Source organism: Phaeobacter sp. JH20_29 (assembly GCF_048056175.1).
Lineage (GTDB): Bacteria > Pseudomonadota > Alphaproteobacteria > Rhodobacterales > Rhodobacteraceae > Phaeobacter > Phaeobacter bryozoorum.
Map to the genome: position 1 here is coordinate 171206 of NZ_JAYMWO010000018.1, position 54159 is coordinate 225364.

The following is a 54159-nucleotide window of genomic DNA, read 5'->3' on the forward strand; positions in this document are numbered from 1 at the left end:
TGCGCTGTCCCGTCGCTGGACGTTTGGAGGGATTTCCACTAGGAGGTGCGATCGCGTGACGTTGGGATGGCCGTGCGCGATCTGTCTAGTGGGGATGCCCTTATGAAGATTCTGACTGTAGCTGCCGTGTTTGCTGCCGCCTTGGCAGCGGCCAAAGATGTATATGCGGATTCCGGTTTGGACGCGCTGTTCGAACGTGAGCAATCCACCCTGAACGCCGTGCCGACCGGGCGTTTGAACAATTTCTTCAACTTCAACCGCTCGGCCAAGAAGGCCAAGGCGACCGAAGTGAAATTCACCAAGGCATGGCTGGACACCATTCCGGCCGCCAAGGGGGGCGAGAATTTTGCCTGCCTGGCCGAAGCGCTGTACTTCGAGGCGCGCGGTGAAACCGTGAAGGGCCAGTTCGCCGTCGCCGAGGTGATTATGAACCGCGTGAAATCCTCGCAGTTCCCTGACAGCCTGTGCGGCGTGATCAACCAGGGGACCGGGCGCAAGTATCAGTGCCAGTTCACCTACACCTGCGACGGCCACAAGGAAGTGATCCGCGAGAAAACCGCATTTGAGCGGGTCTCCAAAGTGGCCCGTCTGGTGATGGATGGGGCGATCACCGGGATCACCGATGGCGCGACCTATTACCATACCACAGCGGTGCGTCCGCGCTGGAGCAAGAGCTTCACCAAGACCGCGCGGATCGGCGTCCATCTCTTTTACCGCGATGATCGTTTTCGGACTGCGCTCAACAACTAAGGCGTGTCAGGGGGCGGGTGCTTGCCGTGGTTGAAACCCTGGCAGCGCCGTTTTCGGCCACTGGTATGGCGCATGAAGGCCTGTTATGCGGGCGCGGCATGTTTATGCTGGAACCTCACCGCCAGATAGCCAGTTCAGGGGCTCGACCGTCATGTCTTCAGAAATTCGTCTCGCATTTGCGCATCCTTCCGAACGGTCGGAGGCCACTGCAGCGCGCGGACCGCTGGATCGGATTTCGCTCAGGGATCACATCGTCGAGGTGGAAATCGGCGCCTTTCAGGCAGAACGCGGAACCACCCAGCGCATCTGCTTCAATGTGGTTGTCGAAGTTGCGCCGCTGCCTGCGGATCTGGATGATGATGTCGACCGCATCCTGTCGTATGACCGGGTGACAGAGGCGATTGCGCGTGAGCTGTCCGAAGAACGTCTGAACCTGCTGGAAACCCTGGCGGAGCGCGTGGCCGAGCGGATCCTGCTGGAACCGCAGGCCGTGCGGGCCTTTGTGCGGATTGAGAAACTGGATCGCGGGCCGGGGGCGCTGGGTGTGGAAATCGTGCGCGCCCGCAATCAGGTCGCGACCGGTGTCGACAGTGAAGAGCGCCCGCATCCGCGGCTGATGTATTTGTCCAACCGCGCCATCGACAGTGACCACCTGACCGGCTGGATCGACCAGATGCAGTGTCGCAAGCGTCCGTTGATCCTCTGTGTTGGGGCGCATGAGCTGGCCACGCCGCAGACCGGTCACAAATGGACCCAGCGCCGGATTGATCTGCTGGCAATTGAACAGAACGCCTGGCGGCTCGCGGCAAAGGATGATCGCTGTGTCGTCGTTTCGACGCGAACGGAGCTGGACTGGGCCATGAAAAACGGGCAGATTTGCGTCTGGGCTCCGTCAAAAATCGTTTTGGATGCGGTAGATGGCCCTTCGGCGGCGCCCTCTGACGCGGTGGCGCTGGCTGCCTGGTTCGCCGCCACATTCGAGGCCGGCGAGATGATCGTGATTGGCGCCGCACTGCCTGGCAATCCGGGGGTGCCGCTGCGCGCCGTGGATGTGGAGCAGACCCAACTGTGAGTTATTACCGACCGCTGGTACAACACGGGGACAATCGCCCCGAGGGGGCGTTGTCGCTGATCAGTGGCGGGCTCTGGTTTACCCAGGTGGAAGTGCTGGAGCGCGGCGCGCCACCGCGGCTGATGCCTGCCGGTCTGTTGCCCGAGGATGTGCGCCACCGGCTGACGGCGCGGCGGGCAACGATTGCCGGGCTGGATATGACGCAGCCGCAGATCATGGGCATCCTGAATGTGACCCCTGACAGTTTCTCGGATGGCGGGCAGCATGATGAGGTCAGCGCCGCCTGCGCGGCGGCTTTGCAGATGGTTGCCGATGGGGCAAGCATCATCGACGTTGGCGGAGAATCCACCCGCCCCGGTGCCGCGCTGGTCCCCGAAGATGAGGAGATCCGCCGCACCGCTCCGGTGATTGAAGCGATCCGCGCCCGTTCGCAGGTGCCGATCTCCATTGATACGCGCAAGGCGGTCGTTCTGGCCGAGGCGCTGGATGCCGGAGCGAGCCTGACCAACGACGTGTCGGGATTTACCTTTGATCCGGCTCTGGCACCCTTGACTGCGCAGGCCGGGGTTCCTGCTTGTATCATGCACGCCCAGGGCGACCCGGCGACGATGCAGGAAGATCCGACCTATGAGAACGTCCTGCTGGATGTCTATGATTTCCTGAAGGGGCAGATCGACCGGCTGGAAGATATCGGGGTGGTGCGCGAGCAGATCGTGGTTGATCCGGGCATCGGGTTTGGCAAGACGCTGGACCACAATCTGACCCTGTTGCGCAATCTCAGCCTGTTCCATGGGTTGGGGTGTCCAATCCTGCTGGGGGTGTCGCGCAAGGGCTTTATCGGCAAGCTGGGCCATGAGCCGGATGCTGCCGCCCGCGCGCCGGGCTCTATCGCGGTAGGGCTTGCAGCCCTGGCCCAAGGCGTGCAATTCCTGCGGGTGCATGATGTTGCCGAGACGGCGCAGGCGGTTCGCCTGTGGCAGGCCGTCCGATAAGACCCGACCGAAAGGGCTGATATGCGCAAGTTTTTTGGCACGGATGGCGTGCGTGGCACGGCCAATATCCATCCTATGACAGCGGACATGGCGCTGCGCATTGGCGCGGCTGTCGGCCGGTATTTCCGCCGCGACGCCTCCGGGGTGCACCGTGTGGTGATTGGCAAGGACACCCGCCTGTCGGGCTACATGTTCGAAAGCGCGCTGACCGCGGGGCTGACGTCGACCGGTATGAATGTGCTGCTGCTTGGCCCGGTGCCGACACCGGCAGTGGGGCTGATGACGCGCTCGATGCGCGCCGATCTTGGCGTGATGATCTCGGCCAGCCACAATCCGGCGGCGGATAATGGGATCAAGTTCTTTGGACCGGATGGTTTCAAACTGTCCGATACCGTCGAAATGGAACTGGAAGCTCTGATCGAGGCCGGTGTCGAACCCGCGCAGGCGCAGAATATCGGGCGTGCGAAACGGATTGATGACGCACGGTTCCGCTACGGTGAGCGGGTCAAAAGCTCGCTGCCCCGCGATATCCGGCTGGACGGGCTGAAGGTGGTGATTGATTGCGCCAATGGGGCTGCCCACCGGGCTGCGCCGGAAATCCTGTGGGAGCTGGGCGCCGATGTGATACCGGTGGGTGTTTCACCCGATGGCACCAATATCAACCGCGATTGTGGCTCTACTCATCCGGGGACCGCGGCGGAGACCGTTGTGGCCCATGGCGCCCATGTGGGGATCTGTCTTGACGGGGATGCCGACCGGGTGATCCTGATCGACGAGACCGGAAAAGTGGCGGATGGCGATCAGCTGATGGCGCTGCTGGCGACCCGCTGGGCCGAGGATGACCTTCTGTCCGGCAAGGCTCTGGTGGCGACGGTGATGTCCAATCTGGGGCTTGAGCGGCACCTCGACGCGCGCGGGATCGGGCTTGAGCGGACGGCAGTTGGTGATCGCTATGTCGTGGAACGGATGCGCGAAGGCGGCTTCAACCTCGGCGGCGAGCAGTCCGGCCATATTGTCATGTCGGATTACGCGACCACCGGGGACGGGCTGATGGCAGGGCTGCATTTTCTTGCGGAGATGATCCGCTCCGACAGCCCGGCATCGCAGCTGGCGCAGCAGTTCACCCCGGTGCCGCAGCTGCTGAAGAATGTCCGATTTGCCGCCGGGCAGACACCGCTGGAAACAGATCAGGTGCAGAGCGCGATCCAGAGCGCCGAAGCCTCTCTTGCGGGGCAGGGACGTCTGCTGATCCGCAAGTCAGGCACCGAACCGCTGGTTAGGGTCATGGCCGAATGCGAAGATGCTGCCGTGCTGAGAGAGGCGGTGAATAGCGTGGTTGCTGCGGTTGAGGCGGCTGTGGCTGAATAGTCCGGTCGTCGGACATGCCCTGTGACAGGGCTTGTGACATTACAGGGCTTGTGACAGGCCGATGGACAGCTGAGATGGACCCGCTACCCGCTACCCGTGACGGGTTTTGCCTTGTCTCAGGGCCGCAGCTTGCGCGGGGAGCCAAACAATCGCCGCAACGCACCGAACTGGCTGATGCCCAGACCGCCGAGGATCAGGGCCATCGCCAGCAGCATGGAGGGCGGAAGTTCCTCGCCCAGAAATATGGCCCCCAGAACCACCGCCCAGACCGGAACCTGATAGTTGGTCAGTGTCATGAAGGTGGGGCCTGCTTCACGAACGACAATGACCCGCAGCAGATTGGCAGCGGCGGTGGGGATCAGGCCCAGAACCGCTGCAATGCCCAGGGTTTGCATGTCCGGGATCACCGGTGGTCCCTCCAGCAGCCAGGCCGCAGGCAGGGTCACGGCAGAACCGATGATGAGCAGGATGGCGGCCAGCCCCAGCGGATCCACTGGCGGCAGGCGCCGGGTCAGGATGGAGCTGACCGAATAGCAGGCGGCGGCGGACAGGCAGGCGGCCCGGCCATAGCCCTCCAATGCGGCGCCGGTGCTCTGAAACGCCTTGCTGCCGATTAGGACCGCGACCCCGACAAAGCCGATGGAAAACCCGATCAGGCGGCGCAGGGTCATCTGCTCTCCCGGCACAAAGACATGCGCCAAGGGCAGCACCATCAGCGGAATCGCCGCCATGCTGACGCCGGTAAATCCAGAGGAGACATGCTGCTGGCCCCATGAAATCAGCATGAAGGGCAGCGCGGTGCTGAGGGCGCCGATGATCACCAGCGATGGCCAGTTGGTCTCATCCTTGAACAGCCTGAACCCGCGCAGACCCCAGATCGCGGTCAGCAGCAAAGCTGCAAACCCGATGCGGCTGGCCGCGAGCCAGAACGGCGTCGTGCCCGTCAGGGCCAGCTTGATCAGCAGGAATGTCCCACCCCAGACAAAGCCCAGGGTGGCGATCATCAGCCAGTAGCGCGGAGCGATATCGGGCATCGCGATCTCCCTTTGTGGTGTCGCGCGACAAGACCCCGACGGAGTGGCCGGGTCAATCGCAATTGCTTTGCCCGCTATCGAACGATTTGCGGTTCAGGCCATGCGCGGGCGGCGGCTGCGGCTGAGGAGGAGGCCGCCGAGGATCAGCGCCAGCGCGGCAAACAGCTGCGGTGGCAGGGTTTCCCCCAGCAGCGCCGCACCAAAGATCACCGACCAGACCGGCACCTGATAGTTCACGGTGGACAGGAATGCCGGGCCTGCGCTGCGGGCGACCTGCACCAGCAGCACTTGGGCGAGCGCGGTGGGCAAGAGGCCGAGGTAGATCACGGCGCCCAGTGGCAGGGGGGCGGGCAGCTCTGGCAGCCCTTCGACCCAAAGCGCGGCCGGCACCATCATTGTGGCTCCGCACAGGAGGGTTGCTGCCGAGAGCGAGAGCATATTCACCTGTGGGCAGAGCCGGGTGATGATCGCACCGATGGCATAACAGAGCGAGGCCCCAAGGCAGGCGAGGCGGGCCAGCGATTCAAAATCCGTTCCGGCAGAGCGGAGGGCGTCGAGCCCGATCAGCAGCACCACGCCGGCAAAGCCGATCAGGAAGCTGATGCTGCGGCGCAGGGTCATATGCTCGCCCGGCACCAGAAAATGCGCCAGCGGCAGCACAAACAGCGGTACCACCGCCATGCAGACCCCGGCAAAGCCGCTGGCCACAAAAGTCTGCCCCCAGCTAAGCAGGGTGAAGGGCAGCGCATTGGTAAAGAGCCCCATGCCAGCCGCGCAGGTCCAGATGATGCGGCCGTCGCGGTTGCGCAGGGTGGGCAGGCCGATTCCCATGGCGTAGACAGCCGCCAGCAGACAGGCGGCACCGATGGAGATCCTGAGCGCGGCAATGGTCAGCGGCGCAAAGCCCCTGAGCGCCAGTGACACCGCCATGAAGGAGGCGCCCCAGATCACACCTAGGAACAACAGCTTGGCCCAATTGGCGGCACCGGGGGAGTCTGGCATCGGATCACCTCAGTGAAATAAATGAAAAAGGGCGCCCCAAACAGGAGCGCCCCGGAGAGCTAGGGTGTGCGAGCAGTCTCGCGGGCGCCTTAGTTCTTCTCTTTGTCGACCATCTTGCCTGCGGAAATCCAAGGCATCATGTCGCGCAGCTTGCCGCCGACCACTTCGATCTGGTGCTCGTCGTTGGCACGACGCGACGCTTTGATGGTGGGCTGGCCCACAGCGTTTTCCAGCATGAAGTCGCGCACGAATTTGCCCTGCTGGATGTCTGTCAGCACGTCCTTCATGGCTTTTTTGGTCTGCTCGTAGGGCAGGATGCGCGGGCCGGTGACATACTGGCCGTATTCCGCGGTGTTGGAGATCGAGTAATCCATGTTGGCAATGCCGCCTTCATAGATCAGGTCAACGATCAGCTTGGTTTCGTGCAGGCACTCGAAATAGGCCATCTCAGGTGCGTAACCGGCTTCGACCAGAGTTTCGAACCCGCAACGGATCAGCTCGACGATGCCGCCGCAGAGAACCGCCTGCTCGCCGAACAGGTCGGTTTCGCATTCTTCGCGGAAGTTGGTCTCGATGATGCCGGAGCGGCCGCCACCAATGGCGGAGCAATAGGACAGGCCGATTTCCAGCGCTTTGCCGGTGGCGTCGGTGTCAACAGCCACCAGGCAGGGCACGCCGCCGCCTTTGGTGTATTCACCGCGCACGGTGTGGCCGGGGCCTTTGGGGGCCATCATGATGACGTCGACGCCTTCTTTCGGCTCGATCAGGCCGAAGTGCACGTTCAGGCCGTGGGCAAACGCGATCGCGGCACCCGGACGGATGTTGTCGTGGACGTATTTCTTGTAGGTTTCTGCCTGCAGTTCGTCGGGCATGGTGAACATGATCACGTCACACCAGGCCGCCGCTTCTGCGATACCCATCACCTGCAGGCCTTCGCCTTCGGCTTTCTTCGCGGAAGGGGAGCCTTCGCGCAGGGCGACGACAAGGTTCTTGGCGCCGCTGTCGCGCAGGTTCAGCGCGTGGGCGTGGCCCTGAGAGCCATAGCCCAGGATGGCCACTTTCTTGTCCTTGATCAGGTTAACGTCGCAATCGCGGTCATAGTATACACGCATGATCATCGTCCTTTTGGTTCGTGTTTGGATGCAGCATAGGCATGTTTTCAATAAAGGAGAGGCGTATCTGGCGCGAAAATCTGCAAATTATTGCAATGGTCATTCGTGTTCTATGCAATTATGATGAAAATCATGCTTGATGACTTGGACCGACGCATACTTCGCCATCTTCAGGCGGACCCAGAACAATCGCTGCCTGATCTGGGGGATCGCCTTGGCCTCACCGCCTCACGCCTGTCGCGGCGGCTGGAGAAGCTGCGCGAGACCGGCGTGGTCCTTGGGCAGCGGGCGGTGATCGACTGGCGTGCGCTTGGCTATGAGGTGGAGGTTTCGCTGCGGATCACGCTGGACAAGACCAATCCCCGCGCCTTTGATGAATTCATCCCCGCCGCGCGTGAGATCCCGGAGGTGCTGGAAATCCAGACCTTCCTCGGCCAGGTCGATGTACGGCTCTCGGTGATTGCGCGGGACATGGCACATTATCAGGGGATTTACCGCAGCCAGATCCTGATCCTGCCGCATATCACCGACATCGAGGCGCTGATGCATGTGGCACGCATCAAATCGGACGAGGCACTGCCGATATGATGGCGCTGGATGACATCGACCACGCGCTGCTGCGCGCATTGGGACGGGATGCCACGCAATCGGCCGGCGCCTTGGGGCGCGAACTGGGGCTGAGCCAGCCCGCAACCTGGCGCCGCATCCGCCGCCTGCAGGAGACGGGGATCATCCGGGGCCGCAAGCTGGATCTTGATGCCGGCAAGCTGGGCTTTGGTGTGACGGTCTTTCTGGGGCTCAAACTGGCCACCAAGGGGCGCGTCTCGCTTGAGGATTTCGAACGTGCGGTGACTGCCATCCCGGAGGTGCAGACGGTCGAACATGTGCTGGGCATGTATGACTATCGCCTGCGGGTGACGGCGCGCGACATTGCTGATTTTGAACGCGTGCTGCGGCGCCGGATCATGACCCTGCCGGGGGTGGGCAATGTGGATGCCAATGTGCTCTTGAGCGAAGAGCGTCGGCCCGGCCCGCTCGGCTAGACGCCGCCGTCGCCCGGATGCGACAGCCCTGTCATCTTTCCCCAAATACTCTCGCCGAAGGCACCGGTCCCCGCAGGGGGCCGGATCCCTATTTTACCCCAAGCCCCATCTGCATCAGGGTCTTGCGTACGGGGGCCATGGAATAGAGCGCATTCAGACCAAACGCGCGCAAATCGCGCAGCGGGCGAGGCGACAGCATCGAGGTCCGGTTCAATAGGTCGATCCCCTTCACCCGCATCAGAATGTCGCCATGGCGGGCCTTGTGATAGCTCTCGAGCATCCTGGCGTCGCCTAGGGCCTCGGGCCGGGTCTGTGCCAGATCCAGCAGCACCCGCAGATCTCCCAGCGACATATTCAGGCCCTGGGCGCCGATTGGTGGCACCACATGGGCGGCTTCGGCCATCAGGGCAAGGCGTTCGCCCGACATGCGGGCGGCAGACTGGCTGATGATCGGCCAGATGCTGCGGCGTGAGGCCAGCCGCAGCTCTCCCAGCACACCGCAGCTGCGCCGGTTCATCTCGATTTCGAACGGGGCCTGATCCATCCGCTGCAATGCCTCGGCTCTTGGGCCGCGTTCCATCCAGACAATCGCGGAGGAGGGTCGACCGTCGTGATCGGGCAGCGGCACCAGAGTGAAGGGGCCGCCGGAGCGGTGAATTTCGGTCGAGACATTCTGATGGGGCAGGTCGTGGGTCACGGCGAAGGCCAGCGCCTTCTGTCCGTAACGGGTGGTCCGCACAGGGATGCCCGCTGCCCGCCGCATCGGGCTGTCGCGCCCGTCACAGGCGAGCACAAGACGGGCCGTGACCCGGGTGCCATCGCTCAGGGTGACCTGGGCGGAGTCCGTGCGCGTGAACAGGCCGGTGGTGCCCAGACCCGCACGGAAATCCACCGTCTCCAGATCGTCCAGACGTGCCAAAAGTTCCCGGCGCAGGAGCCAGTTGGGCAGGTTCCAGCCAAATGGCTGATCGGAGATATCGGCGGATTTGAAATCCTTGGTGACACGGGCCACCGGCTCTGCCCCGCCAGCGTCGATGATCCGCATGATGTCCAGCGGCGCGGCGTGGGCGTCGAGCCGGGTCCAGATCCCGGCGTCCTGCAACAGCGCCTTTGCCGGTTGCAGTATTGCGGTGGTTCGCAGATCGGCACCGGCCTCGTCGCGCAGTGTTACGGGCGCGGTCGGGTCGACGCAGATCACCCGGAACCCGGCGGCGCCAAAGGTTGCGGCGGCGGTGAGCCCGGCGATACCGCCACCCGAAATCAGAATGTCACAGCTGTCAGTCATCAGACCTGCCTTTCATCACTGGTCCTGAGATAGGCCGCTGGCAGCTGGAATGACAAGCGACATACTGTCCTTATGCCGGGCCTTTTTCGGGGTTCAATTGGCGCCGCGCCCCTAGCCACGGGTGATCATCACCAAGACGACAAACATGATGCCGGTCTTGGCGACCGCAGGGAGGAACAGCGCGGGCAGGCCCCAGATCGCAACAGCGAGGCCCCAGAGCAGAACATAAAGGAGGATAGCCAGAAGCGCCTTTGTGGCGCCACTGTTATGGCTGTCGGCAGGCACGGGAGCCGCGGCCGGGGCTGCGGTCACAGTGGCGTGGTGCTGGCTGTGGTCGAACGTCAGGTCATTCATCGGGCGGGCATCCTTGGCTGTGGCGGAGTGCGCAGCCTGATGGCGGAAGGGCCGGGCCTGCGCGGAAAAGATACCTGCCATATAGAGGTTATCAGTCCCGGAAAAAGTCGGGTGCGGCGGCGCGCCACGGGGGTGCGACAGGATGCGCAGGCCGGGGCCACCTTACGCTGTCCGCAGGCGGCTACAGCAGCCCGAGAAACCCGGTCAGATCATCCGTGTGGTGGTGAATATGCGCGCCGGTCGCCGCGGTTGGTGCCACATGCACCGTACGCATCCCCAGATCATGCGGCGCCTGCAGATTGCGCGGATCGTCCTCAAACATCGCAGCTTTTGTCGGGTCGATCTTTGCCTTGGCAAAGATGATGTCAAAGGCCTGACGTTCGGGTTTGGGGCGGTAATTGGCATGTTCGACCCCGTAGATCTCGTCAAAGCAGCCCTCAAGACCCCGCGCCGCCAGCACCCGCTCGGCATAGGGGGCGGTGCCATTGGTATAGATGATCCGCTTGCCCGGCAGATCCCGGATCCGTTCGGCCAGCAGGCTGTCCGGCTCCAGATGATCGAAATTGATGTCGTGGACCTCGATCAGGAACGGGTCCGGGTCCAGATCGTGATGGGCCATCAGCCCGGCAAGGGTGGTGCCATGTTCGCGCCAGTAGTCATCTCGCAGCTTATTGGCCATCTGCTGGTCGACGCCAAGCGCGGTCATGACGTAGTCCGTCATCTTGACCTCGATCTGATCGAACAGCCGGGCGGAGGGGTGATAGAGGGTGTTGTCGAGATCGAACACCCAGTGGCGGACGTGAGAAAAAGATTGCGATACCATGGCCTGTGACCTAGGTCGCCCGCCGCATGATTGCAACTGTCGCCATGCGCCGGTGCACTACATCGCCGTGGCGTCTTCGGGTCGATCCGAGGGGCTGATTTTAACTGCGTGGTCGGGGCGGGGTTGATTGCACGGCGGCCGGACCTGTAGACATCGGGGGTCAACAACCCAAGGATCGACATGAACCTGACCCGCAGCACCAGCCAGACCGACGCTTACGCGCTGATCCTTGAAGCCATCGATGTCGGGGTTTACCGGCCCGGAGACCGTCTGGTCGAGAGCGACCTTGCCGAACGGTTCGGTGTCTCGCGCACGCCCATCCGCGAGGCGTTGCAGCGGCTGGAGACCCAATCGCTGCTGGAGCGCGATGGCCGGTCGCTGATTGTTGCCTCGCTGGATCACAACCAGATGGCGGAGCTATATGTGGTGCGGCGCGAACTGGAAGGGCTGGCGGCCAGCCTTGCGGCGCGGCACGCTACCGAGGAGGAGGTCCGGGTGTTGCAGGAGATGGTCGCCTCTGACGATGCCTTTGTGGACAATCCGACGGAGCTTGCGAAGGCCAACCGCCGGTTTCACGAGCAGATCCATCTGGCGTCACATAACCGGTATCTGGTGCAGCAGCTGAACCTGGTCCACCGCACGATGGCGCTGATGGCGACCACCTCGCTGGCGGCGGAGGGGCGGGGCCGGATTGCGCAGGCCGAACATAAGACCATCGTGAACGCGATCGAGCGTCGCGATGAAGAGGCGGCGGGGCGGGCGCTGAAGGATCATATTTCTGTCGCCTTCATGACCCGGCTGAAACAGGACGCGGGCGATCGCAGCAAGGGCTAGGTGCCACCGGTCGGGAGCCTCGGGGCGAGCGGCTTGCGAGCCTTCGCAGGTTGGCCGTGCGCGGTCTTGTCCCAGAAGAACGGTTTGAAAATCAGCTCGTAGAGCGCCTTGTAGACGGCAATCACACCCATCGGAAAATAGAGCATCATGCCGGGCGCCCAAATCGCCAGCGATCGCCGACCGCTGGCAAAGGCCGCTGTAACGGCGATGATGATGCCAAGGAGTTCAAAGAAAACCAGGGCGGCAGCGGCCAGATAGGGCGCGCCTGCGGGCAGCAGCGGGGCGCTGGGATGGCCAAGGCCGAGGGTGATCAGCCAGAAGGTCCAGAGGCAGGGCGCCAGCAGGAACTGGCCAACGGTGCCGAGGAAGAAAGCCTGAAGGCCGAGGAACTGGCGCCAGCCCAATTGCCGCGCCAGCACAGCGGGGCGGCGCATATGCACCAGATAGGTGACCATGAACCCCTTCAGCCAGCGCGAGCGTTGCTTGATCCAGGGCCATGCGCGGCAGTTGGCCTCCTCATAGGTGGTGGTGGGCAGCATTTCCGTGCGATAGCCAAGGCGGCTGAGGCGGACGCCAAGATCGGCATCCTCGGTCACGTTATGGGCGTCCCAGCCGCCCAGCTGTTCCAGGATGTCACGGCGGATAAACAGCGTGGTGCCACCCAGCGGAACCACCAGCCCAAGGCGGGCGATGCCCGGCAGTACGATGCGGAACCAGCTGGCGTATTCGAGGGTGAAGCAGCGCGAGATCCAGTTCTGATCCGGGTTGTAGTAGTCGAGCGCGCCTTGCAGGCAGGCCAGATCGTTATCGCCCTGCGCAAAGGCACGTGCGACCTTTTCCAACTGGTCGGGATCCGGGGCATCTTCGGCATCCCAAACACCGATAATTTCCCCCCGGCAGTAGTTCAGCGCGTAGTTCATCGCCCGTGGCTTGGTGGTCAGGCCGCCGTGGGCGGGCACTTCGATCACGCGGAACCAATCGGGTAAATCGGCGCAATGGATGGCGTTGCGGGTGACCTCGTCGTCTTCTTCGAGGACCAGCAGTACTTCGAGCAGGCTGCGCGGGTAGGTGAGTTTGCACAGGCGTCGCAGGAGGGCGCGGCCGATTTCGGCCTCTTTGTAGAGCGGGACAAGGATCGACATGCGCGGCAGGCGCCGTCCCGTGGCCGCCAGCTGTAGAGGGCCTGCGCTGGGCGGCTGCTTTGGTAGAGGCTGCGTGCTCTCGTGCAGACGTCGCCGCCGCCGGTCCTGCAAATGGGATACGAAACCTGCACATTTCAGCAGAATGAACAGCAAGAGCGTAAAGAGCGCCAACCCGCAGAGTAGGGTGAAAACCAGCCTTGGCCGGGTCGCGGTCAGGCCAAGGCCGGCGAGTCCCGTCAGCAGCGGCAGGCCTAGCCAGTTCGGCTGGCGCAAAGTGCGGCAGCTATAGCGCAGCGGTACAGAGGCGCTGGCGTCGCGGGCAAGATCCTCGCGGAAATGACTGCTGAGCAGTTCGGTGATCTGCGCTTCGCTTGCGATCACCGGTCGCACATCGCCAAAGCTTTCTGCAAGGTCGCGCTGCACCTCGGCAAAGGCGGCTGGATGCGCTATCGCGACGATCACAGTCTGCCCCAGTTGCATGTATGGCAGCGCACAGCGACGCAGCCAGAACCGGGCGGGTTTGCGCGCGAGCAGACGCGCCTGGGGGCGATGACCGCCCAGATCAACCCGTGGCATCCCGTGCTGGGACGACAGCGCATCCAGAACCTGCTCCTGACTGGCCCACCCTTCGGAAACAAGGATCTGATCAATCGGAGCGCGCTGATGCTGACGCAGAACCAGCGCCCGCATCAGGTGATCCTTGCTGACGGCGTGATCTTCCACCAGCCGCCGTTCAAAGGAGGTCTGGCGTTCGCGCCGAATGAGGGGTCGTGCCGCCTCTAGGAATTTGAGGTTGTGTTCAACCATGACAGCACAGTTTATGCGGTCATGGATTCGAGCAAGAGGTTTTTACAGGGGCGTCTTTATCAAGCCCTTGTTTTCCATGGCAAAAGCTTGCCATGGAACCGTGTTTTTTGCGTAGGCTTATCTCAGCCCCGCTGAATTTACGCAGATTTGCGCGCAGCCATAGCCTCGGCGAAGCGCTCGAACAGGTAGAAACTGTCCTGCGGGCCGGGGCTTGCTTCGGGGTGGTGCTGCACCGAATAGACCGGACGATCGGAGATGCGAATGCCACAGTTGGAGCCGTCGAACAGCGACACATGCGTCTCTTCGACACCGTCAGGCAGGCTCTGCCCGTCGACGGCAAACCCGTGGTTCATCGATGTGATCTCAACTTTGCCGGTGGCGTTTTCCTTCACCGGGTGGTTGGCGCCGTGGTGGCCGTGGTTCATTTTGACGGTCTTGCCGCCAAGCGCCAGTGCCAGCATCTGGTGGCCGAGGCAGATCCCGAACATCGGCAGATCCGTGGTGTCGAGGATCTGCTGGATCATCGGCACGGCATAAACGCCAGTGGCGGCGGGATCACCGGGACCATTGGAGAGGAAGACACCATCGGGGTTATGGGCCAGCACCTCATCAGCGGTGGCAGAGGCCGGCAGGACGGTCACGTCACAACCCGCCGATGCGAGGCAGCGCAGGATATTGCGCTTGGCACCGTAGTCGATGGCGACAACCTTGTGCTTGGGGTCTTCCTGACGGGTATAGCCCTCGGGCCAGGCCCACCGCATTTCGTCCCAGCGATAGCTTTGCGCGCAGGTAACGTCCTTGGCCAGGTCGCGCCCTTCAAGGCCCGACCATTCGCGGGCCTTGGCGATCAGTGCTTCGATGTCGAAATTGCCGTCGGGATCATGGGCCAGGGCCACATGCGGGGCGCCCTGCTGGCGGATCGCACGGGTCAGGCGGCGGGTGTCAACGCCGCCGATGGCGATACGTCCGGTGCGGGTGAGCCAGGTTTTCAGCTCTTCGGTGGCGCGCCAGTTGGAGGATTGTGTCGGATCCCATTTCACCACCATGCCTGCGGCGACGGGATCGGCGGTTTCGTCATCCTCGGGGGTGACGCCGGTGTTGCCGATGTGAGGGAAGGTGAAGGTCACGATCTGCCCCGCGTAGGAGGGGTCGGTCATGATTTCCTGATAGCCGGTCATGGCCGTGTTGAAGCAGAGCTCTGCCACGGTTTCGCCGGTGGCACCAAAGCCGTTTCCATAAAAGATGGTGCCATCAGCCAGTGCCAAACATGCGGTGGGCTTGGGTGGGACGGTATCGGCCATGGCGCGACTCTCCAATATGGGCAAAATTCACGGGTATCTAAGGGGTGTGCGCCAAGCCGTCAAGCCTCCGTCGCTGCGATCTGGGCCTGTTTGCGGGGCGAGGCCGGCACCATCTAACGGTGTTTGGGTGCCCCAACGTCATTTGTCTGGCCCCAACTTGAACTTGACTACCACTTTAGGTAAAGATCCGGTTTCCGACTCCGTGGGAATGGACAGATAAATGGATACGCGAACTCGGGTCAATATGGCCCTGAAACAGGCCATGAAGGACCGCGCAGCTGCCCGACTGGCAACCTTGCGTCTGATCAATGCCGCGATCAAGGACCGTGAAATTGCCGACCGGGTCGATGGTGAAGGGGGCGGAATTGGCGATGCAGAGATCCTCGCCATTCTGGGCAAGATGACCAAGCAGCGCAACGAAAGCGCACGCGCCTACGAGGAAGGCGGACGGCTGGACCTGGCCGAACGCGAGCTGGGTGAGATCGCTATCATTGAGGAATTCCTCCCCAAACAGCTGAGCGACGACGAAATCGCCGAGGCGGTCAAGGCGGCGGTTGCTGATACTGGTGCGCAGTCGATCCGTGACATGGGCAAGGTGATGGGCGCCCTGAAGGGCAAATACACCGGCCAGATGGATTTCGGCAAAGTCGGCCCCCTGGTGAAGGATCAGCTCTGCCACAGCGGCGACTGCTGACGCTGACCTGAGCCAATCGCTGTCAGATCAGAAGCCCGCCACCTTTGGCGGGCTTTTTGCTGGGCATTGGGTTGCCCACCCGGGGGTTGCCCGGGGCTGGTATGTGGATGATTGGCCGAGGTCGGCCGCGCATTGGAGGAAGGCGGCACGCACCTCAGCGGCAAAGGGATTGTCGCGCAGGATCGCCTGCTGCACGTTTGGGGCATCTCCGGCGACCATCCGGCTGGCCTGTTGCATCAGTTCGAAACTGGCTGTGGTCATCCGCAGGGGACCCGGTGCAACCTGACTGAGCGCCTGGGCGATCAGATGGGTCAGACCCTGTACTGTCGCCAGCTCGCGATCATGGGCCTCGGGTGTGGTCCAGATGACATCGAGCCCGAAGACATGGCGCAGCAGCGCCGCCAGACGCAAGGGGCGCCCGCCGCGTAAGGGGCAGAGAGCGATTTTCTGACCGGCGAGACCCTGCGCGGCGCTTTGGGGGCCGAACAAGGGATGGCTTCCCAGAAGCTGGACCTCAGGCGGCAGGGTCCGCAGCATCACCTCCGCCGGCGCCATTTTGACAGAGCCGACATCCATCACCAATGCGCCGGGGGTGAGAAGCGGTGCAATCTCGTGGCAGAGCTGCTCCATCGCACTGACAGGGACGGCAAGAATGACCAGCGGGCAGGCGGCGGTTTCGGCAAGCGGGCAGAAACGCAGGGACGGGTGTTGCGGCAGGTCACAGCCTGAGGCTGGATCATGCACGCAGATCGGCACCAGCGGCGACAGGTGACGGGCGATCAGCTGGCCAAAGGCGCCAAAACCAATCAGGCCAACGCGGGGGAATCTGGTGGAAAGCGACATCGACATCGGGCTCCGGTCTGTGCCGCGCTGCCGTTGGGATGATGTGAGATGCTGCCTCTGTCCGCCGGAACGCGGCGGGATGAACATCAAGAAATGAGAATACGTCCGCCGTTATGAAAACAGCGGATAATACTGGATCGAAAAGGATACGGACGTATTGAACATATGCCTCTGATACGCGGCGCCCCGGCCAAAGTCAAAGGTGCAGTTATGCGGGGCGCTCCGGCATCGGGGTGTCACGGGCTGTGCCGGTGCAGCGCGGTCTTCAGATCCTCATAGAGCGCCTTGCGTTCCTCCTCGGACAGGAAGGCGCCGATTTCGACCTCTCGGCCACTGCCGCGCAGGGTGACGTAATTCGGCACGGGTCCGTCATCGGCATGCAGTTCGACCTGTGTCCAATAGCGGTTACAACGCCAGTTCTGGCGCTGTCCGGTCGGGTTGATGCGCTCCAGATGCGCTTCGGTGGAGTCCAGCGTCAGCACTTCCAGGACATGCCGGTCACGGCGACTGCGGTCCAGCGCCCATTTCACCGCAAACAGCGTCGCTGTCACAAAGGGCAGAACCCCCCAGAGCGCCGCACTGCCCAAAAGGGGGATCATCGGGATGGTGATCAGCGCGGCAAGCACCCCCAGAAAGCGGACATAGCCCTCTGGCGGCAGCGACTGATGCGGCCAGAGGTGCAGCTCTTGATTGCTGTCGGTTCGGGCTGTGATCCATTGATACGGCATGGCGTGAATTTAGCGTCCGCCAGCGGCCTGTCCAGCATCTCGACAGGGCCATGCGTCGCAGCTGCAAAGGGGGGAACCGGGTCGGTGCTGCGGGCACAAAGAAGGCCCCGAAGCGGGTGCTCCGGGGCCTGTCTGTCATTCAGTTCATCAACACCTTAGTGCGAATGGGAGCGATCCCAGTCTTCCTGCTTGGGCAGGATTTCGAACGTGTGCTCCGGCGGCGGAGAGGGCAGGGTCCACTCCAGCGTATCCGCATATTCGTTCCAGTAGTTGTTCTGGGTGATGCGGGCACCGCGCAGCAGCGAGTAGATCACAACGCCAAAGAACAGCAGGAACGATGCAAAGGACAGGAACGCGCCATAGGACGAGATCTTGTTCCAGTACGCAAAGCCTTCCGGGTAGTCGATGTAACGACGCGGCATGCCCTGACGGCCCAGGAAGTGCTGGGGGAAGAAGGTCAGGTTGGCGCCGATGAAGAACATCCAGAAATGGATCTGGGCGCCCAGCTCGGAGTACTGACGACCGGTCATCTTGCCGAAGTAGAAGTACACACCGGAGAAGATCGCAAAGACAGCACCCAGCGACATCACGTAATGGAAGTGCGCAACCACGTAGTAGGTGTCGTGATAGGCGCGGTCGACAGCCGCCTGCGACAGCACCACGCCGGTCACACCGCCGACGGTGAACAGGAACAGGAAGCCGAAGGCGAACATCATCGGAGCTTTGAACTCGATCGAGCCGCCCCACATGGTGGCGATCCAGGAGAACACCTTAACCCCGGTCGGAACCGCGATCACCATGGTGGCCAGCATGAAGTAGGCTTGCTGGTTCAGCGACATGCCGACGGTGTACATGTGGTGCGCCCAGACGACAAAGCCCAGAACACCAATCGCGATGATCGCCCAGACCATCGGCAGGTAGCCAAAGACCGGTTTGCGGGCGAAGGTCGCGATCACGTGGGAGATGATGCCAAAGCCCGGCAGGATCACGATGTACACTTCCGGGTGGCCGAAGAACCACAGGATGTGCTGATACAGGATCGGGTCGCCGCCGCCGGCAGGATCAAAGAAGGTGAACCCAAAGTTACGGTCCATCAGCAGCATTGTGATCGCGCCGGCCAGAACAGGCAGGGACAGCAGGATCAGCCAGGAGGTGACGAAGATCGACCAGGAGAACAGCGGCACCTTGAACAGGGTCATGCCGGGGGCACGCATGTTCAGGAAGGTGGTGATCATGTTGATCGCACCGAGGATCGAGGACGCACCAGAGACGTGAACGGCGAAGATCGCCAGGTCCATGGAGAAGCCGCCTTCGTTGGTGGACAGCGGCGGGTAGAGAACCCAGCCGACGCCGGAACCGGCCTGGTCGTTGCCGCCCGGTGCGAGGACCGAGGCAACCGCGAGCGAGGTGCCCGCGACATACATCCAGAACGACAGGTTGTTCATCCGCGGGAACGCCATGTCCGGCGCGCCGATCTGTAGCGGCATGAAGTAGTTGCCGAACCCGCCGAACAGCGCGGGAATAACCACGAAGAACATCATCAGGATGCCGTGGCCGGTGATCAGAACGTTCCACAGATGCCCATTGGGGGTACATGCCGCAGACGCATCTGCAAAAAGACGTGCACCTTCAAGGCACATGTACTGAACGCCGGGATCCATCAGTTCAAGCCGCATGTAAACGGTGAACGCGACGGAGATGAAACCAACGATCGCCGAAACGATCAGGTAGAGAATGCCGATATCCTTATGGTTCGTGCTCATGAACCAGCGGGTGAAAAAACCGCGCTCGTCTTCGTGGCCGTGACCATGAATGGCTGCATCTGCCATTAAGGTGCCTCCTGTTGCATAACGATAGGCCAACAAACACCGTCCCCGGCGGGCCTAGACTCATCCTGCGTTTTAGTTCGCCGGCAACAGGCCTTCAATGGCGGAGTTTGATATGGATCAAGAATAATTGTCGCGGGCAGGCCCTTTCGGGCTGCCTTTCTGATCCTTTGGCGCCGTGGTCCGGCGTATGTCACGGCGAAGCGCCCCCCGGCCTTGGGTCGTCCGGGAAGGATTTAGCCGTGTTTTATCGAACGGGCGGTCCTTGTGTGCTTGACCAGCGGGCGATAGCCGCGCAAGTTCCCGTTGATAGCTACGGAGGGCAGATAGTGGCGGTGTACGATCCAAACAATATCTTCGCAAAAATTCTGCTCGGAGAACTGCCAGCGCACAAAGTCTACGAAGACAATGACACCCTGGTGTTCATGGATATCATGCCGCGCTCCGACGGGCATATGCTGGTGATCCCCAAGACGCCCTGCCGGAATGTCCTTGACGCATCACCGGCCCAGCTGGCTGCGGTCATGGCGACCGTGCAGAAGATCGGTCGGATCGCGATGCAGGCATTTGACGCCCAAGGGATTACCATCCAGCAGTTCAACGAGGCTGCGGGTGGGCAGGAGGTGTTCCATCTGCATTTCCACGTGTTGCCACGTCGCGACGGCGATACAGTGCGACCACCGGGCATAATGGCCGATCCGGGTGTTTTGCAGGCACATGCGGAGATAATGCGCAAGGCCGTGGACGCGGCCGCCTGATAGAGGCCGCATGTTCTCAGAGTAAGCGATTACCGGCGGGCTGTCCTGGCCTGTCGCGGCTCGTGCTGCTGTGCCGATGCACGGGCGCGAAGTCGCGGACCAGTTATTCTACCTTTGGATGAAATTTATATTGATATGTGTGACCCGTTTATCCTAGGGTCCCGGCAGTCTCGGCCATAGGGCCTGAAGAACTGAGAACTGAACCGATATCGGGAGGGGGCTTGGCAGCGCAGCTGTCCAGGCGGAGCGATGTGGGTTTCATGTTTATGGCGGCCTGTCCCTGGCCTGCCCGTGGCGTCTTTGCAACGCCCGGCGAAGGGGAACCGGAAATGAAAGTTGCGGCAGTCTCGTATTGGTCGGGGCTGCTTGTGTTCATACCAACCTGCGCAGATGCGCCATGGTTTTGCAAAGTGACGGGCGTTTGGCCGGTGTATGTTGCTGAGGAGGGGCCGTGGGTAAGACGGCAGAGGATAGTGGTGATCTAAGGGGGCTGTCGGACGAGACAGTGGCAGCGGCCGTCTACGGCTCTGTTCTTGGCGCGTCCAATGCGGTCGCCTGGCGGGACCGGCTGATCCGTGCGGGCTATGATGGTGTCGCCGGGAAAGCCAAGAGCGCACTGATAGGATCGACGCCGGTTGGCGCCGGTAAGGCGGTTGCCAGCTCCTGGCAGGGATCTGCGGGCTCTTCTGATGGGGTGGGGCTTTCGGCGCATTTGTCACCTGAAGGCGAGCTTGCCGGGGCGGCGCTGATCGGACGTCACTTTGACCGCGCCATCTATCTCAGGAGTCGCCTGATCGCGGCGCAGAACCATGGATCCTGGCCAGAGCTTCAGGCAGTGCTTCCCTGCGGTGCGAGAAACTGGCTGCTGGTATCGCGCGAGGCGGAGATTCTGGCCGCAGGTGATGACTGGCCGAGTCGTGGGCGCATCACCGCGCCCTGGATCGCTCAGGCCATCGGGGTTGCGGATGCCAAGCTGCCGCTGTGGCACACGCTTTTTGATGAGGATAGCCCGCGCCCTGCACTTACGTTGCTGCGGGGCGAGGGGGGGCGGCTGCTGATGTGCCAAGCGGTGGGCGGCCGCGGGGAGAGGCTGGGCGCCGTCGATGGTGTTTCTGGCGCGCGCCCGTCTGACATGGCTGCATGGCGCGGCCGATTACGGGCCGTGGACCCCTCGGCACCGGCGGTTCTGGTGGAACAGCTTGCGACCGGCTGGTCGGATGTGGCGGCAGATCAGGTGGCATTGCGGTTCGGCTTTGATCCGGAGGAAATGTCGCTGCTGCGTCATCTGTTGATTGAGGCCGACTGGATTGAGCTGCGCATCGGGACCGGTGCCGAACGCGGGCCTGAACTGGCCCTTCTGGGCCAGATGCTCAGCAAAACTGCAGCGCCAAACTGCCCTGAGATGCTGCGGTTCCTTGCCTACCTCATGCAGCAGACGACTCGCGATCACGATATCGCTGCGGGTCGCGCGTCACCCCCACAACGCGTACTGAGCCTGGCGTCCGGGCTGACTTCACAATATTTGCAGTTTGGCGCCGAGCGCGGCCAGCCGGTGATCTTTGTCCATGGTATCTTTGACGGGGTTGCGGCGATCCAGCGGCTGCAACCGCAGTTGCGGGCGCGTGGCCTGCGGTGTCTGGCACCTTTGCGCTGCGGCTATGGTGGCTCGGACAGTTTGCCGAGCGGGACTGATCCGATTGATTTATTCGTAACCCAGTTGGATGCGCTGATCGACGCGGAGGGTTTGGTCAATCCCATCCTGTTGGGGCATCGCAGCGGATGCCTGTTTGCCGCCGCCGCCGGGCGCCGGCTGCGTGACCGGCTGGGCGGGGTGGTCTGTATCGGCGCGACACTGCCATTGCCCAGTATCGGACATGCAAGGGCCCTGCGCGGGCATCAGCGCGCGCTGGCGCTGAGCGCGGTCCATGCCAGCGCGGTGCTGCCGCTTGTGGTGCGCAGCTGGTCACGGTCCGTGCGGCAAAAGGGGCCGCAGGTCCTGGTGTCGCGCCAGATCGCCCGCGAAAGCGCGGACCGTCAACTGCTGGCTGACCCCGCGTTGAGCGCGGTTCTGGACCAGAGCCACAGGATGATGATGCAGCAGGGGCGCGGCGGCTACGAAATTGATCTGCGGTTGGCGGTTCGCTCGCGCGACATGCGCCATTGTGCCAAGGCCGCGCCGACCATCTATCTGCATGGCGGAGAAGATACCGTGACGCCGGTCGACAAACTGCAGGCCGCGCTGGGGAGTGGTCACGCCAACCTTCAGATCCGGGTCAGCAAACGCGCCGGTACCATGCTGCTCTATGCCCAGCCGGAGCTGGTGTTTGCAGCGATCGACGACCTGCGTCAGCGCATGACGTCATGATCGGCCTGTCCCGCAACGGGGGCTGACGCCTAGTCGAGGGCACAGGTATCGGTTGTGGCAAAGGCGACATCGAAACATTGCTTCAGCGCCACATCCACATCCGTCATCGTGACCGGCAACCCCAGATCCACGAGGCTGGTAACGCCGAATTCGGTCATGCCGCAGGGGACGATGCCGTCAAAATGGCTGAGGTCAGGCTCCACGTTGATCGAAATGCCGTGAAAGCTCACCCATTTGCGCAGGCGGATGCCGATTGCAGCGATCTTGTCCTCGGTCTTCTCTCCGTTGGGCCGCAGGGGTTTGTCGTCCCGCTCCACCCAGACGCCGACACGGCCGTCGCGGATATGGCCGGTCACGTTGAACCGGTCGAGCGCCAGGATCACCCAGCGCTCCAGCTGGCGGACGAAACAGCGCACATCGCGGCCCCGTTTGGCGACATCCAGCATGACGTAAACCACGCGCTGGCCGGGTCCGTGGTAGGTATATTGTCCGCCGCGCTTGCTTGCGTAGACCGGGAAACGGTCGGGGTCGGTCAGATCGTCGGGCCGCGCCGAGGTGCCGGCCGTATAGAGCGGGGGATGTTCAACCAGCCAGATACATTCCTCGTGGGTTCCTGCGGCAATACCCGCCGCACGCTCCTCCATGAAGGTGACGGCCTCGTCATAGCCGGTCAGGCCGGAGGTGGTGATCCATTCAACCATCGACGGTGTCCTTTGTTATGACTTTTGTAACCACTATAGAGCAATGCGCGGAATTTTCTGGCCTGCGTGATGGGTCGTGCGCTACCGTGATTGCGTGTATTCATCAATGGGGGGGACGCGTAATATGTTCTCAAAATCTCTTAAAACTACATTGGCAGCATCAATTCTGGCGACCTCCGGGGCTGCTCCGGCGGTTGCCGACAATCTTGGCGCGGCGCTGGTCGGCAGTATCATCGGCGGCGTGATCGTCAATGAAGCGCATAAAAACCGCGCGCGCAAACAGCCGGTGACCCGCAAACGGACCTATTCGCCCGCGCGGGCGCAGAACCGTGAAACGCAGACGGCGCTGAATTACTTCGGCTTTCCCGCCGGCTCCCCCGATGGCGTGATGGGGCGCAAATCCCGCAGCGCCGTGGCGCAGTATCAGGGGCATATGGGTTTCCCGGCGACCGGGCAGCTGACACAATATGAACGGGATTTCCTGGTGTCGTCCTACAGCCGCGCCCAGATTGGCGGCCCGCAGGTGATCAAGGCGATGCAGGGCCCCAATGGCGTCCGCGGGCTGTTGCGGATCTGGCGGGATGAGGCGACCGGCACCCGCAGCGCGAGTGCAGCCGGCTATGGCAGCTACGGCGGCCTGCCGTTTGAAGTCAGCCAGGCCGTGGATGAAATCGCGGCCAGCGCCGATCCCAGCGCCGAACAGCTGTTGCAACGTTCGGGTTTCATGCAGCTGGCGGATCTGAACGGCGATGGCAAGAACGACTACATGATCGACACCTCGGTGTCCGGCAGCTCCTTCTGGTGCGGTGCGTCGCATTGCTCCGTCATGGTCTTTGCCTCAACGCCGCAGGGCTATCAGCGCAATGACTTCATGGCGCGGGGCGTCACGACGGCAAACTTCGCCTGTCATCAGGGCGTCTGCCGGATGACGGATGAGCCGACGTCGGGCACGGTTCAGGCGGCTGTGCCAACCCCGGCCCCTGCGCCCGCACCCGCTCCGGGAGCAACTGTGCTGGCCTCCGCGCCGCAGGCCATCGCTCCGGCGCCTGCTCCCGCACCCGCTCCTGCCGGAGGCGGGCTGGCCGGCATTCAGCTGTTCCAGCAACCGGCACCGGCGGCAAGCACCGCGTCGCTCACCAGCCATTGCAGCAAGGTCAGCCTGCTCACCAGTTCCAACGGTGGCTATATGACCGTTGCCAATCTGCGCGACCCGGAGCTAGCATTGGGTGAGCAGTTCTGCCTGACCCGGTCCTATGCGATCAATTCCGGCGAAGCGCTTGTGGCCAAGGTGCAGGGAGTGAGCCAGGCACAGGTCGACAGCCAGTGCGACGCCTTTGGGCCTGCTGTTCAACCCTATCTTGCCAAACTGGCGACCACGGGCAGTGACGCCTTGATTTCCGACGTGCAGAAATTTGTGCTGCAATCCAACATGTCGATCGAGCAGCTGTCCAATACCGCCGGAATCTGCCTGTTCTCGGGGTATCGCCGTGACAATATGGAGGTGGCGCTAGGAGCGGCGCTCATCATGGTTGGTGTCGGCCAGCGTCCCTATGCCGAGCTGATCGGCCATCACCTGGCGCAGGGCTTTGGCGTTGCGAAATCGCCCGAGCAGGCACAGGGCTGGTATCAGACAGCGGTTTCCGCGCTGGAGGCCGGGGTTGATCCGGTCTTCGCACCCGGACAGCCGGAACGAGTCGCCCTGATCAAGGCCGCCGCTGCGGGCCTGACCGGCGCATTGGCACAACCGGTACCGGCGTCCAGCACCGCAGCCGCGCTGCCGAGTTTCTCAACGGACTGATCGGTTTTCACACCATCAGACCTGTCAACGGGGGCGGAATGATCATCCGCCCCCGTTCCTTTTTCGGGCGAGCAGAAAAGCCTGAGAAATGATCATTTTGCATCTTCACAACCGTCCCGCGCTCGTCTATACGCCGCTACACCAAGTCAAGACAGTGCGGTCGTGGCGGAATTGGTAGACGCGCAGCGTTGAGGTCGCTGTGGGGTAACACCCGTGGAAGTTCGAGTCTTCTCGACCGCACCATCATTCAAACAGAACTGAACATGTTTGAATATTTATCCATCTAAAACAAAGTGGTTACGGATTTTGGCGGCCTGAGTGGCTACCCATGATCTGCAGGAATGTGTATTCGTTTACGCATATTTTCCGCACGGTGCGTAATTCATGGCGTCTATTCGTAAGCTAAAATCGGGATATCGGGCCGAGGTTGCCCGCAATGGTGTCAGAAAGTCAAAGGTATTTCCGACAAAGCAAGAGGCCAAAGACTGGGCCGCTCGGGCTGAGTTCGAGATCTTGAACCAGGACAAGGTTGCGGCGAAGCTGACGCTGGGCGAGCTGTTTGAGCGCTATGCTCGCGAGGTATCACCTTCAAAGCGGGGGCATCGCTGGGAGGTGATACGGCTGGAAAAGATCGGTCGAGATGAGATCGCCAAGATCCGGCTGGAAAATTTGTCTGCCAGAGATTTCGCAAAGTGGCGTGATCAGCGCCTAAAGGAAGTCGCGCCCGCGAGCGTAATTCGCGAGATGCAGCTCATGTCTTCGGTGCTGAACGTTGCGAGGAAAGAGTGGGAATTGATCTCTGCGAACCCCATTAGCGATGTGCGTAAGCCGACGAAACCGCAGCCGCGTGACCGATTGCCGACCTCTGCTGAGATAGAGGCAATGCAGATCAGCGCAGGAGAAGATCTGAACAAAGCAACGGCTCGCGCTTTCCATGCGTTCAAATTCGCTATGGAAAGCGCAATGCGCGCAGGCGAAATTGCTGGGTTGGAATGGGATCGGGTTGATCTGGATCGCCGGGTGGCTCTGCTTACACATACCAAGAATGGCAGGCCGCGAGAGGTTCCGTTGTCGACCAAGGCGGTTGAGCTGCTACGAGCTTTGCCGGATCTCAATCCGGTGTTTGGTCTTTCGTCTCGCCAGTTGGATGTTCTGTTTAGAAAACTGCGGGATAGGGCGGCTGTCACGGGGCTAACGTTCCATGATTCCCGTCATGCGGCGATCACTGCGCTCTCAAGAAAGCTCGATGTACTGGCGCTGGCCCGGATGGTGGGGCACACGGATTTGAGGCAGCTGCGCGTGTACTACAATGAAAGCGCTGAAGAGCTGGCCAAGCGCCTCGATTAGGCATCTGGATTCTTGACCAACTTCTGCTTTCGCTCAAGCTGGCCATCCCTGATCCATCGTCTTACGGTCGCCTCGGATTTCCCCACCTTTTGCGCGTATTCCGCGACCGTGATCCATTTTGCTGGCGGGCTGATTTTTGAGGACAATAGGAGGCGCTTTATTTCCGTCAGCTCGTCCTGAAGGCTTGCGAGCGCATTTGCATCTACGGCGATGAGTTGCTGTGTCATATCTGGCTCCCGATAGGGGGTTGGGGTTAAGCGGCTGCGGCCGCGTAGCGGGCCTGCGATGCAGCGCCCCATTGATCAGCCATCGCAGCGGCAAGGCCTGGAAAGAACTTGCTGCGGATCTTCCAACGATCAGCGCCGGGGCTGGCTTTGTGAACGCTGTCGCGGGCGGTGCTGCCGTCTAGGGTGCCGGTGTGGCTCAGTTGGGGCAGGCCGCGAAGCCAAAGACAGGTCCGCTTTTTTTCATTGTCGGGGCCGTCGGGGGCGCTGCCAAACTGCCATGGCTGCACGGTTTGGGCTGGCGGTTCGTAGTTCTCGATCCGCTCTTTGGCGTGACGGTGCATTACCGGGTTTTCGATAGCCACGCATGGGATGTGGGGCACGTTCCAGCAGGCTGAAAAGAGCGCTGCGCCATCGTCCAGCTCGCGCCACATTTCATCAAGACTGCGGCCCGTTGGCGCTTGTGTCAGCCACCGCACGCCGCTGTTGCAAAGTCGAGTGCATGGCGGGTGCATCACGGCCATCAGATCCCAGCTGTCCTGCATGACATCGCGAATGTCGCCTTGAATGTGGCGATTGGTCGGCGTGTCGGAGGGCAGCAGATCGCACGACCACGCATCATGCCCGAGGGCAAGGAATGCCTCTCTGACAATACCGCTGGTTTCACATCCGATCAGGACTTTAGCCATATCTCTCTCCATCAAAGAGGTGCGTTTTCAGGGCTATAAGGCGGTTCAAACCCGCATCGGCATCAGGACCATGATCAGATCCGTATGTGCCTCACTGGTAGCCAAGGCAGGCGCGCCCTTGTCTTTCGCGCGCAAACGAACGTCCCCCATCGTTGCTGTCGTCTGCGCCAGGTAGACAGTGTTGAAACCGATATCCGGCCCAGACTTGCCCTTGGCGGCATAAGTCACAGACAACTTGCCATCGTGATCCTCTCGGCCAATCGTCATAGTGCCCTTTTCAGGGGAAATCTTGCAGCCAAGGTCGTCCGGTCCAGCCATCAAGCGGAGGCGCTGAGTGGCGGATTTGGGAATGATGATATCGAACGCCTGTTCCCCGTCGACTGAGGGGATGACCCGGTTGTAATCGGGATATGTGCCATCGATCAGTTTGCAGTGCAGTTCTCGGTCGCCGATCTCAATACTAAGAAGGGTGGGCGTCTTATCGGCACCGCGATAAGTGATCTTGGAAAGCTGATTGCCGTTTGCGGTCAGCATGGCTGAAAGCGGCGTTATGCCGATCCGCGGGAAGATCACATCAAATGGCGGATTTGGAGCTTCAAGATCCAGGAGCGCGAGCCTATGCCCGTTCGTCGTCACCATGCGTGACGCACCGTCGTGTGAGGTCCAGTAGATCCCGTTCAGATAGTATCGGGTTTCTTCGGTCGAGATGCACGGTTTGACCAAGGTAAGCGCGCGGAGGAGGACGTTTTCACCGACCTCAATGCCGCCCAGGGGCTTTTGCTTATTGATAGTTGGCCAGTCCTCTGGCGGTGCCATAACGTTCATGGCCAGGGACATGCCGTCAGCCGTCAGTGTGAGGAGATCCTTGGCAATGTCGTGCTCAATGGTGACGGTGCCGGACAGACCTGCCGTGACTTTCATCACCCGGTGGCCGTTCATCACAAATGACCAAGCGTCAGAGGTGTCGCAGGAGAGTGTCTGACGTGCTTCGCGATCAAGGCAGGTGGCAGTAATAGTCAGCTGACCGTCTTCAACCTTAAACAGGTTCTGGCTCAAGATCGGGATGCGAGACCACGTTTCCCGCACCTTGTTGACCCAAGCGAGGGCGGCGCGAAGTTCTGAGATGTCGACCTTGAGTGATTTGGTGGCGACATCAGTCTTGATTTCACTGTGAGCGTTCATCTTAGGGCCTTTCGGTGCTTGGTTCCATTTGGGGCGCGGCCGGTTTCCGTGAGTGGGTGCCGCGCCCTGGTCGCAGCGCTCGCGCTGCGGGTGTAGTCAACTGCTGCTTCTGGCGCGCTGCATTCGGCGGGTGCATTTTCGCCTGATCTGGCGTTGCTCTTCTTTCAACTCGTGCAGGGCGCGTTCTTTTCTGCGGATACGCAGATGAAGGATTGCGAGGCGGCGCAGGTCCATTTCGTCGGCAAAGTGAAGCCACAGCGCCTTGAGGCCGAATATTTCGATCTTTTTCAGCCTGTTGCCGGTCTGCATTGGCACGGCCTGTGTACGTGTGACAGGTACACGGGGTGGGGTATGTGCTCTGGTTTGCATGGTTGCTCCGATCACCGGTACGGGGTCGCGATTTTGCCTGTCCAGGCGTCGAATTCGGTGCGCAGGGCGGCAAAGCGGTCGGCAGCGGCCTTGTTGCTGTTGAGCAGGCCACGGCTGTTCACGCCGCAGATCATGCGGACGTATTCAGCGGCGGCGCTGGTCATCAGTGACTTGCCGGGAAAGCCGCTGCGCTGTGCGGCAAATTCCTGAAAGCGCGGATCATTGCAGAGGATCCCCGCCTGTTGGGCGGGTGGCATCTCGGCAAAGGGCTGGCGGGTCATGCGATCGCACCTTGGGCGATCAATGCTGGCGGACGGGCGGGTAGGCCCGTTGCGGCGATGTGACGGCGGATGCGGTCCGCGACCCTGCTGGGTGGCTCAATCCGGTGCGCGGGTTCGTCAAGCTTATCGAAATTGACGCGCTGGCCTCGGGCGGATTTCAGAATCGACCATGACCAAACGAATTTATTTGGATTGTTACAGTGCGCTGCTGGGTTGCCCGCAGTGTCCAGCGCATCGGTAAGTAGATCCTGCTCACTATTGCATGTGGCGTGAACAGGTGCCGCTCTCGTCTCAAATACATCTTCCACGCTGTACTCCATTCAAAATCTGTACCTGTATGTACATAATTATACCAAAAGGTATAAATCAAGCGGTAAATATACATACAGGTACAAATGTGATGAATGTGAGAAGCGCCCTAGCCAGTTTTGCGCATGTCGCTGCGAATATCGGTTCTCAGGGCGACATACTCTAGGCCATCGAAATTGACGGGCTTACTCAACACGCTCACTTTGTACCCCAGCCGCCTGAGTGCCAAAGGCATCAGCCGGGGGGACAAGGTGATGACTGCCTCCGCCCCAACCCCAGCCAAATATTCGTTTGCGCGTGCAAGTATCTCCCTAGTGACGTGGGGGCTTCCCACGAAGCGGGTCATTTCCCACAAATCAGCGCTCGGGTGTAAGTCGGCTTTCATTGCGGTGGGGTCAAAATCAACTGGAAGAGCACCTGATAGGAAATCGGCCAGCATGTAAGAAAGATCCGGTCCCTGGCGCCGTGGTGTTATGCTGTCGGTGCGCATAAGGCGCGCGCCACCGATACACTTCCCGTCTTCATATGCTACTATGAATTGAGCATTCGGTAGGTCGTACTCATCCCATTCAACTTTCGATGTGTGGACGAGATCCCATCCTAGCCGATCTACAAACTCCGATTTCCTAACCGCCATGAAATCTAATATATTCTGGTGACTTACTTCGGAGGGATTTGGGCCTACGATTGAAATCATTTTCTACTCCTGAATCTAGAATCCAAGAGTAGTTTAGGATTTAAGCTTTCTGGTTTCTCTATACCGTTCGGTAAGGGCTGAATGCACCTTCCCGGATAGCTATTACAACCGCCTGGGCATCGGTGCTTGCGCCAATTTCGTCGAGCGCATTCACGCGTCTTGCTCGAGCGCCTGAGTAGGTCAGGCCCAGTATTTCTGCTACTTCGTTCAATTTTCCTCCCTGGGAAATAGCTGACAGGTAGTCCAGCGTGCCCTGCGACAATACTAGTGTTCTGCGTTCTTCAAGGGAGCTTAAAGTTGCCAAGCTCAACGCGTCCATGCACAAGTCAAGTGTGGCATCGGACGGCGGGCGGCCTTTGCGGTGTGATATGCTTGCAATGGTTTTGCGTCCTTCGATCTCGAGCGCAAAGCAGACGCCATCCTCAATTCCAAATGATCTCGCCATTTCAAAGGCCGATGTATCCCAGCCACGTTCTTCTAGCTCGGACCAGCCAATGCGGCCATTTTGGGTAAGGCCAAATCTCAAAGTGGCATCTCTTAGGGCCATGTCCGTCTCATGGTACGCTTCCAAAAATGATGGAGGGTAGGTGAAGTGCGAGTACTTAGGATGGCCGTTGTTGAACAAAATCCCGATCGCACATCCGAAATCTGAAAAGCGCGACAATGTGTCAAAAGCTAACTTTACATGAGGGTTCATCGCAAATTCCTTGACCATAACTAACCTCTAGGTAGTATACCCAAATGTATAAATCAATATCAATTTTGACAGCGAGATCCCGACGAATGACAAGCTTTCAGGACATCGCCACTGCAATAGCCCAGTCAACCGACTGTGAGTTGCAGGCCATACGTCGGTTCTATCTGGAGAGGTTGAAGCTGTTTACTTCTTCACAAGACCATGTTGCCGAACAAACTCAGCAACATCAGAGATCACGCTCTCAGGTGCGTTCGCAAGACTGTTGATCAGCTCTTCACGGTCTGGAGAGCTAGTGCGGCCGGTCAAAATGAAGGTGATATCCACCTCGAGGGCATCGCATATGGCTTGCAAGCGTGTCGGTGACGGATCCTGGATACGACCGGTCGTGACGCGAGAAACATAAGTCGCTGTTCCAAAGAGATTGTTGCTTAGCGCGTCAGCAGTCCAATCGCTATTCGCAAGGGCTGCTTTCAGTCTGTTTCTTGCGGCGTTGTCCATGTGCTCGGCTTAGCTCTCCCAATCAACGAAAACGGTAGTACGTATCGGTATAGGGCGCAAGACGGATTAGGCGTTGACAGTTATACGCTTGAGTATATTTATATACCAACATGTATAAATGGCGTCAAAAATGACAGACTGCATTCAAGACATCAAAACTCGACGTGAGGCACTTGGTCTCTCACAGGCGGAGTTGTGCCGTCGTGCGGGGCTAACCTCTTCCAACTATGTCTGCCGATTGGAGGGTGGGAAGATCGCCGGGCCTTCGCATGGAACAGTCGTGGCTATTCTCGATGCTCTTGGTGAAGCTGAAAAGGAGGCCACGAAATGACGGGATCTTATAAGATACCGTTGTTGGGATTGTCCGTTGAGGATCGGGTAAAACTTCCATTTCCTGATGTTCCGTTCGAGCGCGCTAGCTTTGTCGATAACATGGCTGCTGCGGGTGACGCGCAATGACTATAGGTTGCAGGTCGCACAACCCATGTCGATTTGGCGGGGCGGCATCGGGACGCCGCCCGTTGAGATCAGTGCATGATCGGGTTTCAGTTGTTGATACTCTTCCAGGCCGTTGCTTGGTTACCTGTGCAGTATGCAATCATGTCCCACTGCGGCTGCCATTTTTTGGAGCAATCAAGCAAGATCCTGTCAGCGGTTTCTTTCGGGAGTCCTGCGGTCGTGGCTGGAACGGAGCGCATGGCGTCGAGATTTTCGCGCGTGCAATATGCTGTCATGTCCCATTTGTGGCCCCACTTGTTTGCGCAGTAGTCAAGGGTGGGACCGGCAATGTCTGCGACGATTTCGTGGGCTTTCTGAAAGTAGTCAAACCCCTCTTTACGTTCGTCCATACAGTATTTGACCATGCTGAAGTCGGTCGCCCATTTGTCGGTACATTCGGCCTGTACCCTATCCCGATCGAAGATGATTTCAGCGTGTGCGACTTCAGGAAGGCTTGCAGTGGTCATCAGAATGGGGATGAGGGGTGCAAAAGTGTTTTTTTTCATCGCTATTTCCTAATCGAAAAGATGCGCAACTCTAGCTTGTGCAAATGTCTCGCGTCCACCCTTAGGTCGGCAGTTTCATTCACCAAAAACGCAGCGGGCACAGAGGGCCGCCACCCTCGCTTCGTCGCCGATCGGGGGCAGGCGCGCCTGCATGTGGCCCCCTTATCCTCCCTGATGGAACCTGGGCGCGTTGGTGCAGCTTGTGCCGCGCGCCCCTTTTTCCAAGGGGGTTGCCATGCTTGACCTTCAGTCCTGCGCTTTGGCGTTTCCTGACCGGCCTGATTGGGTCTGGTTGCGGTGGTATTGGGGTGTGACAGATTTGCTGCGCGCAGGCGTGACGCTTGATGACGTTGCTGCGCGCGAACGGGGGCGCGTTGCCTGCCTCGCCACGCCTTATTCGGATTTTCCCGGTGGTCCGGTGCTGGCCGCTGATTATGCGGCGGAATGGGCGGGGTTGATGAAAGGGGCAGGGCTGCTGCCCTTGTCGCCTGCGCTATCGGCGTTTGAGGCTGGCGCGGCCAGCGTTGAGGTTGGCCCGGTTTCTCGCGTTGCTGAGATCGTCGTGGTGCCCCCGATCGAGGGCTGGCGGCAGTCGGCAGAGGTCTGGCGCGCTGTCTGTGGCGGATTAGGCGCGATGCGGCCTGTTTATCTGCTGAACGGGGGTGCCTGATGGCTGATGTTCTCGCCTCGGTCCCGGCTGGCACATCTCGGACATCGCCACGGCAGCAGCGCCGTCTGATATCACACGAGATCGTCCAAACCGTCGCCGACTTCTATCAGCTGACGGCCGATGTGCTGATCGGGCCTGACCGGTCACGGCGGGTGTCCTGGCCGCGTCAAATGGCGATGGTGATGCTGCGCAGGCATACGCAATTGGGTGTCTCGGCCATCGCTACGGCCCTCGGCCAGCAGTGCCATACGACTGTGGTCTATGGCTGTAAGCAGGTGGCCAAGCGGCGTGAGCAATCTGCCGACTGGGACGCCGATTTCAAAGAGCTGGACCGGATGCTTCTGCAGCGTCGGGGCGGGGTAGAGTTCGTTCGACACAGCCACGCGCATGGTCGCGCGTTTCAGACGGTTCGTAAGAAAAATATCGAGCAGCAGGGAGGTCAGTATGGACGGCCAAATCAATGACGTGGCGCAGGCGATGCCTGACCCATGGCCGCTGAAACTGGGGGAAACCCTATCGTCGCATGACTGGTTTCCGTTTCATGGGCATCAGTTCCTCGGCTCTTCCTTTGTGCGCACGTCGGTGATGGCGGGGCGACGGGAGGATATCGGCACCGCCGTGATCCTTCAGGCAGAGGCCATGCGGGAAGACCCAGCAGGCACCCTGCCGACTGATGATATCGAGTTGGCCGACCTCGCGCGGTTTCGCAGCCTGGATGAGTGGCTTGCCGTGCGCGCGCGGGTCTTAAAAGGGTGGATCACCGTGTTGGTCGAAGATCCCAGGACTGGGGCAATGACCGAGCGCCTCGGCCATCCTGATATCGAGGAAGTGGTCAAGGACATGTACAAGCGTAAGCGCGGCAGGGACGCGGCGCGGGATTCCTCGCGGATGGCGCTGAAGCGGCACAAGATCCGCACCAAGATGCAGGAAATGGGTGTTCCCGAGCATATTGCTGCGGACAAGGGTGCAATCCAGATGTTGGCAGAGCATTTCGATCATGCTGACATCTACATCACGCCTGACAACCTGCGGGCGGCGATGGCCGAGGTGCTGGGGTATACCGGCGCTGTGACGCCGCTGTCGGCGCATCGGCGCACGTGAAATCCTACTGAAATACAACTGAAATGATTTCACTACATTTCAGCACGATTTCACCCGGCAAGTGAAATTGCCCTACAGAACAGAACAGAACAAAACAGAATAATACAGAACACCTTACTAGCGCAGAACTCTGGCGGGACGCCTGTGGATAACTTGGAATTGCTTAGAAGAAAGGCAGAGCAGATATGGACGCTAGAGAGCAACACGCGGGCGAGAAGCGGGTGCGGGAGCACCTGATTGATCCGCTGACCCGGTTGGGGTTGGTGAAGCCATCGGGAATGACGGTGGCGCAATTCAAGGTGATGCAGGACGAACTCTGCGGCAAGCTGGCCTATATGACGGATCTGAACCTGCAGGCGTTGGCCGAACAGGTGCGATCGATGCCCAGCGGCAAGAGCAAGGATCGGTTTCCGATTGCCGCCAAGGTGCTGGGCTGGGCGGCACAGATCCAAGCGCCTGCCGATGACGCCTCGCCCTTGTTCCGCGCGGTGTTCGGCGGTGCCCTCGGCAAGGCTGCGATGGCGGAGGATTTTGCGCCGGAACTGTTGGCGCATCTGCGGAGCCATCGGGTGTGGCCGCGCGAATACGATGTGCGCCAGATCCGCGAGCGGTCACTTGAGGCCAGGCGGCGCATTACTCGGATGGCAGAAGCCGAGCAACGCGGCGGTGTCGTATCCGAGGAAGATCAGCGGCTGCGGTCAGCGCGCGCGCAAGCATCAGAGAAGTGCCGGCGCATTGTTGCGATCGTCGAGAGCGGGGGTGCAGCATGACCGAACATGTGGTGATCGTCGCGCCCGATGGTGTCGCGCGGCTGCAGGCCGAGGTTGACCGGATTGCCGCAATCAAGGCGCGCGGTGCTGTACCGTTGGCTTGTGGTGACGCAATCCCGCTGGCGCCGGGGCGCGGCCCCATGATCCAATTCACACCGCGAGAAATCCGGGCGACGGGCAACGGTGGCTTTGCGGCGGTCAAGTCAGGGCATGAAGGCAGGGATGCCGCGCGGGTGGCTGATGTGTTCGATGAGATGGATCGCGCCGCACGTAAGGCGCATCGGGCGGTTCAGCACCGGTTGGAGCTGGAGGGGAAAGATCCGCAGCCCTATGTGCCGCCGTTCACGCCCGGGCAGATCAGCGCGGGCCGAGACTATGCCTCGTTGGTGGAGCGGGTGAGCGCATCGGGTGTCAAGTGCTCCTCCCTTGAGGCGGTCAATTCCAGTGGTGGCGGCGGTGATCGGGAAGAGGCGATCTTCCGCGACTTCCAACGGTTGCGCGCGTTGCAGCGTAGGATCGGCGATGGGTTGGCAAAGGAGGTGCGGCGTATTCGTCCGTCACAGAACGGTGGGCGGAAGCGGTCGGCCATCTATGTTCGGCGTCTTGTCGATTTGGTGTGCCTTGGCGATCTGTCGCTGGAGGGCGTCTTGGTTTCGCATGGCTGGGCAAAGAACGGGCAGGCTGTTAGCGCTTTGCGCCTATCTCTCTGCGAGGCTCTGGACAGAATGCAGGGCTATGATCTGTCAGTGTGAGAAAGGGTGTTGACACTTAAGTCACCTGCGAGGCATGAATAGTACATCATCACGAAATGCGCCCACGGGAAACCGGCGGGCGTTTTTGCGTTGGTGCTTCCTGAACAGTGAGGATTTCCCGTGCCGCAGCTAAAGATCTGTGTGGCCTCTGGCTGCGAAGACTATGCGCTGCCTGGGTTGTCTCACTGTGATCAGCATGAGGCGGAGCGTCAGGGCAAGCTGAAGGCGCGACGGGCCAAGGCGCAGACATCAGAGGCGGCGCTGATGGCGAGAGCGCTCTATGCGGATCCACGCTGGCGCGCTGCTAGCAAGGCGTTCCTGCGCCAGTTCCCTCTGTGCCGCGATTGTGGCGAATTGGGTGTGATCGAACCGGCAACGGATGTTGACCACATCGAGCCTCACAAAGGTGATCGGAAACTATTCTGGGATCGCAAGAACTGGCAGTCGCTTTGCCACAGGTGCCACAGCCGAAAGACGGCGCGCGAGGTCTTCCACGGTGGGGGGGTATCCAGAAATTAAGGGCGTTATATCCGTAACCGGCGGCCATACCTTTGTTTTCGCGAGCGTGAAATTGGAGAAAAAAACCCACTTTGAAAGGAGGGGCAGAGATGAAGGGACGCAAGCCGAACCTTGAAAATGTCATTCCCATGAAAGGTGACATGCCCAAAGAGATCCCGGTTGCGCCGGATTTCCTTGATGATCTGGGACGGCAGGTCTGGGATGAGCTAGCGCCGGAGCTGGTCAAGAAGGGGCGGCTTGAACTGCTCTACAAATATCAGTTCGGTTCTTATTGTTCAGCGGTGTCGAACTTTATCCAGGCCACGAATACGCTGGCGCTTGAAGGCCTGTTTTATGAAACCGGTAAGGGCCGCAATGGCAACCAGCGCCGTAAACATCCAGCGCTGGCATTGCAGGATAGTGCCGCCGCGAGCATGCGGCGAGACTCTGCGCTATTCGGCCTGTCTCCAGTCGATGCCGCCCGCTTGGAGGGCGGTGATCAGGGTGATCTCTTCGATGAGGTCATGAAACAGTTGAATGGAACCAATTGACCACCCGGTATCCCGTTATGCGCTCGGGGTGGTTGAAGGGGATACTGTCGCTGGTGAACTGGTTCGCATGGCCTGCGAGCGCCACTTGCTGGATCTTGAGACCGGGGCAGATCGGGGTCTGGTCTTTGATTGCGAGGCGGCCAGTCGGATTATTCGCTGGGGTGGCATGCTCCAGCACACAACCGGGCCCATGGCTGGCCAGCCGCTGAAGCTGGAGCCGTGGCAAGAGTTCCGGCACGGGTCGGTCTTCGGGTGGAAACGTGCTGAGACCGGCCTGCGCCGGTTTCGCTCAACCTATCATCAGGTTGGCAAGAAGAACGGCAAGACCACCGATACGGCTGTGCCGATGCTCTACACTCAGTTGTTTGACGGGGAGGCGGCACCGCAGGGGTACTGTGCTGCAACCACCAAAGATCAGGCCGGTCTGCTGTTCAAAGAGATGAAGCGGATGATCAAGCGATCGCCGCTGTTGCGCCAGATGATGAGGGTCTGGCGCGCGTCGATCGAAAGTCCTCGGACTGATGGTCTCATCGCGTGTCTGAGCCGTGACGGGGATTCCTCGGACGGGATTAACCCCAGCTTCTTGGCGCGTGATGAAATGCACCGCTGGACCGATCGGGAACTGGCAGACACGATTGTTGAATCGATGATTGCGCGGGCGCAGCCAATTGACTGGGTAATCACTACGGCTGGGCAAGACCGCAGCTCACTCTGCGGCGAGTTGCGCGACTATGGTGAGAGTGTCCTGCGCGGGTCCGTTGAAGATGATTCCTTCTTTGGGTTCATCGCGGAGCCGCCTGCGGACTGTGATCCGGCAGATCCGCAGTTCTGGGCCATGGGAAACCCGAACCTGGGTGTCAGTAAGCAGATCGATGCGATGCAGGACACGCTCAAGAAAGCGTTGGCCATTGCGGGCCGGATGCCGAACTTCAAAAGGTTTCACCTGAACCTTTGGACCGAGGGTGCGGAGACTTGGATTGCAAGGGATGTCTGGGATCAGGGCCTTGCGAAAGCGCCGTTTGATCCGGCGATGCTCTATGGGCGCAAAGCCTGGGTCGGGTTGGATCTGTCAAACAAGGTCGACACCACAGCGATCGTGGTGGCGGTGCCTGTCGATGGGGTGATCTATCTGATCACCTACACCTTTCTACCGGCGGGGCCGAAGGGGTTCATCCAGAGAGCACAGACGGAAAAACGCGAATACGTGGGCTGGAGGGATCAGGGCTGGCTGGAGGTTCATCAGGGCGGGACCATTGATGAGGATGCCATCGCCGATCGACTTGAGTGGATCCGCAAGCATTTCGATTTGCAGGAAGTGGCCTATGACCCCTGGGGCATGAAGTATCTGGCTGACAAGCTGGATAAGCGCCGGTTCCCGATGGTCGAACACCGGCAGGGCTATGGCTCAATGTCGAACCCAATGAAGCGGTTCGAGGAAAAGGTGGCCCAGGGCAAGATCCGCCATGGCGGCAATCCCGTCCTGGCATGGCAGGTCAGCAATGTTCATCGCGACGAAGATGCGGCGGAGAACATCAAGCCGAACAAGAAGAAATCGACGGGGCGTATCGATGCCGCCGTAGCTGCCATTATGGCGCTGGGGCGGGCTGAGGTGGGCGAAGAGAAACGCAAGGCGCGGGAAGTTGAGGTCGTATGAAAGTCTTCGGTCTGGAAATCACACGCGGTAATTCGGCCAATACTGAAATGCCGGTTCGGGTTGAGCCGCCGATGGTCGAGGCTGTAGCCGATACCTCTGGTGTGGCGCGTCCAGAACCGTGGATGACTGAAATCGGTTTCGGTGGCGGCCGTGGTGGCACCGGGTCTCAGCGCCTGCCAAATGTCACTGCGCGGCGGGCGGAGCAACATGGCACGGTGTTTGCCTGCTGTAATAATATTGCCGGGGATCTGTCCAAGGTTCCGCTGAAGATCTGGGAGCGCAAGGCGGATGGTCAGGCGGTCCGAGTGCGCGATCATCCTGCGGCCTATCTGCTGAACGTCGAGGCATCAGAGGGTGTGCCCGCAAAGGTCATGCGCTTTGCGCTGGTCTATGCTTGGGCCCTGCGTGGCAATGGTTTTGCATATGGCCCCCGTGATGGTGGCGGTGATCTGGAAATGATCGAGGTGATTGATCAAGATGGATGCAATCCACTGCGGGCTGGCCGCGCCCGGTTTTACGATTTTACCGATGGGGCGGGTGTGTATCGTCGTGTTCCCAGCCGATCGATGGTGCATCTGCGTTACATGGCTCTGGATGGTTGGACGGGGCGTTCTCCGCTACAGGTGGCCAGTGAGACAGTAGGGCTTGCATTTGCGGGGCAGGAGTCGGCTGCGCGGTCTGTTTCCGGCGCGCATTCCAAGGCGTTCATGAAGCTGGGCGATCACTATGAAGACGACGGCGCGCGGACCCGAAATGCGAAGCGGTTGAAGGATCATCTGACCAACCCAAATTCGGACGGCATTCCCGTGCTTGGTCCTGATGACGATATCAAGAGCCTGGATCTGACCGCCGCAGATCAGGAGCTGTTGTCCAGCCGCAAATTTGATCGTGAGCAACTGGCCGCAATCTACCGTATGCCGCCGTCCAAATTGCAGATGCTGGAATACGGCGTGAAGGCAAATGGGGAGCAGCAGGCGATCGACTATCTGACAGATTGTCTGCTGCATTGGTCAGGTTTGGCAGAACAGACGTTGGCGCTGTCGATCCTTACACGGGGTGAGCGCGATCGAGGATTGTTCCTGCGTCATGATTTTGGGGCGCTACTACAGCCGACAATCAAGGATCAGATCGAGGCGGTGACCAAGGCGGTTGGTGGTCCCGTATACACCCCGAACGATGGGCGGAAAAAGCTTGGCCTGCCGCCAACTGAGGGCGGCGACAAAATGAACCCTGCACCGAACATGACGCGGGATGACAGCAAGGACGCAAAGGGGAAAGAGAAATGAGCGGGACAACCATTGGTGCGCTACTGGGAACAGCTGCGGTTGCGATCTGTGCGGAGTATCTACCCATGCTTGACGCTGTTCTTCCAGGTCAAGCTCCTGAGAGTGTCGACGCGATGCAGGCTATGGTCGGCGCTGGCGTCAACGTCGAACGGGGCGAGCGCTATGCGGTCCATCGTGGCATTGCCTATGTGCCTGTTCGCGGTGTCCTGTCTCCAAATTCTGAAATCCTTGAGCGCTGGTTTGGTTGGGCCACCTATCACGGGCTGATTGACACCATGGGCGCGCTTGCTGCCAGTGATGAGGTGCGCGGTGTGGTGTTGTTTTTTGACACGCCGGGTGGGGCGGTCGTAGGTGTTCAGGGTGCAGTCGAGGCGGTCAAGGCTTGTGCTGCGGTGAAGCCGGTGCATGCGTTTGTCTATCCGCTTGCGGCTTCTGCTGGCTACTGGCTTGCCAGCCAGTGCACAGAAATCATCGTCAGCCCTGGCGCGTGGGTCGGGTCGGTCGGCACCATGATGAACAGCAACCAGCCGGTGCAGTCGGGTAGTTCAGGTTATCAGGACTATATTTTGACCTCGCAACATGCCGGAGCCAAGCGTCCTGACCTGTCCACGGAAGAGGGGCGGGCGTTAGCGCTGGACCGCCTGAACGCGATGGAGGCAGATTTTCACGCTGCGGTTTCTGAAGGTCGCGGGATCCCGATCGACGATCTCAGGGTGAGCCTGAGCCGCAACGGAAACACCGCACATGGCGGGGATGTTTTCTGGGGTCAAGATGCGGTTGAGCGTGGGCTGGCAGATGGCCTTGAGGAAATCTCTACCTTTATAGCGCGGGTTTCGGCGCTCTATGCCCCGCCGCAGCAGAGGCAGGTGCGGGCCATGATGGCGCGGGCTAAAGCGGCACAGGCGAAAGCCTCTCTCTAACTCTCGGCGGCCAATTCGGCCTGTGTAGACCTCGCGCATTTGCGGCGGGGCCAATTGGGCTGCGCGGGTGCAGCCTTCCATGTCAAAAGGAGAAACAACATGGATATCAACGATCTTCGCCGCATGCTGAAGGCAGCGGCGGACGACATGCAAATCAAGGCCCAAACAATCGAGGATCTGGAAGGTGCCGATACTCCTGATGGGGATGCAATCAAGGCGGCGGTGACCGCATTTGAAGCCTCCGAAGCGGACTTCAAAAAGGTGCAGGTCAAGCTGAACCGTGCCCAAGCGATCGAGGACGCCAAGGCCGCGACGGCGACCTCTGAATTGGAGGCGGTCACTGCGCCTCAGGCAGCCCCTGCTGCGGTGGCAAACCCTGAGGAAAAGGGGATCGAGATCGGCTTTATGGCTCATGCGCTGATCAACGCCAAAGGTGATCGTGACAAGGCGGTGGAGTCTTTGGAAAAGGACGGTCACAGCGCCGTATCCGCAGCCCTGTCCGGTGCAAGTGAAGGGGCTGGTGGGGTCACCCTGCCGCGCCCGCAGGCGACGCAGGTAATCGAGCTTCTGCGCCCGCGTGTGACGGTGCGTGCTTCTGGTGCGGTTGTGCATGACCTGCCTGCGGGTGAGCTGCGCAATGCGCGGCAGGCGACACCTGCCAGCGCTTCCTATGGCGGCGAGAATGCTGCAATGGTTGAGAGCGAGCCGACGTTTGACAAGGTGGAAGAAAAGTTCCGTAAACTGACCTCGCTTGTGCCAGTGGGCAACTCGCTGCTGCGCCATTCCAGCGCGTCGATCGCAATCATGGTGCGCAATGACATTCTGCGGGAGATGGGCCTGAAAAACGATCTGGCATTCCTGCGGTTTGATGGTTCGGGTGTCCTTCCTAAGGGGCTGCGTCATTGGGCGTTGGCAGATCACTGGGAGGCGACTGTGGGCAAAGATCCCGCTGTGGTCGAACAGGCCATTCGGCGTATCAAGAGCAAAGTTGAAGATGCCAATGTGGCGATGGTTGCACCTGGTTGGATCATGCGCGCATCTGCCAAGAACTTCCTTGCAAGCCTGCGCTGGCCGAACGGGTTCAAGGTATTCCCGTCGATTGATGACAGCGGCACCCTGCACGGCTACCCGATCAAAACCACATCGCAGATCCCTGACAATCTTGGCGTTGGTGGAGATGAAACCGAAATCTACTTTGCAGACTTTGCCGAGATCATGATCGGTGATGCGCTGCAAATCACATTCGGCACCAGCTCTGAAGCTGCGTATGTCAATCAGGCTGGAGATACCGTGTCGGCGTTCCAGAGCGATTTGACCCTGATGCGGGCGATTGCGGAGCATGACATGGCACCGATGCACGATGAAGCCATCGCCGGTCTGAACGGGGTGGGCTGGAGCCTCTAAGGTGCGAACCTTCCCTTTATGATCTGGGCCTCGGCGGTGATCGTCGGGGCTTTCTCTTTTTTCCTGAAATCAAGGATTGCTGAAATGACGAAAGTAATCGTGGAATTCCTGCGCGCGCATGGTCGCTTTGTTCGTGGCGATATTGCCGGGTTCGCCCCCGATGTTGTGAAAAAGTGGCCTGCCGGGGTTTGTGTTCCTTATGACCCGGATAAGCCCAAAGCGCGCGGTGTCGCCGTTGTCGGTGAGATTGACCTTGATGCTGATGGGGTTCGGAAAATGATCTCCGACGCTGAAACAGAGTTCGCTGAAAAAGCGGATGCACTCAGTCAGCGCGAGCAGGAGCTCGCAGACCGTGAGGCAGAATTGGCTACGCGGGAGCGCGAGCTTTTGAACCGCACCGCCGCTGCGGAAACAGGTGCAGCCGCAGATCCAGAGGTGGCCGCTGCTGTGGATGAGGAAGCAGCCAAGGGTGCCACCAAGAAGACCGCCGGCGCACCGCCCAAACAGGGCGCTAAGGCGTAAGGTGGCGAACTGATGCGGGTGATTGAAGTGGATGCCATTCCATCAGGTTTCGAACTGGACGATTTCAAGCGTTCTGTTCACATGATGGATGACGAGGCGGAGAACGATCCAGCTCTTGGCTTGGTGTTGGAATCTGCTGAGGCGGCAGTTGCGACTGCGACTGGTCGCCCGGTCACCCCGCGTCTGGTCGAATTTATCGTCGTTCGTGGCCATTGGTCTCGGTGGTGGTTTCCGGTTCTGCCCGTTCAGGAGCTGACTGGGCTTGCGGTTGATGATGGGGCAGGAGGCTGGCTGGATCAGCCTCTTGGTGGGGCGTGGCTCCAGCAGGCGCATGATGAGCCGCAGTTGGTGATTGGTCAGTCCTGGGTGGGTCGTTCTGTCCAAGGCGATCTGCTGCGCATTCAGGCGCGCGTTGGTGGCGCTGATGTTTCCACCTTCCCGCGGCTACGCCAAGCTGTTTTCCTCTTGGCGAAAGAGTGGCTTGACGCTGGTGTTTCGATCGAGGGAGAGACTGTGCCGCAGTTATCTTTTGGTGTGAGACTGCTGATCAAACAGGCCCGCTACATCCGACCATTTGAGGTGGCTTGATATGGCGGGTCGCTTGGATCGCCGCATTGACATCGTGAAGCCCCGATTGGTGCCGGTTGGGCTTGGAGAGACCAAGGAGGACGGCTTCGAAACGGTTGCGACCAGGTGGGCGAAATACACCCCTGTGAGTGACGCTGAGAAACTGCGGGCGGCGGCGGTAGAGCAAAAGACGGATGCGCGTTTTGTGATCCGATATTCCCGCGCGTCGGCGTTGCTGGATGAGGATCACAAGATCCGATTTGATGGCAGTATCTGGTCCATCTCCGGCGTGAAAGAACTGGGTCGCCGCCGTTGGCTAGAGTTTACGGTGCACCGAACCGGCAGGCCAGAGGTGTAGCATGTCCATGAAAATGAAGATTGAGGGGGCGGGCGATATTGAGCGCGCCCTCGGTGCTTTGGCGCGTGGGACCGCAAAAGGTGTCACCCGCCGGGCCATGAAGAAAGCGCTTCAGCCGGTGGCTCGTTCGGCAGAAGGATCACCCTTTGTGATCGCTGTGACCAGTAAACTGGCGCGGGGGCAAAAAGGGCGGGCGCGGGGCGATCAGGGCCGCAGCAAGGTTGCGATGTATGTCGGCCCGGTCCAGCAGGATGGATCACATGCACCGCATGCCCATCTGATCGAGTTCGGCACCGGCGATCGCTACCACGAGTCGGGCAAATATGTCGGGGCTGTCATGGCGGATCCGTTCATGCGTCCCGCTTGGGATGCAAACCGCGAGCGTGTGCTGGAGATCCTGAAACGCGAGATTTGGGCGGAAATTGAGAAGACTGTCGCCCGCGCCGCCCGCAAGGCTGCAAGGGGGTAGGGATGGAAGATGATCTCTATCAGGCGCTTTTGACGCTTGGACACCCGGTTGCGTGGCTGGCCTTTAACAAAGCCGTTGGCTTGCCGCGCATCTCATTGCAGCGGATCAGCACAGTGACCGGCTATTCCCAAACCGGCCGCGCGGATGTCGAAACCGCACGGGTGCAGATCAATGTGTCTGCGGAAACCTACCCTGAGGCTGCAGCCCTAGGCAGGGCGGTTTCAGAGCTATTGACCGAATTGCGCAGCGGGTCGGTGATCCGCTGCCGCGAACTATCGCGCCGGGACGGATCATCCGAGACCGGTGGCGATATCATCCGGCAACAATTGCTGGATATCTCGGTGCGGTATCGCGCCTGAACCTTGGCCGGAGATCCGGCTTTTCAAACATGATGTGAGGAATTGAGATGACAGCAGATCTGGTCATTGCAGCAGACGAATGCGACGTCGAATGGTCCGAGGACGGCGCTACCTGGGCTGAGGTGCCTGGTTGTAAAACGATTGCGATCCCCAAGGTTACCACGGAAACCCGTGATCGCACTTCTTTGAGCAGCCCGGGACGGTTTCGTGAATGGGGTCGCGGGATGAAAGACACCTCGGAAGTGACCCTGAATTGCTTCTACCACCCTGACCTTCAGGAAAAGGCAATCGGATACGACAACGCCAACAAGCTGGTTCATTTTCGGGTTCAGCTGCCCCCGATTGAAGGGCTGCAGAGCACGGGTGACAAGTTCCAGTACGTCGCCTTTGTCACCCCTGGGGTTCCCGACACCGATTTCGACAACGATCTGATGCTGGCGTTGGAGCTGCGTCCTAGTGGTCCATTGGATTGGACGAAGGGGGCCGCACTGTGATCAGTTCTGTATCGGTGGCAGTGGGCAAGAAAACCCACAAGCTGAAATGTTCCACCCTGGCCATGGCGGATCTGGAAGAGGCGCGCGGCGAGAACTTTGATGTCATCCTGAACCAGCTCATTGCGGGTAATCAGGGCGTCAAAGTCATCATCGATGCGTGGGCTGCATTTCTGAATGACGGCAAGGGTGTGCCGACCGAGGACGCCGCTGCTGTTCTGGATGACCTCGGCGGCTATGCCGTCGCTGCGCCCTATCTGGCGCAGGCGTTGAACAAGGCCTTTCCGATGCTTCAGCTCAAAACTGAGGCTGATGACGGCGAGGATGAGAGCGCCGAAGATGGCGACGATGAGGGAAACGAGGTGCCCCCGGTCGAATAGACTGGGGGCACTTGCTGTCGACGTGGTGTGAGCTGGGCAATCACCACGCCGATTTCTGGACTGTGAGCCTGCGCGAATATGACCTGATCACTCGTGCAGGTATCACAGCCAAGAAAGACGCGATCGCGGTGCAGCGGGTTCTAAACCAGGAGCTGAGCACTTTGGTTTCCTATGCGTTTCACAAGCCCGAAAAAATGCCGGACTTCACCAAAGTGAACGGCGCGAGAACTACTAGGAAAAGCAACCCGAAACGGGATGTCGCGCAGTTGCGCGCGGCCTTCATCGGCATGCACGCAAAAGGTAAAAAGGGGCGGTAAATGAGTGCAGTTATTGGCGCGCTGCGCGGGCTATTGTCGCTGGACAGTGCCGCATTTGAATCCGGTGCCAAGCGCTCCAAGGCCGTCATGGGCGGTCTGGAGCGCCGCATGGTCAAAATGGCCGATGGCTTTGAAAAGCACGGGCGTCGGATGTCGCTGGGGTTCTCGCTGCCCTTGGCCGGCGCGGCGGCGGTTGCGGTTAAATCCAGCCTGAAAATCGTCGATGCCCAGGCAAAGATGGCGCAATCCTTGGATACCACGGTTAAGTCGGTTCAGGTTCTCGACCGGGCTGCGGATCTGGCTGGCGTGTCCATGGGTGAGGTCCAGCAAGCATCGATCCAGCTCACCAAGCGATTGAGCCAAGCCGCTGGCGGAACTGGGGCCGCAGCCAAGGCGCTGGAGCGCTTGCACCTTCGCGCCAGTGATTTGCAGGCTCTGCCGCTTGATGAGCGGATCGCCGCAATTCAAGACGCTATGCTGTCCTACGTTCCTGCGGCAGAGCGCGCGGCGGTTGCCTCTGATCTGTTCGGCAGCCGGGCTGGCGTGATCTTCTCTCGGATCGATTCCGCGACGTTGCGGACTGCTGCTGAAGATGTCGAACGGTTTGGTGTTGCCGTCTCTGAGGTGGATGCCGACCAGATCGAGATGGCCAATGATGCGATCTCGCGCCTTGGCGTGGTCGGGCGTGGTGTCGCCAATCAGTTGACCGTTGGTCTCGCCCCTTCGCTGGAGTTCATCAGCGACAAGGCAGCGGATGCTGCCGAGTGGTTCAATGGGCTGACGGATCAGACAAAGCAGTTTGTGGCGGGTGGGCTTGCGCTGACGGCAACCATCGGGCCTGCTGCGCTTGGTCTCGGGTTGCTGCTGAAGGTTGCAACCCCTTTGGCTGTCGGCTTGACTGGCGTTGTCACGACGGTGGCCCTTGCCCCTTTAAAATTTGCGGCGGCGGCTAAGGCCGCTCTGGCACTGGAAATGGCGCTGGGTGCGACCAGCGTATCAGCAGGCCTTGCAAGCCTGAGTATTAAGGGCCTTACGCGCGGCCTTAAATTGCTCACTGCAGCCGGAACGGCAACAGGTCTTGGCGCCCTGATCGTTGTTGCTGGCGGGATCTATCAGGGTTTCACGCAATTGCGGCAGGCGGCAGAAGACTACGCGATCGCGATCGATGGCGTCCGGGATGCCCATCGGTTGCTGAGCGAGACCACTGACGCATTCTATGCCGATATGTCGGCCAAGAATGCTGAAGCCATGCGGCAGGCGGCAGAGAACGCCCGAAATGCAACGCGCGAGGCATTGGCGGCAGCAAAAGCCGAACTGGAAGCGGCTTCTTTCACCACAAATTTCTTTGGTTCCAACCTGTATGAAACCGAACGGATGGCCAAGGCTAAGGCAGATATCCAGGCGTTATCCGAAGCCTTGGCAATCGCTGAGGCGCGCTTGGATGCTGCGTCTGTGGCGGCTGATAGAACTGCAGATAGCACCGGATCGGCTGCAGTTAGTGCTGAAGCTGCGGCTGCGGGAAGCCGAAACCTTGAGGCTGGACTGAGTGGTGCTGCCTCGCAGGCGGCCACTGTCAGCAGTTTTCTGGCCAGCCTGCCGGGTGCATTGGCGGGCGCTCAGGCGAACATTGCTGGACTGAAGGCCGGTATGTCAGCGCTGGCCAGTGGTGGCTCTAAAGCTGAAGCCAGTGTTGCGAAGTATCGGGCAGAACTTGAGGCGTCATTGCTGGCGCAGGGGGATCTGCAGGATGGTCACGCTGAAACTGTGCGCGAGGGCATCAATCAGAAGGTTGAGCTCTTTGCACAAGAGCAGAAGCTGCGGGCCGAATATCAGAAGCAGATCACCACGCTCGGCAAGGTGAAATCCGCTGCCGGTTCCGCGTCCAAAAGTGCGCTGCCGGGGTTGCTGGAAGAGATCGCCCATCGCCGCAAGCTGGTCACGCTGACCGGTGAACAGCGCCGCAAATATGAGGCGCTGCATGCGGTGCAGGGGCGCTTGGGGCGCGATGCTGCGAACCTCAGCAAGGATCAGATCAACGGGTTGGCTGATCAGCTGATCGCGGTCGAGGATCAGGAGGAGGCCCTGCGGCGCGTCACCAGTATGCAAGAGCAGTGGTCTGAACAGATCACCCGCACGGCGTTTGAAGGTGGCAGTCTGAGCGACACGATCAAGGGCATGCTGAAGGATATCGCCTATCAGTTTGCCCATTCCAAAATCGTGCTGCCGGTGGTGGCGTCTGTTTCAAATGTGCTTGGGCTGGGCAACCTGATCGGCGGTGCTGGCGGCGGCGGTGCTTCCGGTGGTGGCGGTGGCAGTCAGGTAGGCGGTTTGCTCGGACTGGGCGGGTTAGGCAGCAGTCTGGTCAGCGGCTTTGGATTGGGTGCGTCTACTCTGTTTGGCGGTGGGATTGGTGCATATACCGGCCTCTTAGGTGCCCAGGGTGCTGCGGCCTTGACGGGTTCGCTGACCTCTATCGCAGGCTTTGCTGGTGCTCTTGGTCCGATCGCCATCGGCATTGCATTTCTGGCTAAGGGCCTGTCACGAGAATACGATGGGCGGGCAGTTCGCGGATCGCTTGGACCGGACGGGTTTGATGGTTTCGAATTCGATTTCTGGGATGGCAAATTTCTACGCGGTGACAAACAGGTCAACTATGATACGCGCCCGGAAATCCAGAAACTGCTGGACGATGGCGCTGACGCGGTTCGCACCAACGTCGAAAAGATGGCCGCAGCCATGGGTCTTGGCGCCGATGCGATCAAGGATTTCACCGCCGATGGCTTCACAATCTGGCTGACCGGTCCAAATGCGGGCAATCAAGAACAGATTGCGAAGGCCTTCGAGGAACAGCTGACCAAGCTCGGCGACGGCATGGCTGATCTGGTCCTGGAGACTGAAGACTATGCTAGGGCTGGCGAGGGGTCGTATGAGACGCTTGCCCGCCTGGGCGGGTCACTGATCACTGCGAATGAGGGGTTTGACCTCATCAACCAGACCTTGCTGACTGGCTCGCTGGAGGCTGCGAACAGCGCTTCGCTGCTGATGGACGCTTTCGGCGGTGTTGAGCAGTTCACAACCGGCCTCGGCTCCTACTTTGAGCTGATGTTTACCGATGTGGAAAAGCAGGCCAAGCGGCAGGAACATGCGCAGAAAGCCCTTGATGAGGCGGCAGGTGAACTGAACCTGACTTTGCCGACCACACATGCGGAATTTCGCAACCTGGTGGGTGGACTTGATCGAACGACCGAAGAGGGGCGCACCGCCTATGTGACGTTGATCGGTCTCGCGGATGAATTCGCCGTTGTGCATGGCAATGCGCAAGAGGCAGCGGACGCGCTGGAAGGGGCAGGCGATAGCCTGTCACAATTGGAGGCGGAGGCGCAGAAGCTGAAAGAACAGGATCTGCGCGATGCCTTTGACGGGCTGAGTGCGTCGATCGATGAGGCGGTGAAGCGCCTGGAGGGCCGTCTGGATGTGGTGGGTGACCGGCTGAAACTGCGGTTCAAGCGGTTGCAGATCTCAGTCGCTGCTGAGCGTGACGAATTCCGCACCCTCCATGACGGGCTGATGGATACGTTGTCAGGCCGTCTAAGCAGTCTTGAGAATGCTGCAGCCGCGTCCAGTCGTCTCTTTGAAACACTGGATGATGCCGCCAAGTCCCGCCGCAGTGTGGATGCGGGTGCCGCTGTGATGGCGCGGCGCAGTGCCCTGGCCTATGTCAAGGATGGCGGTTCCGATCCGAACCAGCTGGCCAACGCGCTGGGGGTCTTGGGTGAGGACAATTCTGGTACCTTCTCAACTGCCGAGGATTATCTGGCGGATTTCTACCGGACGTCCAACATCATCGCGCGCCGCGCCGATGGGGCAGGGGCTGCGATGAGTGCCGATCAGATGGCCGTCGATGCTCTGGAACGCCAGATCGAACTGGAAAAATCGCAGTTTGATGCGGAAATGGCCCGGCTGGATCAGATCCTTGCAGATGGGCGGCAGGCGTTGGAAATGGCGACTGGGGAATACATCGCGGCGATCAAAGTTGAGAATGCCGTCTCCCAGCTCAATCACACCGCCGAACGTCATGCGCTGATGTCAGAGCGGATCGAGGGCAGGGTGGCGGCACTGGAAACCATCCGAACCAGCATGCAGGAACTGGTCGCGTCCACCATTGATCCGGGCGTCGGCCTGCCGGGTGTTGTCCAGGGTGTCCATAACGTTGTCTCGGCGGTTCACGGCTTGAGCGGTGATCTGTCGACCATGGCCAGCGGGATCTCTCAGGCTGTCGCGGCGCAGCTCAATTCGTTTGCGGCCTCGCAGACGAACTCCCTTCAGTCGGTTCAGAACCAGATCCGCAATCTGGCGCAAGCCCAGGCGGCTGCTGCGGCGCCCAATCAGAACAGAAGGCTGGAGCAGGAGATGCAGGGGGTAAAAACCGTGCTGGAAGGGTTCTTGGGGCCAATCTCGGATGCCACCGGCAAAACGGCACAGTCCATCCGCCGGATGGAATTTGGCGATGTGAAGCTGGAGGGCGGCGCATGATCATCATCAAGCCGATCGAGGTCACGGGTCAGAACCTGATTTCGGATGTCGCGCTGTCGGAGCCGGAATGGTCTGCGGGCACCACGCCGCAAGATGCCATTCGCCGCGTCGGCAACGTGCTCTATCGCGCAGTTATTGAAACCACGGATAGCCCGATTGATGGGCTATCCGCTGACCCGCCGACTTGGATCAAGGTAGGTGCTGCCAATCGGTTCAAGATGTTTGATGAGTTCTACCATTCGCAAACCGAAGCGGATGAGGTGGTGACCGTGACCATTGATCCGCCTCAGGTGGTGAACTCCGTGACCCTGCTGAATGTCGATGCCGTTTCGGTGACGGTAGAAATCTTCGATGACGATGGCGCGCCGATTTATCAGGCCACAAAATCCATGGCAGATAACTCGCAGGTGGCTGACTACTGGGACTATTTCTTTTCACCGGTCCTGCGAAAGAAAAACACCAGCTTTGTGGATCTGCCCTCCTACTCGCGCCCCATCACAGTCACGGTAACTGGAGAGGCCGGTGGCATTGTGCTGGTTGGTGCTGTGCTCATTGGTGCCCAGCGAAAGATCGGTATCACACAATACGGCACTGGTCGTGATCAGATGAACTTCTCAGACATCAACCGGGATCAGTTTGGCACCGTCAATATCGTGCCTCGCAGAAAGGCAGATCTGGCCAGTTTCAAAATCGATCTGGACACGCCGCAGGTCGATTTTGTCTACGATTTCTTGCGCGGAATATCAGATATTCCTTGCCTCTACATTGGCGATCCAAATCGCGATGGCGCGATTGTCTACGGATACCCGCGCGAGATCACAACCCGCTATGAAAATGCCGTTTATTCCAATTTCAACCTAGAAGTGGAGAGTGTGACCTAATGCCTATCACCAATGTGCCGGCCTTCACCAAGATTCCAAGCCGCGATGATCCGCCTGCTGAGTTCTCCGCCGACGTTGACATCTTCCTGGGCGAGATTCCGGCCCGCGCGCTTGCCAGCAATCAGCAGGCGCAGGAGGTCAACGCAGCGGCAGAGCAGGTGGCCACACAGGCCGCAGCGGTGGCAGAGGCCAGCGCCGCGTTTGAAAGCGGCGTGAACGCGGATCGCTGGGCCGCTGGCGACTATAGCGATGGCGATGCGGTCTGGTCGCCCACGGATGGGCTGACCTACCGAGCCAAGGCCGATTTCACCTCGGCCATCGATCCTGCCGCAGATCCCGCCAACTGGCACAACCTGAACCCGGTCGCGAAGACCAGGGACGAAATGGCCCGCCTCGCGCTGGTCTTCGCCGCGAATTTCTAAGGAGAACCCGATGTCGCAATATCCTGTGTCCAAACGCCTCGCGCTTGATGCCATGGCGACGGTCTACACCGTGCCTGCCGGTCGCTATGCGATGGTCTCACACCTTCAGATCACCCCGATCGATCCGGCCAACGAGGTGGATGTGACAGTCCAGTGGCTGGATGCGTCGGACGGCGACGCGATTACGCAGCTCTGTCAGGATGAAACGATCAAGCCGAACGGTACCGGCCCGATCTATCCGATGGGCGGCACATTGATCCTGAGTGCAGGCGATCAGGTGCAGGCCCAAGCCTCAACCGCAGGTGACGCGGTGCTGAGCTTCAGCGCCCTGGAGTATGATCTCTGATGGGTGGCATGATTGGTACCATGCGCGGGGACCGCATGTTGCGGGCCGGTCAGCGAAACGGCGGCTTGGATGTCGGGTTTGGGTTTAAGTTTGATAGTACGAAGATTTTCACGCATGCGCACGCTGATCGATCGCTGGATGTGAAGCCGGACGGTATGAGGCTATACAGCGTCGATATTTCGGCTCTGAATGTGAAGCAATGGGACTTTGGTGTTGCTTGGGACACCTCCACGTTGACGGCTGGGTCCACCTTCTCGATGAGTGGCGTTGCTAGTTCGCCATGGGGGGTGAAGTTCAAGCCGGATGGAACACGTTTCTATGTCAACGAACTGAACAACAACCGCGTCTATCAATACGATATGTCCACCCCTTGGGATGTGGCATCTGCGTATTCCTCAGGCTTGAGCAATGCCATTGTTACGCAGGATCGGAACATCGATATCAGCGCCGACGGGGCTAAGCTTTATGCAACCCAGGGCCGCGATATCGGTCAATACAACATGTCCACCCCTTGGGACATTACAACTTTGACTCTCGAAAAGACGGCGTCAAATATCGTCCCGTTTGGTGATAACCTTGATCACGCCCATTTTTCTAGCAACGGGATGAATGCCTATGCCACATGGTCCCGTGGGTCTAATGAAGGCATCCGACTTTTCCAGTTTTCTGAGGCTTGGGACGTCGCTTCGATCATCGACACAGGGCGGCAGATCCATCTGGCCGAGATCGATACTGACATTGCCGGAGCGCAAGCGGTGTACTTCAGGGAAGATTCCGACACCCCCGAATTCATCGTTTTCTCCCCAAATCGAATTTACAAGGTGACGCTATGACCCTTTACACCAAAGGCGGCAGCTATCCTGCGCCGCTCCCTTTCCGCATTCGTCTCAGCGACGGGCGCAGCCGCACCGATCCGGCCAGCTTCACCGCTGAGGAAATCGCAGATGCTGGTTGCATCGCGGCACCGCCGCAGCCTGATCACGACCCGGAAACCCAGCGCCTGACGTGGGACGGGGCCGCCTGGGGCGTTGAGGATATCCCGGTGCCGGATCCGGTCTATCAGCCGCTGACCAAGATCGGGTTCATGCGGCTGTGCATGTTTCTTGGCGGCATGACACCTGACATGCTGGTGGCGGCGCGGGATGCGCCAGAGCTGAAAGCGATGTGGATCATGCTGGATATGGCCGAACAGGTGCAGCGCGACGATCCAGAGGTAGCGCCGGGGTTGGCGCTGCTTGCTGGATTGGGTCATCTCCCCAATGGCGCGCAGGCCGTTCTGGATGGCTGGCCAGCCGCCTGATTGGTGCGCCCGTAGCGGGTCGGGCTATCACACCACCAAAGCAATCGCATGGGAGATCGGAGCCAAGGGGTCCGGTCTCTTTTTGTACGTGCCGCAGGGGTTTCCCTTTGATGTCTCAATCCCCCGCTGGGCCGGGTGGATCTTTGACCGGCACAACCCGCGATACCTGAAAGCCGCCGCGCTGCATGACTATGCGATCCATGTCCTCGGCTGGGGCCGGGTCAGCGCGGCCGCACCGTTTTCCGAAGCCCTCCGCGCCGATGGCGTGGGGCGCATCCGCAGGCTGGCAATGGTGCTGGCCGTCACCATCCACAAATGGAGCTGACATAGGCACATGCGAGACCTGTTGTTTTCACCGGAATTCTGGCTGGCGATGATCGCCGCCATTCTTCTCAAGCTGCGGGCATCGCCGCAGATTACGATCTTCGGTGCCGTCACCACCACGGCGTCAGCGATCAGCTGCGCGTTGGTGTTTACAGAGCCGCTGATGGACTGGCTGGAGCTGGACGGCGAGATCTACACCTATGCCGTCTGTGCGCTGATCGCGTTGACGGGTGAGCATATCGCCCGGCAGGTGCTCTCCCTCGGCATCGAGGATGCAGTCCGACTGTTGCGGGGGAATAAGAAATGACCTGGGGCAAGTTCATCATCGCGGCTTGGGGGGTGGTGCTTGCGCTGAGCCTCATGACCAGCGCGCTACCCACCAGCTGGTGGTTTCAGGCGGGGGAGGTACGGGTCGCAGACGCCTCTGCCGGTGATTGCCCGGAAATGCAGTTTGATCGCGAGATCAACAGGCCATTCAAGGCTGAGTGGACCGTGACCATCATGGCGCGTGCTTCTTATGGCTGGTCCACCTATCGCACCTATCGGGGAGCCAATGACTACCGGCCGGAAAACCAGCTGCCCGACAAGCTCGATCTCTGCTGGTGGACATGGGCGGATCCGCTCCACCTGCCGCCCGGCGAATACCGGGTGAACACGCTCTGGCGCATCCATCCGACGCAGGGTCGCGCGCGCGAGGTCAGACGCACCAGTAACACATTCGAGGTGACGCCATGAACGCCGAAACACTCTGGCTGCAAACCCGGCTTTCTCAGCTGGGCTTTGACCCCGGCCCGCATGATGGCCTGCGCGGCCCCCGCACGGACGCCGCGGTTGTCGCGTTCAAGCGGTCGATTGGCCTGCGCGCGCGGCCCTATGTCGGCCCGCTGACACGCGCGGCGCTGATGCCTGCCGTGCAAGAGCGGTCGGATCTGCCATGGATGGCCGAAGCCGCCAAGGTGCGCGGCCTGCATGAGCAGCGCAACACCGCAGCCCTGCGCCGCTGGTTTGACGCCTCTGTGGCGTGGATCGACCCGCGCGATATCCCGTGGTGCGGCGCATTCGTTGCGACCTGTCACCGGGCGGCGGATGCAGGCATTGATCTGCCTGGGAACCCGCTTGGTGCCCGGAACTGGCAGCACTGGGGAGCTGAGTGCGATCCCGCCTTCGGGGCCACTCTGGTGTTCTGGCGGATCAGCCGGGACCATTGGGCGGGTCACGTCGGGTTCTATCACGGCGAGGACGACACTCATTATCACGTTCTGGGCGGCAATCAGGCGAACGCTGTCACCGTCACCCGGATCGCGAAGTCCCGGCTGCTGTCGGCGCGCTGGCCGATTGGCGTCCCGATCACAGGC

64 protein-coding genes and 1 tRNA gene (1 of these 65 running past the window's edge) are annotated in these 54159 nt (G+C 60.3%); 43 read left to right on the forward strand and 22 right to left on the reverse strand.

All coding sequences use genetic code 11. The features are described 5' to 3' along the window. The first annotated feature begins 66 nt into the window (after positions 1–66). The 4 genes from VWZ85_RS15740 to glmM all read left to right on the forward strand — a co-directional run bounded on the left by VWZ85_RS15740 (position 67) and on the right by glmM (position 4182). Positions 67–750: a cell wall hydrolase gene (locus VWZ85_RS15740; RefSeq protein WP_340546285.1), complete on the forward strand. Its 684-nt coding sequence runs from the start codon at positions 67–69 to the stop codon at positions 748–750. Between the two features lie 151 nt (positions 751–901). Continuing rightward, a complete protein-coding gene (locus VWZ85_RS15745; RefSeq protein WP_340544682.1) occupies positions 902–1822 on the forward strand; it encodes a dihydroneopterin aldolase in 921 nt (306 codons plus the stop codon). After that, entirely contained in the window at positions 1819–2814 is a 996-nt protein-coding gene (gene folP, locus VWZ85_RS15750; RefSeq protein WP_416543181.1) for a dihydropteroate synthase, read from the forward strand. The genes VWZ85_RS15745 and folP overlap by 4 nt, the downstream gene beginning before the upstream one ends. Before the next feature lie 21 nt (positions 2815–2835). Next, positions 2836–4182, forward strand: coding sequence for a phosphoglucosamine mutase (gene glmM, locus VWZ85_RS15755; protein ID WP_416535785.1), 1347 nt, complete (start codon positions 2836–2838; stop codon positions 4180–4182). A 116-nt stretch (positions 4183–4298) separates the two neighbouring features. On the opposite strand, the gene VWZ85_RS15760 is transcribed toward glmM, so the two are convergent. From VWZ85_RS15760 to ilvC, 3 genes are all read right to left on the reverse strand, one after another. Further along, positions 4299–5216, reverse strand: a complete 918-nt coding sequence (locus VWZ85_RS15760) for a DMT family transporter (protein ID WP_416589008.1) — start codon at positions 5214–5216, stop codon at positions 4299–4301. 93 nt (positions 5217–5309) lie between these two features. Continuing rightward, the gene (locus VWZ85_RS15765; RefSeq protein WP_416589011.1) at positions 5310–6218 is read right to left on the reverse strand and encodes a DMT family transporter; all 909 of its coding nucleotides are present in this window, start codon (positions 6216–6218) and stop codon (positions 5310–5312) included. 89 nt (positions 6219–6307) lie between these two features. After that, complete coding sequence (ilvC, locus tag VWZ85_RS15770; protein WP_340544688.1) at positions 6308–7330, reverse strand: ketol-acid reductoisomerase; 1023 nt, start codon at positions 7328–7330, stop codon at positions 6308–6310. A 132-nt stretch (positions 7331–7462) separates the two neighbouring features. Here ilvC and VWZ85_RS15775 point away from each other — a divergent pair, with 132 nt between their 5' ends. Further along, complete coding sequence (locus VWZ85_RS15775; protein ID WP_416589013.1) at positions 7463–7918, forward strand: Lrp/AsnC family transcriptional regulator; 456 nt, start codon at positions 7463–7465, stop codon at positions 7916–7918. After that, entirely contained in the window at positions 7915–8373 is a 459-nt protein-coding gene (locus tag VWZ85_RS15780) for an Lrp/AsnC family transcriptional regulator (RefSeq protein ID WP_340544690.1), read from the forward strand. The genes VWZ85_RS15775 and VWZ85_RS15780 overlap by 4 nt, the downstream gene beginning before the upstream one ends. An 88-nt stretch (positions 8374–8461) precedes the next feature. Here VWZ85_RS15780 and VWZ85_RS15785 read toward each other — a convergent pair whose 3' ends face one another. The 3 genes from VWZ85_RS15785 to VWZ85_RS15795 form a co-directional block, all read right to left on the reverse strand. Beyond that, positions 8462–9658, reverse strand: coding sequence for a UbiH/UbiF family hydroxylase (locus tag VWZ85_RS15785; RefSeq protein WP_340544692.1), 1197 nt, complete (start codon positions 9656–9658; stop codon positions 8462–8464). Between the two features lie 111 nt (positions 9659–9769). Beyond that, positions 9770–10012: a hypothetical protein gene (locus VWZ85_RS15790; protein WP_416595504.1), complete on the reverse strand. Its 243-nt coding sequence runs from the start codon at positions 10010–10012 to the stop codon at positions 9770–9772. Positions 10013–10193: 181 nt separating this feature from the next. Next, on the reverse strand, positions 10194–10835 hold the full coding sequence (locus VWZ85_RS15795; protein ID WP_340544694.1) for a pyrimidine 5'-nucleotidase: 642 nt from the start codon (positions 10833–10835) through the stop codon (positions 10194–10196). A 180-nt stretch (positions 10836–11015) separates the two neighbouring features. Here VWZ85_RS15795 and VWZ85_RS15800 point away from each other — a divergent pair, with 180 nt between their 5' ends. Continuing rightward, complete coding sequence (locus tag VWZ85_RS15800) at positions 11016–11669, forward strand: GntR family transcriptional regulator (protein WP_340544695.1); 654 nt, start codon at positions 11016–11018, stop codon at positions 11667–11669. Here VWZ85_RS15800 and VWZ85_RS15805 read toward each other — a convergent pair. Both VWZ85_RS15805 and carA read right to left on the reverse strand, forming a co-directional pair. Continuing rightward, positions 11666–13618: a glycosyltransferase gene (locus VWZ85_RS15805; RefSeq protein ID WP_416589017.1), complete on the reverse strand. Its 1953-nt coding sequence runs from the start codon at positions 13616–13618 to the stop codon at positions 11666–11668. The genes VWZ85_RS15800 and VWZ85_RS15805 overlap by 4 nt on opposite strands. Before the next feature lie 137 nt (positions 13619–13755). Next, positions 13756–14919: a glutamine-hydrolyzing carbamoyl-phosphate synthase small subunit gene (gene carA, locus VWZ85_RS15810; protein ID WP_260087337.1), complete on the reverse strand. Its 1164-nt coding sequence runs from the start codon at positions 14917–14919 to the stop codon at positions 13756–13758. A 220-nt stretch (positions 14920–15139) separates the two neighbouring features. On the opposite strand from carA, the gene VWZ85_RS15815 reads away from it, so the two are divergent. Beyond that, positions 15140–15613, forward strand: a complete 474-nt coding sequence (locus VWZ85_RS15815) for a GatB/YqeY domain-containing protein (RefSeq protein ID WP_260087338.1) — start codon at positions 15140–15142, stop codon at positions 15611–15613. A gap of 27 nt (positions 15614–15640) precedes the next feature. Here VWZ85_RS15815 and VWZ85_RS15820 read toward each other — a convergent pair whose 3' ends face one another. The 3 genes from VWZ85_RS15820 to VWZ85_RS15830 all read right to left on the reverse strand — a co-directional run bounded on the left by VWZ85_RS15820 (position 15641) and on the right by VWZ85_RS15830 (position 19013). Then, complete coding sequence (locus VWZ85_RS15820) at positions 15641–16462, reverse strand: prephenate dehydrogenase/arogenate dehydrogenase family protein (RefSeq protein ID WP_416589019.1); 822 nt, start codon at positions 16460–16462, stop codon at positions 15641–15643. A gap of 230 nt (positions 16463–16692) precedes the next feature. Beyond that, the gene (locus tag VWZ85_RS15825; protein WP_340544699.1) at positions 16693–17184 is read right to left on the reverse strand and encodes a DUF2244 domain-containing protein; all 492 of its coding nucleotides are present in this window, start codon (positions 17182–17184) and stop codon (positions 16693–16695) included. Positions 17185–17339: 155 nt separating this feature from the next. After that, positions 17340–19013 carry a cytochrome c oxidase subunit 1 gene (locus VWZ85_RS15830; protein ID WP_340544700.1) on the reverse strand — a complete coding sequence of 558 codons (1674 nt, stop codon included), beginning with the start codon at positions 19011–19013 and terminating at the stop codon, positions 17340–17342. Positions 19014–19339: 326 nt separating this feature from the next. On the opposite strand from VWZ85_RS15830, the gene VWZ85_RS15835 reads away from it, so the two are divergent. Beyond that, complete coding sequence (locus tag VWZ85_RS15835; RefSeq protein ID WP_416535882.1) at positions 19340–19768, forward strand: HIT family protein; 429 nt, start codon at positions 19340–19342, stop codon at positions 19766–19768. A gap of 451 nt (positions 19769–20219) precedes the next feature. Continuing rightward, entirely contained in the window at positions 20220–22133 is a 1914-nt protein-coding gene (locus VWZ85_RS15840; RefSeq protein ID WP_416589021.1) for an alpha/beta fold hydrolase, read from the forward strand. A 29-nt stretch (positions 22134–22162) separates the two neighbouring features. Here the strand turns inward: VWZ85_RS15840 and lipB are convergent, their stop codons facing one another. After that, positions 22163–22834 carry a lipoyl(octanoyl) transferase LipB gene (gene lipB / locus VWZ85_RS15845; RefSeq protein WP_416589024.1) on the reverse strand — a complete coding sequence of 224 codons (672 nt, stop codon included), beginning with the start codon at positions 22832–22834 and terminating at the stop codon, positions 22163–22165. A 124-nt stretch (positions 22835–22958) separates the two neighbouring features. Between lipB and VWZ85_RS15850 the strand changes: the two genes are divergently transcribed. From VWZ85_RS15850 to VWZ85_RS15860, 3 genes are all read left to right on the forward strand, one after another. Next, positions 22959–24632: a peptidoglycan-binding domain-containing protein gene (locus VWZ85_RS15850; protein ID WP_416589027.1), complete on the forward strand. Its 1674-nt coding sequence runs from the start codon at positions 22959–22961 to the stop codon at positions 24630–24632. A 156-nt stretch (positions 24633–24788) separates the two neighbouring features. Then, a tRNA-Leu gene (locus VWZ85_RS15855) sits at positions 24789–24875 on the forward strand. 141 nt (positions 24876–25016) lie between these two features. Next, positions 25017–25979 (forward strand): tyrosine-type recombinase/integrase, encoded by a 963-nt coding sequence (locus VWZ85_RS15860; protein WP_416589029.1) that lies wholly within the window; start codon positions 25017–25019, stop codon positions 25977–25979. Here the strand turns inward: VWZ85_RS15860 and VWZ85_RS15865 are convergent. The 9 genes from VWZ85_RS15865 to VWZ85_RS15905 all read right to left on the reverse strand — a co-directional run bounded on the left by VWZ85_RS15865 (position 25976) and on the right by VWZ85_RS15905 (position 30925). Continuing rightward, positions 25976–26206, reverse strand: a complete 231-nt coding sequence (locus tag VWZ85_RS15865; RefSeq protein WP_052465769.1) for a hypothetical protein — start codon at positions 26204–26206, stop codon at positions 25976–25978. The two genes, VWZ85_RS15860 and VWZ85_RS15865, sit on opposite strands and share 4 nt — an antisense overlap. Positions 26207–26232: 26 nt before the next feature. Then, positions 26233–26892, reverse strand: coding sequence for a hypothetical protein (locus VWZ85_RS15870; protein WP_416535798.1), 660 nt, complete (start codon positions 26890–26892; stop codon positions 26233–26235). Positions 26893–26937: 45 nt separating this feature from the next. Further along, positions 26938–28074, reverse strand: a complete 1137-nt coding sequence (locus VWZ85_RS15875; protein ID WP_416589030.1) for a DNA polymerase III subunit beta — start codon at positions 28072–28074, stop codon at positions 26938–26940. A 96-nt stretch (positions 28075–28170) separates the two neighbouring features. After that, positions 28171–28383, reverse strand: a complete 213-nt coding sequence (locus tag VWZ85_RS15880; protein ID WP_416589033.1) for a hypothetical protein — start codon at positions 28381–28383, stop codon at positions 28171–28173. A 71-nt stretch (positions 28384–28454) separates the two neighbouring features. Further along, positions 28455–28724, reverse strand: coding sequence for a hypothetical protein (locus tag VWZ85_RS15885; protein ID WP_416589035.1), 270 nt, complete (start codon positions 28722–28724; stop codon positions 28455–28457). Further along, a complete protein-coding gene (locus tag VWZ85_RS15890; protein WP_416589037.1) occupies positions 28721–29032 on the reverse strand; it encodes a hypothetical protein in 312 nt (103 codons plus the stop codon). The genes VWZ85_RS15885 and VWZ85_RS15890 overlap by 4 nt, the downstream gene beginning before the upstream one ends. A 110-nt stretch (positions 29033–29142) precedes the next feature. Then, on the reverse strand, positions 29143–29730 hold the full coding sequence (locus tag VWZ85_RS15895; protein ID WP_416589039.1) for an acyl-homoserine-lactone synthase: 588 nt from the start codon (positions 29728–29730) through the stop codon (positions 29143–29145). A gap of 58 nt (positions 29731–29788) precedes the next feature. Then, positions 29789–30445 carry an autoinducer binding domain-containing protein gene (locus VWZ85_RS15900; RefSeq protein WP_416589041.1) on the reverse strand — a complete coding sequence of 219 codons (657 nt, stop codon included), beginning with the start codon at positions 30443–30445 and terminating at the stop codon, positions 29789–29791. A 165-nt stretch (positions 30446–30610) separates the two neighbouring features. Then, entirely contained in the window at positions 30611–30925 is a 315-nt protein-coding gene (locus VWZ85_RS15905) for a helix-turn-helix domain-containing protein (protein ID WP_416589042.1), read from the reverse strand. 130 nt (positions 30926–31055) lie between these two features. On the opposite strand from VWZ85_RS15905, the gene VWZ85_RS15910 reads away from it, so the two are divergent. Further along, a complete protein-coding gene (locus VWZ85_RS15910) occupies positions 31056–31256 on the forward strand; it encodes a helix-turn-helix domain-containing protein (protein WP_416589044.1) in 201 nt (66 codons plus the stop codon). Between the two features lie 214 nt (positions 31257–31470). Here the strand turns inward: VWZ85_RS15910 and VWZ85_RS15915 are convergent, their stop codons facing one another. Beyond that, positions 31471–31929, reverse strand: a complete 459-nt coding sequence (locus VWZ85_RS15915) for a hypothetical protein (RefSeq protein ID WP_416589047.1) — start codon at positions 31927–31929, stop codon at positions 31471–31473. A 235-nt stretch (positions 31930–32164) separates the two neighbouring features. Between VWZ85_RS15915 and VWZ85_RS15920 the strand changes: the two genes are divergently transcribed. The 29 genes from VWZ85_RS15920 to VWZ85_RS16060 all read left to right on the forward strand — a co-directional run. Next, positions 32165–32599: a hypothetical protein gene (locus VWZ85_RS15920; RefSeq protein WP_416589049.1), complete on the forward strand. Its 435-nt coding sequence runs from the start codon at positions 32165–32167 to the stop codon at positions 32597–32599. Beyond that, positions 32599–33063, forward strand: a complete 465-nt coding sequence (locus VWZ85_RS15925; RefSeq protein ID WP_416589051.1) for a helix-turn-helix domain-containing protein — start codon at positions 32599–32601, stop codon at positions 33061–33063. Before VWZ85_RS15920 ends, VWZ85_RS15925 begins: the two co-directional genes overlap by 1 nt. Further along, complete coding sequence (locus VWZ85_RS15930; RefSeq protein WP_416589053.1) at positions 33044–33700, forward strand: hypothetical protein; 657 nt, start codon at positions 33044–33046, stop codon at positions 33698–33700. The genes VWZ85_RS15925 and VWZ85_RS15930 overlap by 20 nt, the downstream gene beginning before the upstream one ends. A 185-nt stretch (positions 33701–33885) precedes the next feature. Continuing rightward, entirely contained in the window at positions 33886–34470 is a 585-nt protein-coding gene (locus tag VWZ85_RS15935; RefSeq protein WP_416589055.1) for a hypothetical protein, read from the forward strand. Continuing rightward, entirely contained in the window at positions 34467–35222 is a 756-nt protein-coding gene (locus VWZ85_RS15940; protein ID WP_416589057.1) for a hypothetical protein, read from the forward strand. Before VWZ85_RS15935 ends, VWZ85_RS15940 begins: the two co-directional genes overlap by 4 nt. A 120-nt stretch (positions 35223–35342) precedes the next feature. Beyond that, positions 35343–35741: an HNH endonuclease signature motif containing protein gene (locus VWZ85_RS15945; RefSeq protein ID WP_416589059.1), complete on the forward strand. Its 399-nt coding sequence runs from the start codon at positions 35343–35345 to the stop codon at positions 35739–35741. A gap of 89 nt (positions 35742–35830) precedes the next feature. Continuing rightward, entirely contained in the window at positions 35831–36271 is a 441-nt protein-coding gene (locus VWZ85_RS15950; RefSeq protein WP_416589061.1) for a phage terminase small subunit P27 family, read from the forward strand. Continuing rightward, positions 36258–37925: a terminase large subunit gene (locus tag VWZ85_RS15955; RefSeq protein WP_416589063.1), complete on the forward strand. Its 1668-nt coding sequence runs from the start codon at positions 36258–36260 to the stop codon at positions 37923–37925. The genes VWZ85_RS15950 and VWZ85_RS15955 overlap by 14 nt, the downstream gene beginning before the upstream one ends. Beyond that, the gene (locus tag VWZ85_RS15960; protein WP_416589065.1) at positions 37922–39211 is read left to right on the forward strand and encodes a phage portal protein; all 1290 of its coding nucleotides are present in this window, start codon (positions 37922–37924) and stop codon (positions 39209–39211) included. The genes VWZ85_RS15955 and VWZ85_RS15960 overlap by 4 nt, the downstream gene beginning before the upstream one ends. Continuing rightward, a complete protein-coding gene (locus VWZ85_RS15965) occupies positions 39208–40131 on the forward strand; it encodes a S49 family peptidase (RefSeq protein WP_416589066.1) in 924 nt (307 codons plus the stop codon). Before VWZ85_RS15960 ends, VWZ85_RS15965 begins: the two co-directional genes overlap by 4 nt. 99 nt (positions 40132–40230) lie before the next feature. Further along, complete coding sequence (locus VWZ85_RS15970; RefSeq protein ID WP_416589068.1) at positions 40231–41535, forward strand: phage major capsid protein; 1305 nt, start codon at positions 40231–40233, stop codon at positions 41533–41535. An 18-nt stretch (positions 41536–41553) separates the two neighbouring features. Next, entirely contained in the window at positions 41554–42057 is a 504-nt protein-coding gene (locus VWZ85_RS15975; RefSeq protein WP_416589070.1) for a hypothetical protein, read from the forward strand. A 12-nt stretch (positions 42058–42069) separates the two neighbouring features. Further along, positions 42070–42645 carry a hypothetical protein gene (locus VWZ85_RS15980; RefSeq protein WP_416589072.1) on the forward strand — a complete coding sequence of 192 codons (576 nt, stop codon included), beginning with the start codon at positions 42070–42072 and terminating at the stop codon, positions 42643–42645. Between the two features lies 1 nt (position 42646). Continuing rightward, a complete protein-coding gene (locus tag VWZ85_RS15985; protein WP_416589074.1) occupies positions 42647–42982 on the forward strand; it encodes a phage head closure protein in 336 nt (111 codons plus the stop codon). A gap of 7 nt (positions 42983–42989) precedes the next feature. Next, positions 42990–43451 (forward strand): hypothetical protein, encoded by a 462-nt coding sequence (locus VWZ85_RS15990; protein WP_254695555.1) that lies wholly within the window; start codon positions 42990–42992, stop codon positions 43449–43451. A 2-nt stretch (positions 43452–43453) separates the two neighbouring features. Continuing rightward, positions 43454–43810, forward strand: a complete 357-nt coding sequence (gene gp17, locus VWZ85_RS15995) for a tail completion protein gp17 (RefSeq protein ID WP_416589077.1) — start codon at positions 43454–43456, stop codon at positions 43808–43810. Between the two features lie 47 nt (positions 43811–43857). Then, complete coding sequence (locus VWZ85_RS16000; RefSeq protein ID WP_102873919.1) at positions 43858–44304, forward strand: hypothetical protein; 447 nt, start codon at positions 43858–43860, stop codon at positions 44302–44304. Further along, complete coding sequence (locus tag VWZ85_RS16005) at positions 44301–44681, forward strand: hypothetical protein (protein ID WP_416535823.1); 381 nt, start codon at positions 44301–44303, stop codon at positions 44679–44681. Before VWZ85_RS16000 ends, VWZ85_RS16005 begins: the two co-directional genes overlap by 4 nt. Positions 44682–44692: 11 nt before the next feature. Next, on the forward strand, positions 44693–44998 hold the full coding sequence (locus VWZ85_RS16010) for a hypothetical protein (RefSeq protein WP_102873921.1): 306 nt from the start codon (positions 44693–44695) through the stop codon (positions 44996–44998). Beyond that, positions 44999–49531: a hypothetical protein gene (locus tag VWZ85_RS16015; RefSeq protein WP_416589079.1), complete on the forward strand. Its 4533-nt coding sequence runs from the start codon at positions 44999–45001 to the stop codon at positions 49529–49531. Next, a complete protein-coding gene (locus VWZ85_RS16020) occupies positions 49528–50412 on the forward strand; it encodes a hypothetical protein (RefSeq protein WP_416589081.1) in 885 nt (294 codons plus the stop codon). Before VWZ85_RS16015 ends, VWZ85_RS16020 begins: the two co-directional genes overlap by 4 nt. Beyond that, positions 50412–50834 carry a hypothetical protein gene (locus VWZ85_RS16025; RefSeq protein ID WP_416589083.1) on the forward strand — a complete coding sequence of 141 codons (423 nt, stop codon included), beginning with the start codon at positions 50412–50414 and terminating at the stop codon, positions 50832–50834. The genes VWZ85_RS16020 and VWZ85_RS16025 overlap by 1 nt, the downstream gene beginning before the upstream one ends. 10 nt (positions 50835–50844) lie before the next feature. Next, positions 50845–51180, forward strand: a complete 336-nt coding sequence (locus VWZ85_RS16030; protein WP_416586850.1) for a hypothetical protein — start codon at positions 50845–50847, stop codon at positions 51178–51180. Further along, a complete protein-coding gene (locus VWZ85_RS16035; protein WP_416589085.1) occupies positions 51180–52013 on the forward strand; it encodes a YncE family protein in 834 nt (277 codons plus the stop codon). Before VWZ85_RS16030 ends, VWZ85_RS16035 begins: the two co-directional genes overlap by 1 nt. Further along, positions 52010–52480: a hypothetical protein gene (locus VWZ85_RS16040; protein WP_416589087.1), complete on the forward strand. Its 471-nt coding sequence runs from the start codon at positions 52010–52012 to the stop codon at positions 52478–52480. Before VWZ85_RS16035 ends, VWZ85_RS16040 begins: the two co-directional genes overlap by 4 nt. After that, on the forward strand, positions 52461–52805 hold the full coding sequence (locus VWZ85_RS16045) for a DUF1353 domain-containing protein (protein ID WP_040182849.1): 345 nt from the start codon (positions 52461–52463) through the stop codon (positions 52803–52805). The genes VWZ85_RS16040 and VWZ85_RS16045 overlap by 20 nt, the downstream gene beginning before the upstream one ends. Positions 52806–52814: 9 nt before the next feature. Then, the gene (locus VWZ85_RS16050) at positions 52815–53111 is read left to right on the forward strand and encodes a hypothetical protein (protein ID WP_260081030.1); all 297 of its coding nucleotides are present in this window, start codon (positions 52815–52817) and stop codon (positions 53109–53111) included. Next, on the forward strand, positions 53108–53539 hold the full coding sequence (locus tag VWZ85_RS16055) for a hypothetical protein (protein WP_416589089.1): 432 nt from the start codon (positions 53108–53110) through the stop codon (positions 53537–53539). Before VWZ85_RS16050 ends, VWZ85_RS16055 begins: the two co-directional genes overlap by 4 nt. Beyond that, on the forward strand, positions 53536–54159 hold the 5' portion of the coding sequence (locus VWZ85_RS16060) for a TIGR02594 family protein (RefSeq protein ID WP_416589091.1). 54 nt of this gene lie beyond the right edge of the window; 624 of the gene's 678 nt are visible here — the first part of the coding sequence; it begins with the start codon at positions 53536–53538; its stop codon lies beyond the right edge, outside the window. The genes VWZ85_RS16055 and VWZ85_RS16060 overlap by 4 nt, the downstream gene beginning before the upstream one ends.

Coding starts and splice junctions, on each gene's coding strand:
- VWZ85_RS15740 (WP_340546285.1), top strand. CDS start 67: ATGGCCGTGCGCGATCTGTCTAGTGGGGATGCCCTTATGAAGATTCTG.
- VWZ85_RS15745 (WP_340544682.1), top strand. CDS start 902: ATGTCTTCAGAAATTCGTCTCGCATTTGCGCATCCTTCCGAACGGTCG.
- glmM (WP_416535785.1), top strand. CDS start 2,836: ATGCGCAAGTTTTTTGGCACGGATGGCGTGCGTGGCACGGCCAATATC.
- VWZ85_RS15760 (WP_416589008.1), bottom strand. CDS start 5,216: ATGCCCGATATCGCTCCGCGCTACTGGCTGATGATCGCCACCCTGGGC.
- VWZ85_RS15765 (WP_416589011.1), bottom strand. CDS start 6,218: ATGCCAGACTCCCCCGGTGCCGCCAATTGGGCCAAGCTGTTGTTCCTA.
- ilvC (WP_340544688.1), bottom strand. CDS start 7,330: ATGCGTGTATACTATGACCGCGATTGCGACGTTAACCTGATCAAGGAC.
- VWZ85_RS15775 (WP_416589013.1), top strand. CDS start 7,463: ATGCTTGATGACTTGGACCGACGCATACTTCGCCATCTTCAGGCGGAC.
- VWZ85_RS15780 (WP_340544690.1), top strand. CDS start 7,915: ATGATGGCGCTGGATGACATCGACCACGCGCTGCTGCGCGCATTGGGA.
- VWZ85_RS15785 (WP_340544692.1), bottom strand. CDS start 9,658: ATGACTGACAGCTGTGACATTCTGATTTCGGGTGGCGGTATCGCCGGG.
- VWZ85_RS15790 (WP_416595504.1), bottom strand. CDS start 10,012: ATGAATGACCTGACGTTCGACCACAGCCAGCACCACGCCACTGTGACC.
- VWZ85_RS15795 (WP_340544694.1), bottom strand. CDS start 10,835: ATGGTATCGCAATCTTTTTCTCACGTCCGCCACTGGGTGTTCGATCTC.
- VWZ85_RS15800 (WP_340544695.1), top strand. CDS start 11,016: ATGAACCTGACCCGCAGCACCAGCCAGACCGACGCTTACGCGCTGATC.
- VWZ85_RS15805 (WP_416589017.1), bottom strand. CDS start 13,618: ATGGTTGAACACAACCTCAAATTCCTAGAGGCGGCACGACCCCTCATT.
- carA (WP_260087337.1), bottom strand. CDS start 14,919: ATGGCCGATACCGTCCCACCCAAGCCCACCGCATGTTTGGCACTGGCT.
- VWZ85_RS15815 (WP_260087338.1), top strand. CDS start 15,140: ATGGATACGCGAACTCGGGTCAATATGGCCCTGAAACAGGCCATGAAG.
- VWZ85_RS15820 (WP_416589019.1), bottom strand. CDS start 16,462: ATGTCGATGTCGCTTTCCACCAGATTCCCCCGCGTTGGCCTGATTGGT.
- VWZ85_RS15825 (WP_340544699.1), bottom strand. CDS start 17,184: ATGCCGTATCAATGGATCACAGCCCGAACCGACAGCAATCAAGAGCTG.
- VWZ85_RS15830 (WP_340544700.1), bottom strand. CDS start 19,013: ATGGCAGATGCAGCCATTCATGGTCACGGCCACGAAGACGAGCGCGGT.
- lipB (WP_416589024.1), bottom strand. CDS start 22,834: ATGGTTGAATGGATCACCACCTCCGGCCTGACCGGCTATGACGAGGCC.
- VWZ85_RS15850 (WP_416589027.1), top strand. CDS start 22,959: ATGTTCTCAAAATCTCTTAAAACTACATTGGCAGCATCAATTCTGGCG.
- VWZ85_RS15860 (WP_416589029.1), top strand. CDS start 25,017: ATGGCGTCTATTCGTAAGCTAAAATCGGGATATCGGGCCGAGGTTGCC.
- VWZ85_RS15865 (WP_052465769.1), bottom strand. CDS start 26,206: ATGACACAGCAACTCATCGCCGTAGATGCAAATGCGCTCGCAAGCCTT.
- VWZ85_RS15870 (WP_416535798.1), bottom strand. CDS start 26,892: ATGGCTAAAGTCCTGATCGGATGTGAAACCAGCGGTATTGTCAGAGAG.
- VWZ85_RS15875 (WP_416589030.1), bottom strand. CDS start 28,074: ATGAACGCTCACAGTGAAATCAAGACTGATGTCGCCACCAAATCACTC.
- VWZ85_RS15880 (WP_416589033.1), bottom strand. CDS start 28,383: ATGCAGACCGGCAACAGGCTGAAAAAGATCGAAATATTCGGCCTCAAG.
- VWZ85_RS15885 (WP_416589035.1), bottom strand. CDS start 28,724: ATGACCCGCCAGCCCTTTGCCGAGATGCCACCCGCCCAACAGGCGGGG.
- VWZ85_RS15895 (WP_416589039.1), bottom strand. CDS start 29,730: ATGATTTCAATCGTAGGCCCAAATCCCTCCGAAGTAAGTCACCAGAAT.
- VWZ85_RS15900 (WP_416589041.1), bottom strand. CDS start 30,445: ATGGTCAAGGAATTTGCGATGAACCCTCATGTAAAGTTAGCTTTTGAC.
- VWZ85_RS15905 (WP_416589042.1), bottom strand. CDS start 30,925: ATGGACAACGCCGCAAGAAACAGACTGAAAGCAGCCCTTGCGAATAGC.
- VWZ85_RS15910 (WP_416589044.1), top strand. CDS start 31,056: ATGACAGACTGCATTCAAGACATCAAAACTCGACGTGAGGCACTTGGT.
- VWZ85_RS15915 (WP_416589047.1), bottom strand. CDS start 31,929: ATGAAAAAAAACACTTTTGCACCCCTCATCCCCATTCTGATGACCACT.
- VWZ85_RS15920 (WP_416589049.1), top strand. CDS start 32,165: ATGCTTGACCTTCAGTCCTGCGCTTTGGCGTTTCCTGACCGGCCTGAT.
- VWZ85_RS15925 (WP_416589051.1), top strand. CDS start 32,599: ATGGCTGATGTTCTCGCCTCGGTCCCGGCTGGCACATCTCGGACATCG.
- VWZ85_RS15930 (WP_416589053.1), top strand. CDS start 33,044: ATGGACGGCCAAATCAATGACGTGGCGCAGGCGATGCCTGACCCATGG.
- VWZ85_RS15935 (WP_416589055.1), top strand. CDS start 33,886: ATGGACGCTAGAGAGCAACACGCGGGCGAGAAGCGGGTGCGGGAGCAC.
- VWZ85_RS15940 (WP_416589057.1), top strand. CDS start 34,467: ATGACCGAACATGTGGTGATCGTCGCGCCCGATGGTGTCGCGCGGCTG.
- VWZ85_RS15950 (WP_416589061.1), top strand. CDS start 35,831: ATGAAGGGACGCAAGCCGAACCTTGAAAATGTCATTCCCATGAAAGGT.
- VWZ85_RS15955 (WP_416589063.1), top strand. CDS start 36,258: ATGGAACCAATTGACCACCCGGTATCCCGTTATGCGCTCGGGGTGGTT.
- VWZ85_RS15960 (WP_416589065.1), top strand. CDS start 37,922: ATGAAAGTCTTCGGTCTGGAAATCACACGCGGTAATTCGGCCAATACT.
- VWZ85_RS15965 (WP_416589066.1), top strand. CDS start 39,208: ATGAGCGGGACAACCATTGGTGCGCTACTGGGAACAGCTGCGGTTGCG.
- VWZ85_RS15970 (WP_416589068.1), top strand. CDS start 40,231: ATGGATATCAACGATCTTCGCCGCATGCTGAAGGCAGCGGCGGACGAC.
- VWZ85_RS15975 (WP_416589070.1), top strand. CDS start 41,554: ATGATCTGGGCCTCGGCGGTGATCGTCGGGGCTTTCTCTTTTTTCCTG.
- VWZ85_RS15980 (WP_416589072.1), top strand. CDS start 42,070: ATGCGGGTGATTGAAGTGGATGCCATTCCATCAGGTTTCGAACTGGAC.
- VWZ85_RS15985 (WP_416589074.1), top strand. CDS start 42,647: ATGGCGGGTCGCTTGGATCGCCGCATTGACATCGTGAAGCCCCGATTG.
- VWZ85_RS15990 (WP_254695555.1), top strand. CDS start 42,990: ATGAAAATGAAGATTGAGGGGGCGGGCGATATTGAGCGCGCCCTCGGT.
- gp17 (WP_416589077.1), top strand. CDS start 43,454: ATGGAAGATGATCTCTATCAGGCGCTTTTGACGCTTGGACACCCGGTT.
- VWZ85_RS16000 (WP_102873919.1), top strand. CDS start 43,858: ATGACAGCAGATCTGGTCATTGCAGCAGACGAATGCGACGTCGAATGG.
- VWZ85_RS16015 (WP_416589079.1), top strand. CDS start 44,999: ATGAGTGCAGTTATTGGCGCGCTGCGCGGGCTATTGTCGCTGGACAGT.
- VWZ85_RS16020 (WP_416589081.1), top strand. CDS start 49,528: ATGATCATCATCAAGCCGATCGAGGTCACGGGTCAGAACCTGATTTCG.
- VWZ85_RS16025 (WP_416589083.1), top strand. CDS start 50,412: ATGCCTATCACCAATGTGCCGGCCTTCACCAAGATTCCAAGCCGCGAT.
- VWZ85_RS16030 (WP_416586850.1), top strand. CDS start 50,845: ATGTCGCAATATCCTGTGTCCAAACGCCTCGCGCTTGATGCCATGGCG.
- VWZ85_RS16035 (WP_416589085.1), top strand. CDS start 51,180: ATGGGTGGCATGATTGGTACCATGCGCGGGGACCGCATGTTGCGGGCC.
- VWZ85_RS16040 (WP_416589087.1), top strand. CDS start 52,010: ATGACCCTTTACACCAAAGGCGGCAGCTATCCTGCGCCGCTCCCTTTC.
- VWZ85_RS16045 (WP_040182849.1), top strand. CDS start 52,461: ATGGCTGGCCAGCCGCCTGATTGGTGCGCCCGTAGCGGGTCGGGCTAT.
- VWZ85_RS16050 (WP_260081030.1), top strand. CDS start 52,815: ATGCGAGACCTGTTGTTTTCACCGGAATTCTGGCTGGCGATGATCGCC.
- VWZ85_RS16055 (WP_416589089.1), top strand. CDS start 53,108: ATGACCTGGGGCAAGTTCATCATCGCGGCTTGGGGGGTGGTGCTTGCG.